The following is a 42,635-nucleotide window of genomic DNA, read 5'->3' as shown; positions in this document are numbered from 1 at the left end:
GCGTCCCCACGCCCGACGCCGCATCGCGCAACACCTACGGGGTGGGGGTGACGGGGCAGCTGGGCTCATGATCCCCCCCCTGTCGGGGGTGCGGCCGCCACGCTAGGGCGGGGCACGTGACTGCTGACCTAGCGGCTGCTGAGAACGCCCCCCTCCGGCCCTCCGGGCCACCTCCCCCAAAGGGGGAGGATCTCAGGCCGCGAACCGACGCAGCCGCGCGCCCAGTGTCGCGGCGGCGTAGCCCAGGGCCAGCATGGTCAGCGCCCCGGCCCATTGCAGAGCCGTGCCGGGATCGACCCGGCCGAGATGATGGAAGCCGTCGATGCTGGCGAGCCCGACCAGCAGGGGGCCGACGCCCAGGGCCAAGGCGGTGACCAGCCGGCGGTCGGGACGCTGGAACCCCAGCAGGCCGCCAAGGCCCAGATGGGCGACGACGGCGACCGGCGCCTGCAAGGCGAACATGGCGTCCAGCGAGATCAGTCCGAACACCATCGCCTCGATCAGCAGGAAGGAGGCGATCGTGCTGACGAAGAACACGCTCCCCGCCAGCGCCGCCGCATAGACCGCCTCTCCCGGCGCCCGCCAGCGCAGGCTCGTCGTCAGGCAGCCCAGCGCCCAGGACAGGCGCCCACGCTCCAGCGCCGTGAACTCGGCCTGCATGGCGCCGGCCCAGTCACGCCGCTCGGAGGGCGCAGCACGCGTCGCCAGAGCCATGAGCGCGCCGGCGATGTCCCTGCGTCGGCCGCTCATCGCGCGATCCTCACCGTCCGCAGCCGACGCAGGCCGGCGGCGGTCAGCAGGCCGACAAAACTCATCGGCGTCATCATGGTCCCGATGACCAGATAGGCGACGAGGGCGTCGGCGATGCTCGATCCGATGGCCGAGCCCCGCACGGCGAACACGACCAGATTGATCACCTGCGGCCCCATGCCCAGCACCAGGGCCGACAGCAGCTTACGGTCGGCGCGCCAGGTCCCGACGACGAGGCCGGCCAGCAGCGGCGCGCCGACGATGACCATGGGCAGAAGCTTGAACACCACCTTCGGTTCGCCCGGCCTGAAGGCGCTAGACGCGGCGATGACCAGCGGCAGGGCGGCCATCACGACCACCAGTCCGGCCGCCAAGGCGGCGGCATAGCCAGCCTCGCCGGCGGCCCGCCAGCGCAGGCTCGTCGCCAGGCAGCCGAGCGCCCAAGGCAGGCGCCCCGTCGCGAGCGCGGCGAACTCGGCCTGCATGGCGTACGCCCACTCCTGGCGCGCGGCGGGCGGATTTCGGGTGGCCAGCGCCATGATCGCGGCGGCCAGATCGTTTCGGCGTTCGGTCATCAGATGCCTCCAAGGGCCAGGGATGCGGACGGACGGCGGGCTTCGGCCAGGGCCGAGCGGCCGGCGCCGGTGATGCGATAGGCGTGGCGGGCCGGACGGCCGGGGCGCTCGGGCTCGAGCCAGCGGCTCTCCAGCAGGCCGCGGTCGGCCAGGCGGATCAGGATCGGATAGAGGCTGCCGGACTTGAGGCCCGTAGCGGCCGAAACCTCCAGGCCATAGAGCCACTCGCGTCCGTGCAGCGCGTCGAGCACGGCCAGGGACTGGGGTGAAAGCTTGCGGGGGGCGGCGGGCATGGACGTGCTCCTCTCTAGGCGTGTTGCGGCGGGCGAGCGCCCAGCCAGGCGCCGGCGACGGCGCCGAAGGCGGCCAGGCCGGTCAGCAGCGCCAAGGCGACGGCGGCGGGCGCACCGGCCGCCTCCAGCGTACCCAACGGCCCCGCGCCCAGGGCCAGGCCGATCAGGGACGGCGCCAGGCCGAGCACAAGCGCCGTCGCCGCCGCGCGGCCGGGCCGCGCCAGACCGGCGAGCAGGGCCAGGACGAAGGTCCCGATCAGCAGGGTCGGCAAAGGCAGGACCAGTCCGGCCTCGACCGATAGCAGGCCGCGCTCGAACAGCGCCCAGCCCAACCGCGACATCCCCCAACCGATGACATAGACGCCGCCGGCTAGCAGCGCCGCGTACGACGCCTCGCCGGGCGCGCGCCAGACGAGGCTGGCCGCCAGGCAACCCGTGGCCCAGGACAGGCGACCATGGTCCAGCGTCGCGAACTCGCCGCGCATGGCCGCCGCCCATTCGATGCGGTCGGCGGGCGGATTTCGAGCGGCCAGCGCCATCAGGCGCGCGGCCAGGTCAGATCGAGGGTCGGTCATCGGATGCGTCCTCGCGATAGGCTCGATCAAAACTCTACATATGTTGTGAATATCGTCAAGCGGCGCTCTTGCCCGCGCTCCGCGTTGTCGCCATGTCCGTACCGAGACACCCGGAGCCCGCATGAGCGTCGTCGCCGCCTACGCCTATGTCGATGGAAAGCGCGCACGCGAGCTGCGGCTCGACGAGCCCAGCGACCTGACGCCGCGCAAGGGCGAGTTCGTCTGGATCGGCCTTGTCGAACCGACGGAAGAAGAGCTGCGAATACTGCAGGAACGGTTCGACCTGCACCCGCTGGCCGTCGAGGACGCCCTGCACGCCCGGCAGATGCCCAAGGTCGACCTCTATGGGAACCAGCTGTTCGTGGTCGCCAAGACCGCCCAGCTGGAGAACGGACGGGTCGTGTTCGGCGAGACCGAGATCTTCGTCGGCGACCACCACCTGATCAGCGTGCGCCACGGCTCGGCCCGCGCGCACCTGGAGCTGCGCGCCCACCTGGAGGCCACGCCCGCCCTGCTGGCCAAGGGCGGCGACTACGTGCTGCACGCCATCCTCGACTTCATCGTCGACGGCTACCTGCCGGTGGTGGATGCGGTGGAAGACGAGCTGGCGCAGATGGAGCACCGGGCCCTGGACGCCTTCCTAAGCCGCGCCGAGATCACCCGCCTCTTCACCCTGCGGCGCGAGCTGACCAAGTTCCTGCGGCTGCTGGGTCCGATGACCCAGGTCGCCGGCTATCTGGAACATCACGACACGCCGTGCATCGACGCCGACGTGAAGCCCTATTTCCGCGACGTGCGCGACCACATCGCCCGGATCGACCTGCTGATCGGCAGCCTGGGCGACGTGCTCAACTCGGTGTTCGAGGTCAGCTCGCTGCTGGAGCAGCAGCGGCAGGGCGTGATCACCCGCCAGCTGGCCGCCTGGGCCGCCATCCTGGCCGTGCCGACGGCGGTGGCCGGGATCTACGGCATGAACTTCGAGCACATGCCCGAGCTGAAGTGGATGTTCGGCTATCCGGCGACGATCGGCCTGATCGTGGTCGTCTGTACGCTGCTCTACCGGCGCTTCAAGACGGCGGGGTGGCTGTAGCGGCAAGACGCTCCCCCTGAAGGGAGAGCTGTCGCGGAGCGACTGAGGGGGAAGTCATTGCTGAAGCGGCCAAGGCCTCGAAAGCTGAAAACTTCCCCCCTCCGGCCCTTCGGGCCACCTCCCCCCAGAGGAGGAGGATCTCAGGTCGATTAACCGCCGACCGCGCCCGAGCCGAAGTCGAACTGCTCGGGACGGGGCTTGCCGCCGCCGAAGGCCCAGGTGAAGCCGAAGAACACCGCCCGGACGTTGGCCGTGCGCACGGTGACGTCCTTGAGGGCGGCGGTATCGGTGACGGCCTTGTCCTCGAAGCTATCCAGCGCGTCCTGCACGGTCACGACCAGCGACAGCTTGTCGTTGACCTTCCGGCGGTAGCCCAGATTGACCATCTGGAACGGCTCGCGATGGCCCTGCGGTGTCAAGCGCTTGCCCGAGGTGAAGGCGTTGATCTGGAAGAAATCCTTGGGCGTGGCCTGCCAGTTGACGTTGGCGCGGCCCGACAGGGTGGTGGCCGAGCGCGTGCCGGTGAAGCCGAGGTTGCTCGCGTCGATCTCGTTCCAGAAGGCGTTGGCGCTGACGTTGTAGGTGATCTTCGGCGTCAGCCGGCCGTTGGCCACCAGCTCCAGCCCGCCGTTGCGGCTCTGGCTGAGGTTCTCGCGGGTCGTCAGCAGCACGCCGTTGCCCAGGTCGCGGACCACGTCGGTGACCACGCCGTCGCTGCTGCGGTAATAGGCCGTCGCCAGATAGTAGGCCGGCCCCTTGCGGTATTGCCAGCCCAGCTCGAACGAGTCGGTCACCTGCGGCTTCAGATAGGGATTGCCGGCCCGGTAGTTCTGCGGGTCCTGATAGACCGGATAGGGGTTCAGGTCCTGCACCTGCGGGCGCTGCACCCGGCGGCTGTAGCTGGCCTTGAAGGTGCTGTTCTCATTGACCGTGTAGCCCAGGTGCAGGCTGGGATAGACCTTGAAGTAGTCGTTGGCGATCTTCTGGCCGGTGGTCACCTGGTTGGCGTCGAGGTTCACCTGCTCGGCCCGCAGGCCGCCCTGGGCCGTGAAGTCGCCGAACGCCTTCTCGTAGGTCACGTAGCCGGCATAGACGTCCTGGTCGTACAGGAAGCGGTTGGTGCGGGCGGCGTCGACCGCCAGGGCGTTCGGGGCCGCGCCCTTTTCGCCGTGGTTGTCGTAGTCGTTCTTGGTCCACTCGAAATCGAGGCCGGTCTTCAGCGTGCCGCCGCCGACATCGGGCTGGGCGTAGTCGGTCTTGAAGTTGGTCCGCGCCTGCTCGGCGCCGAAGCCGAACGCCTCATAGACGTCGGCCGAAGGCGTGTTGTCGGTGAAGGCGGTGGAATTGCGCGAGAAGTCGGTCTCCTCGTATTCCAGGTGCGCGGTCAGCTGGTGCTCTGCGCCCTTGAACTGGTGGCGCCAGTCGGCGCTGACGCCGGCGTTGTCGCGCTTCATCGCCGCGTCGGTGTCGCGCACATAGGCGGCCGAGGACGACTGGTAGGTCTCCTCGCCGGTGGTGTCGAACTTCATGCTGCGCCAGCGGACTTCGCCGCTCAGCCGGTCCTTGGGCGTGACGTCGTAGTCGACGCCGCCGCGCAGATTGACCATGTCGCCCTTGTTCTCGAAGGCGCCGTCCTGGGTGCTCGATCCGGCGGCCGTCTGGCGCGCGATGGTCTGCCAGGCCTCCTGCTGCTCGTGGCGCAGGCCGACGTCGCCCGACAGGGTCAGCTTGCCATTGACGTAGTTGCCGCTGACGCCGCCGTTGTAGCGGCCGTCGGGGCTGGCGTTCAGGCGCAGCGTGCCCGTGCCGCCCGGCTTGCGGGTCTTCTTGGTGACCAGGTTGATGATCCCGGCCGTGCCGTCGGGACGGAAGGCCGCCGAAGGATTGGTCATCACCTCGACGCGGTCGATCTGGTCGGCCGGCATGGCCTGCAGGGCGTCGCCGCGACCGTCGCCGTTGAACATGCCCGAGGGCTTGCCGTCGATCAGGATGGTGACGTTGGCGTCGCCGCGCAGGCTGACATTGCCCTGCACGTCGACCTCGACCGAGGGGATGTTGCGCAGCGCGTCGGCGATCGAGCCGGTGCGGGCGGTCAGGTCGTTGGCGACGCTGTAGCTGCGGCGGTCGATCGAGCTGCGCATGGCGGTCGAGTCGCCGGTGACGGTGACGCCTTCGACGGCCGGCGGGCCCGGGGTCTTGGCCGCAGGCGCCGGGGCGGCCGTCTGGGCCAGCGCCAGGCAAGGCGTCGCGAGGATCGCGGTGGCGGACAGCAGGATGGTCTTCAGGCGCAAGGCGCGTCCCCCGGAAATAGTCGGTCGAGGCGCCGCGAGCGGACGGTCCGCGCTGGTCTCGACCTCCAGCCGTAAAGCGCGGCTTGGCCCGCGGAGCAAATTTCTTTTCGGCAATGTTCTTGCGCGGGCGCGACGATACTTGCGAACATCTCGCAAAATCTTGCCGCGAGGCCTCTAGGGCGGACACGTAAATGACAACGTTGCCATGGCCTCTTGCGGCCGGCGCGGGACCTGACACTATCGCTTGGCGCGAAGACGGCGGCGGAGGGGGAATCCCGCAAAAACGGCCGCTTGCGCGCTGATACCGGTAACACTAAGGTCGCCGGCAACAAGGGTTCCCGCGGGGGCCTGTTAGGGATCAAACATGGCTCCGCAGAGGGGCCAGTTCGGGGAGGACACCAGTGGCTTCAGTCTCCAGCGCCGGGCCCAGCGCCGGCATGAGCGCCGATGGCGGGAAGGTCAACATGGCCTTCGTCGCCGCCATCGTGGCCGTCGCCACCATCGGCGGCTTCATGTTCGGCTACGACAGCGGCGTCATCAACGGCACCCAGGAAGGCCTCAACAGCGCCTTCAAGCTCACCGCCTTCGGCACCGGCCTGAACGTCGCCGCCATCCTGATCGGCTGCGCCGTCGGCGCCTTCGCCGCCGGCCGCCTGGCCGACGTCTGGGGCCGCCGTACGGTGATGATCATCTCGGCTCTGCTGTTCGTGATCAGCGCCCTGGGCACCGGCGCGGCCCACACCTCGACCATCTTCGTGATCTTCCGCCTTATCGGCGGCCTGGGCGTCGGCGCCGCCAGCGTGCTGTGCCCGGTCTACATCTCGGAAGTCACGCCCGCCAACATCCGCGGCCGCCTGTCGTCGGTGCAGCAGATCATGATCATCACCGGCCTGACCGGCGCGTTCCTGGCCAACTATGTGCTGGCCCACACCGCCGGCAGCTCGACCGCCGAGTTCTGGCTGGGCCTGCCCGCCTGGCGCTGGATGTTCTGGATGCAGGTCATCCCGGCCGGCGTGTTCTTCCTGGCCCTGCTGACCATTCCGGAAAGCCCGCGCTTCCTGGTCGCCAAGGGCAAGGACGCCCAGGCCGAAGCCATCCTGTCGCGCCTGTTCGGCGAAGGCACGGGCGCGGCCAAGGTCGCCGAGATCCGCGCCTCGCTGAGCGCCGACCACAAGCCGAAGTTCTCGGACCTGCTCGACCCGGTGAGCCGCAAGATCCGTCCGATCCTGTGGGCCGGCCTGGTCCTGGCGGTCTTCCAGCAGTTCGTCGGCATCAACATCGTCTTCTACTACGGCTCGGTGCTGTGGCAGTCGGTGGGCTTCACCGAGGACGACAGCCTGAAGATCAACATCCTGTCGGGCGCGCTGTCGATCGTGGCCTGCCTGGCCGCCATCGCCCTGATCGACAAGATCGGCCGCAAGCCGCTGCTGCTGATCGGCTCGGTCGGCATGGCCGTGACCCTGGGCGTGCTGACCTGGTGCTTCTCGACCGCCACCACGGTCAACGGCGCCCTGCACCTGGACGGCAGCGTCGGCCCGATCGCCCTGGTCGCCGCCAACCTCTACGTGATCTTCTTCAACCTCTCCTGGGGCCCGGTCATGTGGGTCATGCTGGGCGAGATGTTCCCCAACCAGATGCGCGGCTCGGCCCTGGCCGTCGCCGGCTTCGCCCAGTGGATCGCCAACTTCGCGATCTCGTTCAGCTTCCCGGCCATGGCCAAGCTGAGCCTGGCGGCCACCTACGGCTTCTACGCGGCCAGCGCCGTGGTCTCGTTCTTCCTGGTTCAGAAGCTGATCCACGAGACCCGAGGCAAGGAACTCGAGGCGATGCAGGGGTAGTTTTCGAGAACCTCCCCCTGTGGGGGAGGTTCCTTCGACACCGGCAAACGCCCGGGAGCCCCGCTCCCGGGCGTTTTCTTTTGCCCGCGCCCCTGACAGCGTTATCCTCGGAAAATGGGCGATGACACCGGTAGACAAAGCCGCGTCACGCCGCTTAAGTGACCGGTAACAAGCCGACGCGACGCAGGACGCGCGGCCCTCGCCTCGGGAAGGAAACACATGGCCGATCTCAGCCGACGCGGCGCTTTAGGCTCGCTTCTGACCGGAGCCGCGGCCGCCGCCGCCCTTCCCGCCGCGGCCGAAGGTGTAGGCTCCCTGCCCGCCAAGGCGACCTCCGGACCGACCTGGACCAAGGGCATCGAAGGCCAGCGCAAGGGCGACCTGGGCGACGGGACCTTCCTCAATCCGATCCTGGCCGGCGACCGGCCCGACCCGTCGATCCTCAAGGACGGCGACGACTACTACATGACCCACTCGTCGTTCGACGCCTATCCGGGCCTGCTGATCTGGCACAGCAAGGACCTGGTGAACTGGTCGCCGGTGGGTCCGGCCCTGAAGACCAACATCGGCTCGGTCTGGGCGCCGGAACTGTGCAAGCACAAGGGTCGCTACTACCTCTACATCCCGGCCAAGTTCCCCAAGAACAACACCAGCTACGTGATCTGGGCCGACAAGATCGAAGGCCCGTGGTCAGAGCCGATCGACCTGAAGCTGCCCGGCTATATCGACCCCGGTCACGTGGTCGACGAGCACGGCGAGCGCTGGCTGTTCCTGTCGGGCGGCGACCGCATCAGGCTAGCGCCCGACGGCCTGTCGACGGTGGGCAAGCCCGAGCACGTCTACGATCCCTGGCGCTATCCGGACGACTGGGACGTCGAGGGCTTCTCGCCCGAAGGCCCCAAGGTGATGAAGCGCGGCGACTGGTTCTACATGATCACCGCCGTCGGCGGCACGGCCGGCCCGCCGACCGGCCACATGGTCATCGCCGCCCGCGCCCAATCGCTGGCCGGCCCGTGGGAGAACCATCCGCGCAACCCGCTGGTCCGCACCGTCGACAACGCCGAGAAATGGTGGTCGCGCGGCCACGCCACCCTGGTCGAGGGGCCGACGCCCGGAGACTGGTGGAGCGTCTATCACGGCTACGAGAACGGCTTCTGGACCCTGGGGCGCCAGACCTTGCTGGCGCCCGTCACCTGGACCAAGGACGGCTGGTTCGACATCGGCGGCGGCGACCTTGCCAAGCCGATCAAGAAACCAAAGGGCGGCAAGAGCGGGTCGCACGGCATGGCGCTGTCGGACGACTTCGGGGCCGACAAGTACGGCGTGCAGTGGAACTTCTTCGATCCCAAGCCGGGCGAGCAGGACCGCATCAGCCGCGCCGGCGGTGTGCTGACCCTCAAGGGCGCGGGCGAGGCGCCGTCGACAGGCTCGCCGCTGATCTTCGTCAACGGCGACCAGGCCTACGAGATCGAGTGCGAGGTCGAGATCGACCCCGACACCCGCGCCGGCCTGATCCTCTTCTACGACCGCCAGCTCTATTGCGGCCTGGGCTTCGACGCCAAGAACTTCGTCACCCACCAGTACGGCATCGAGCGCGGACGTCCCGCGAACCCGCATGGCTCGAAGATGCTGATCCGCCTGCGCAACACCCGCCACATCGTCGCCTTCCACACCAGCGGCGACGGCGGAGCGACCTGGAAGCGGTTCGACCGCGGCATGGAGGTCAGCGGCTACCACCACAATGTGCGCGGCGGCTTCCTGATGCTGAAGCCGGGGATCTACGCCGCCGGCAAGGGCTCGGCGCGGTTCCGGAACTTCAAGTACCGGGCGCTGGCGTAGTTTCAGATCCTCCCCCATCCCCTTCATCGTCATCCCGGAAAGCGCGTAGCGCTTATCCGGGACCCAGGGGCCAAGCGCAGTGCGGCGGCCCCTGGGTCCCGGCTCTCCGCTCCGCTGCGGCCGGGATGACGAGCAATTTGGAGCTGACACCCGATGAAGTCCCTCCTCCTCGCCGCCGCTCTCGTGGCCGCCCCCATGACCGCTCACGCCCAGACGCCAGCCGCCGAACCCGAACCCCCGATGTTCCGCGCCGTGAAGATCGTGCTGGTCGGCGACTCCACCACCGCCGTGATCGGCGGCTGGGGGCCCAGCTTCTGCGGGCAGCACGTCACCTCGTTCGCGGCCTGCATCAACCTGGCGCGCGGCGGCCGCTCAAGCGGCAACTATCGCACCGAGGGCTCGTGGCGGCTGGCGATGAAGGAGATCGGCTCGGGCGGCTTTTCCGACACCTATGTGCTGATCCAGTTCGGCCACAACGACCAGCCGGGCAAGCCGGGGCGCTCGACGGATCTGGTCACCGAATACCCCGTCAACCTCAAGCGCTATGTGGAAGAGGTGCGGGCGGCCGGCGGCAAGCCGGTGTTGGTCACGCCCCTGACCCGCCGGCAGTTCAAGGACGGCAAGCTGATCGACGACCTGGGCCCTTGGGCGCAAGCGACCCGCAAGGTCGCCACCGAGACCCAGACGCCGCTCGTGGATCTTCACGCCAAGAGCTTCGCCGCCGTCCAGGCCATGGGCGCGGCGGAAGCCACCCGCTTCGCCCAGATGCCGCCCCCGCCCGAGGTGCTGGCCGCCGCCAGGACCGGCACCACGATCAGCGCCCAACCCGCGGCGACGGGCGTGACCCCCGCGCCCGCCGCCCAGAACAACGCCGCCGTCGAGCCCATGGGCCAGGCCAAGCTGTCGTTCGACTACACCCACCTTGGCCGCGACGGGGCGGACTACTTCTCGAAGATCGTGACCGACGAACTGGCTGTCGCCGTGCCGGCCTTGCGGCGGGTGCTGGTGCCCTGATCCAAAGAACTGGCGCATATCGGTTACGCGTGTAATCTCAATACATGCTGTCCCCGCCCCGCCTCGCCCTGTTCCTCAGCCTGGCCCTCTGTATCGGCCTGCCATCCACGGCGCCCGCCAAGCCGATGCCGGCTCGGCGCGTAGCGGCCTGCGCGGCGGCCAAGGTCCTGGTCGAGGGCGTCCTGTCCCCGAGCGGCTCGCGGCCAGGCGCCGTGCGGACGGCTCCGGGCGAAGACATCCTGTCGAGGTTCCGAGGGCCCGACGGCGCCCTTCTCCTGGATGATGATCCAAACGATTCACGCTGGTTCCAGGTCAAGGCCGACGGCCTTCCCGAGCCAGTACGCCCGCCCGCTCGCGCTACCGTCCGGACCTTCGGCGCCGCCCGACAGGCAAGCGTCACGGACTGCGCGGACGTCCGTCGGTCGATCACCGCCAGGGGCATGCGCATAGTCGCGTCGGAAGGGTCGCCGCGCATGCGGCGTGACGGTCTCTACGACGTCACCACCCACACCCTGACCGTGCCGGTAGTGTCCCCTGACGGATCCGAGGCCCTGGCCTACGCCGACTCGGTCTCCGGACCGCTCGCGGGCGGCGGGTATCTCGTGCTGTTGCGTCGCAAGCCCGACGGCGCCTGGAAGATCGCCGGCCGCATGGGCCTTTGGATCTCCTAGCGCCCTACCCCAGCAGGCAGGTCAGCACGGCCTTCATCGTCTGGGCGATGGCCTGGCGGTCCTGGTCGGGGTGGTTGACGCTGCGCATGACCAGGCCGTCGAACATCGCGCCGATCATCTCGGTGCGGGCGGCGAACTCCTCGTCGCTCCATTCGGGCTTGCGGCTGCGCTCCAGCATGCTGCGGGCCAGCAGGCGCTCCTGCTCGTCGGCGGCGCGGACGATGGCGGCGACCTTGGGATTGCGCGAGGCCTCGGCCATCACCTCCAGCACCAGCGGCGCGCGACGCGGGTCGTAGCACTTGCAGACGGCGTCATCGATGTGCTCGAGCATGGCGTCGAGCAGCGTGCCCGGCCGGCTTTCCAGCTCGGCGAACTTCTCGCGCATCTCGGCCAGGTCCTGGGCGACGATGGCCGCGACCATGGCCTCCTTGTTCTCGAAATAGCGGTAGATCTGCCCCACGCTCAGGCCCGCGGCCTTGGCGATCTCGGCCATGCTGGCCCCGTGGAAGCCCGAGCGGCGCACGATGTCGCAGGCCGCATCCAAAATCTGCTGCCGCCGCGCCTCGGGCGTCGGCTTGGCGCTTGTACTCACGTCGACCATCGAGGGTCTCGCTCTCCATTACATTTCCGTCAGGTCAACCGCGCCGTCCTGTCGGGGTGTTGACTTCGCCTTACCCCGGGCCTATGTCCAGCGCAATTGAGAATGAACGTTCATTCTCAAATTGTTCATCATAGGCGCGTCGTCAAGGGATCCTCCCTCCTTGCGGCGCTCTGACGCTCCGGGGATATCCATGGCTATCAAACGTCCGCTCGCCGCTTCGGCGGTTCTTCTGGCGGCTGTCTCGCTCACCCTCGCCGCCTGCGGGCAAGGCAAGGGCGGCGCCGCGGGCGGCATGGGCGCGGGCGGGCCGACGCCCGTGGGCGTGGTGGTCGTGAAGACCGAGCCGGTGACCCTGATCAGCGAACTGCAAGGCCGCACCTCGGCCTATCTGGTCTCGGAAGTGCGCCCGCAGGTCGGCGGCATCGTCAAGTCGCGCCTGTTCCAGGAAGGCGGCTACGTCCGCGCCGGCCAGCCGCTCTACCAGATCGATCCGGCCACCTTCCAGGCCTCGGTCAACAGCGCCCAGGCGGGCCTGGCCCAGGCCCAGGCGACCTACACCGCCGCCAAGCTGAAGGCCGACCGCTACAAGGAACTGGTCGCCGTCAACGCCGTCTCCAAGCAGGACAACGACGACGCCCAGGCCGCCGCCCAGCAGGCCGCCGCCAACGTCGCCGCCCAGAAGGCCGCCGTCGACAGCGCCCGCATCAACCTGGGCTGGACCCGCGTGGTGGCCCCGATCTCGGGCCGCATCGGCAAGAGCTCGGTGACCCCCGGCGCCCTGGTCACGGCCAGCCAGACCACCGCCCTGGCCACCATCCAGAACCTCGACAAGATCTATGTCGACCTGACCCAGTCGTCGGCCGAACTGCTGCAGCTGCAGCGCGACCTGGCCGGCGGCCAGATCGGTCGTTCGGGCTCGGCCCAGGTGACCCTGAAGCTGGAAGACGGCTCGACCTACCCGGTCTCGGGCCGCCTGGAGTTCGCCGACGTCACCGTCGACCAGACCACCGGCTCGTTCGGCCTGCGCGCCACCTTCGACAATCCGAACGGCGTCCTGCTGCCGGGCATGTACGTGCGCGCCACCCTGGGCAAGGGCGTGGCCTCCAACGCCGTGCTGGTCCCGCAGGCCGGCGTCAGCCGCGACCCGAAGGGCAACGCCACGGTCACCGTGGTCAACGCCAAGGGCCTGGCGGAAACCCGTCCGATCACCGTCGGCCAGACCGTCGGCGACAAGTGGCTGGTCACCTCCGGCCTGAAGGTCGGCGACCAGGTCATCGTCGAAGGCCTGCAGAAGGTCCGTCCCGGCGCGCCCGTGAAGGCCGCCGTCATCACCGCTCAACGCTAAGGCCGGACCGTCATGTTGTCCCGTTTCTTCATCGACAGGCCCATCTTCGCGTGGGTCGTCGCGATCGTGATCATGCTGGCGGGGGCCCTGGCCATCCGCACGCTGCCGATCGCCCAATATCCCGAGATCGCCCTGCCGCAGGTCTCGGTCTCCGCCAACTATCCCGGCGCCTCGGCCAAGACGGTCGAAGACAGCGTCACCCAGGTCATCGAACAGAAGATGAAGGGCCTGGACGGGCTGGACTACATGTCGTCGACCAGCGACAGCTCCGGCTCGGCCACCACGACCCTGACCTTCAAGGCCGGCACCGACATCGACATCGCCCAGGTGCAGGTGCAGAACAAGCTGTCGAGCGCCGAGGCCCTGCTTCCCCAAGAGGTGCAGCAGCAAGGCCTGACGGTCGCAAAGTCGGCCCGTAACTTCATGATGGTGGTCGGCCTCTATTCCGAGGACGCCAGCACCACCAACACCGACCTGGCCGACTACATCGCCTCCAACATCCAGGACCCGCTGAGCCGCGTCGACGGCGTGGGCGACGTCCAGCTGTTCGGCGCCCAGTACGCCATGCGCATCTGGCTCGACCCGAACAAGCTGGCCTCCTACAGCCTGACCCCGGCCGACGTCTCCAGCGCCATCACGGCGCAGAACGCCCAGGTCTCGGCCGGCCAGCTGGGCGGCTCGCCCAACCTGCCGGGCACCGCGCTGAACGCCACGATCACGGCCCAGTCGCGCCTGCAGACGCCGGAAGAGTTCGAAAACATCATCGTCAAGAACAGCACCGGCGGCGCCATCGTCCACCTGCGCGACGTCGCCCGTGTCGAACTGGGCGCCGAAAGCTACGTCTCGGCCTCGAAGTTCAACGGCAAGCCGGCCGCCGGCCTGGCCATCAAGCTGGCCCCCGGCGCCAACGCGCTCGACACCGCCAAGGCGGTCAAGACGCGCATGGCCCAGCTCGAGAAGAGCTTCCCGAGCAGCTACCGCTACGTCGTACCCTACGACTCCACGCCCTTCGTGGAGCTGTCGATCCACGAGGTCATCAAGACCCTGGTCGAGGCCATCATCCTCGTCTTCATCGTCATGTTCCTGTTCCTGCAGAACTGGCGCGCGACCCTGATCCCGACCATCGCCGTGCCGGTCGTCCTGCTGGGCACCTTCGGCATCCTCGCGGCCTTCGGCTACTCCATCAACACCCTGACCATGTTTGGCCTGGTGCTGGCCATCGGCCTGCTCGTCGACGACGCCATCGTCGTGGTCGAGAACGTCGAGCGGGTGATGAGCGAGGAAGGGCTGTCTCCGCTGGAGGCCACCCGCAAGTCGATGACCGAGATCACCGGCGCCCTGATCGGCATCGCCCTGGTGCTGTCGGCGGTGTTCGTGCCGATGGCCTTCTTCAGCGGCTCGCAAGGCGTCATCTACCGCCAGTTCTCGATCACCATCGTCTCGGCGATGGGCCTGTCGGTCATCGTCGCCCTGATCCTGACCCCGGCCCTCTGCGCAACCATGCTGAAGCCGTCGAGCCGCGGCCATGGCGAGCCGCTGCGGACCGACCACCAGGGTCCGCTGGGCGCGATCGTCAACTTCGCCAACACCTTCTTCAACTGGTTCAACCGCAGCTTCAACGACGTCTCGGGCCGCTACCAGAACGGCGTCCGCGGCATCCTGGGCAAGAGCGTCCGCTGGATGGCGATCTACGGCGTGATCATCCTGGTCATGGGCCTGCTGTTCGTCCGCCTGCCCAGCGCCTTCCTGCCGGAAGAGGACCAGGGGATCATGATTACCCTCGTCCAGCTGCCGCCGGGCGCCACCGAGGAACGCACCCAGGGCGTGCTGGACCAGGTCCGCAGCCACTTCCTGGAAGGCGAGAAGGACGCCGTGCAGTCGGTGTTCACCGTCTCGGGCTTCAGCTTCAGCGGCGCCGGCCAGAACGCCGGTCTGGCCTTCGTCCGCCTGAAGGACTTCGACGAGCGCAAGGCCGCCAACCTCAAGGCCCAGGCCGTCGCCGGCCGCGCCATGGGCGCCTTCGGCCAGATCCGCGACGCGATGGTGTTCGCCATCGTGCCGCCGGCGGTGCCGGAACTGGGCACCTCGTCGGGCTTCGACTTCCAGCTGCAGGACATCGGCGGCGTGGGCCATGACGCCCTCACCGCCGCCCGCAACCAGGTTCTGGGCATGGCCGCCCAGGATCCCAACCTGGTCGGCGTGCGTCCCAACGGCCAGGAAGACACCCCGCAGCTGAAGATCGACATCGACCAGGCCAAGGCCGGGGCGATGGGCCTGACCACCGCGGACATCAACGCCGCGCTCAGCGCCGCGTGGGGCGGGTCGTACATCAACGACTTCGTCGATCGCGGCCGGGTCAAGAAGGTCTATCTGCAGGCCGACGCCCAGTACCGGATGAAGCCGGAAGACCTCAACAACTGGTACGTCCGCAACACCAGCGGCCAGATGGTGCCCTTCTCGGCCTTCGCCACCACGCACTGGGTCTACGGCTCGCCGCGACTGGAGCGCTACAACGGCCTGTCGTCGATGAACATCCAGGGCTCGCCGGCCCCGGGCAAGAGCTCGGGCGACGCGATGGCCGCGATGGAAAAGATCGCCGCCCAGCTGCCGGCCGGCATCAGCTTCGAATGGACCGGTCTGTCGGCCCAGGAGCGTGAGGCGGGCAACCAGGCTCCGGCCCTGTACGCCATCTCGATCCTGGTGGTGTTCCTGCTGCTGGCCGCCCTCTACGAGAGCTGGGCGATCCCGCTGTCGGTGATCATGGTCATTCCGCTCGGCATCGTCGGCGCCCTGCTGGCGACCACCCTGCGCGGCCTGTCCAACGACATCTACTTCCAGGTGGGCCTGCTGACGACCATGGGCCTGGCGGCCAAGAACGCCATCCTGATCGTCGAGTTCGCCAAGGAGATCTACGAGCGCACCGGAAACCTGGTGGAAGCCACGCTCGAAGCCGTCCGCATCCGCCTGCGTCCGATCATCATGACCTCGCTGGCCTTCGTCTTCGGCGTTCTGCCTCTGGCGATTTCCAACGGGGCCGGATCGGGCAGCCAGCACGCGATCGGCACCGGCGTCATCGGCGGCATGCTGTCGGCGACCATCCTGGCGATCTTCTTCGTCCCGCTGTTCTTCGTGATCGTCGAACGGATCTTCAAGCCCAAGCCCCGTCACCACGACGAGGCCCCCGCCGCTCCGGTGGAAAGCCACTGAGATGATGCTTCGTAACCTGACCCTCACCCTGCTGGCCGCTTCCGCCCTGTCGGCCTGCACCCTGGCTCCCCCGCACGAGCGTCCGGCCCTGCCGGTCGCCACGACCTGGCCAACGGCTTCGGCCAACGGTTCGAGCGTGAGCGCCGGCGACCTGGCCTGGAAACAGGTCTTCGAAGATCCCCGCCTGGCGGGGACGATCGAGCTGGCCCTGGCCAACAACCGCGACCTTCGGGTCGCGGTGCTCAACATCGACAAGGCCCGGGCGACCTATCGCGTCCAGCGCGCCGACCTGCTGCCGGGCGTCAACGCCTCGCTCAGCGAGACCCGCAGCCACACCCCGGCGGCGACCTCGCAGACCGGGTCGGCGCTCGAGGTCGAGGCCTATTCGGCCGGCATCGGCGTGACCTCCTACGAGGTCGACCTGTTCGGCCGTGTCCGCAGCCTGTCGAACGTCGCCCTGCAGAGCTATCTGTCGACCACCGAGACCGCCCGCGCGACCCAGATCAGCTTGATCGCCGAGACGGCCAACGCCTGGCTGACCCTGGCCGCCGACCAGGACCTGCTCTCCCTGGCCAAGGACACGCTGAAGAGCCGCGAGAACAGCCTGGCCCTCACCCAGCGCCAGTTCGACGCCGGCGCGGTCTCGCAGCTGGACCTGCGCGCTTCGCAGACCCTGGCCGAGACCGCCCGTTCGGACGTGGCGACCTACTCGGCCCAGGTCGAGCAGGACAAGAACGCCCTGCGCCTGCTCGCCGGGACCGACGTGCCGACCGACCTGCTGCCGGCCGGCGGCCTGATCACCGCGCAGATCCTCTCGGACCTGCCGGCGGGCGTGCCGTCCGACGTGCTGACCCGCCGTCCGGACGTCATCGCGGCCGAGCACGACCTGATGGGGGCGGAAGCCAACATCGGCGCGGCCCGCGCGGCCTTCTTCCCGCAGATCAGCCTGACCGGCTCGTACGGCAGCGCCAGCGCCGACCTGGGCGACCTGTTCAAGAGCGGCACCAAGAGCTGGAGCTTCGCCCCCAGCATCAGCCTGCCGATCTTCGCCGGCGGGGCCAACAAGGCCAATCTGGACGGCGCCAAGGCCAGCCAGAAGATCGCCGTGGCGACCTACGAGAAGACCGTGCAGACGGCCTTCCGCGAGGTCTCCGACGCCCTGGCGACCCAGGCGACCATCGGCGACCGCCTGGCCGCCCAGGAACGCCTGGCCGCCGCCGCCGCCGACACCGCGCGCCTGACCAAGCTGCGCTACGACCGCGGTGTCGACAGCTCCCTGACCCTGCTGGACGCCCAGCGCACGCAGTATTCGGCCCAGCAGGGCCTGATCACCGCGCGCCTGGCCCGGGCCAGCAACCTGGTCACGCTCTACAAGGTCCTCGGCGGCGGCGCCCCGAAGGCTTGACTGTTTGGGGAGGGTCCCGGCCCTCCCCTCTTCGACCCCCGCGCGACGGTGCGGGGCTGATCGCGGCGGCATCCCCCCGGACACGCCGCGACCGGAAGGGGCGCATCACCCCCCAATCCCAGATGCGCCCCTTCCACCCCTTCTTCTTTCAGATCAGCGACCGCCAGCCCCGTGCGTGGCCTCGTCCTTCGACAAGCTCAGGATGAGGACCAAGGGGGACGCCGCTCAGCGGCAAGGCGGCTCAGGAGGAAACCTCACCCTGAGCCTGTCGAAGGGCGAGGTTTCCGCACCCCGATCCCAACTCCAGCCGGCCATGCAGGCCGTCCAGCCAGCGGGCGCTGGCCGCGCGGATCGCTGGATCGACCGCAGCGCGCTTGGCCGCGCCGTCGGGCCGGAACGCTTGGCCGGGCGCCTTGGCGTCGAGCCGCGCCGCCGCCGTCATCGCCTCAAGCTCCATAGCCGTCGGCAGCCAGCCGAAGTGCGGCGCCACCCGCTCGATCACCGCCCACGGCAGGGCGTCGTAATTGACCAGCAGCCCCGCGCCGTCGCGCCCGAGGGCGTCCAGCATCGCCCCGCCGATCGCCGCCAGCACTCGGGCGCGGTAATCGACGTCGGGCACCGCCGGCTCGGCCAGGCCGAACACCGACGGCGCCACGACCTGCGGGACCATCTGCTCGCCGACGCCCCGCGCATGCGAGACCAGCACCTCGTCCGGCGTCCGGTAGAGGTGGACCCACGGCGCATCCGGAAACGCCTGGCGGAAGAGGTCGAAGGCCATGGCGTGCCAGCAGTCGAGCTTGAGGAACAGGCGGCCCTCGCCGGCGCCGCGCGCCCGTCCCAGCGCCGCGACCACGCCGCGCAGCAGCACGATCTTGCGCTCATCGGGCAGGTCGCCGCGCACCACCGCGTCGATCGGCGCGGCCTCGGACAGCACGGTCGCTCCGACGCCCAGCATGCGCCCGACCAGGGTCGAGCCGCAGCGCGACATGTGGAAGATCAGGCCGTCGGGCGAGGGACCGTCCAGCCCCTCCAGCGCCGAAAGCGATGTGCGCAGGGCCAACAGCCGGTTCAGCGGCGCGTTCCGCACGGCCGCGACGCTCTCGCCAAAGAACGGCTCGTCCAGCCGCCGCCCGCCGAAGAAGGCCCAGTCGACGGCGTCCTCCTCCGGCCGCACGGCAATCGGCAGCCAGCCGGCCGGCGGGGCCACGGCGCGCGGGACGAAAGTTCGGCCGTTCAGGCGTTCACGCACGGCCTCGGCCGGACCGTCCAAGGCGGCGACGAAGTCCTCGTCGCGGAACAGCGCCAACAGCCGCGAGCAGTGCTCAGGATCGGCAACCAGGCGCTCGACCACCGCCTCCACGTCCGCCGAAAGTTGCATGCGCCTCCACGGCCCTTGTCGGTTGAGAGGCCGCACCATAGGCTCCGCCGATGGGATTGCCAGACCGCCTGAAGCTGCCGCTGACCTTCGATCCCGACCGGCTGCGCGCGGACCTCGACGCCCTGACCGCCGGCGCCGACTGGATCGCCCATTTCGTCACCCAGAACTACGAGGGCGACTGGAGCGTCATTCCCCTGCGCAGCGCGGCGGGCGCGACCCATCCGGTGATGATGATCTATTCCGATCCCGGCGCGACGGCCTTCGAGGACACCCCGTTCCTAGCCCCCTGCCCCTATTTCCGCGAGGTGATCGCCGCCTTCCCGTTCGAGGCCACCAGCGCCCGGCTGATGAAGCTGGCCCCCGGCTCGGTGATCAAGACCCACAGCGACGAGGACCTCGACGCGACCTCGGCCCTCGTGCGCTTCCACGTGCCGGTCGTCACCAACCCCGACGTGGACTTCCGCCTCAACGGCGCCCGCGTGGTCATGGAGGCCGGCAGCGCCTGGTACCTCAAGCTCACCGACCCCCACAGCGTCGCCAACCACGGGACGGAAGACAGGGTGCACCTGGTGATCGACGGCCGGGTCAACGACTGGGTGCGGGGGTTGTTTGCTCAAACGATCCCCTCTCCCCTTGCGGGAGAGGGTGGCCCGCGAAGCGGGTCGGGTGAGGGGTCGAAAGCCTTGTCGGTCGCTGTTGCGGATCGACCGGGCGCAGCCGTCGAGGTCTGAGAGACCCCTCATCCGTCGGCCTTCGGCCGCCACCTTCTCCCGCAAGGGGAGAAGGGTTTAGGACACCAGCGTGAACTGCGCGTTCAGCCCGTCCACCGCGCTGTTGGCGACCCAGACTTCGAACAGCCCCGGCTCGGCGATCCAGCGGTCGCCTTCGCCGAAGAAGGTCAGGCTGCCGCGCTCCAGCACGAAGGTCACGTCGCGGCTTTCGCCGGGCTTCAGCGTCACCCGCAGGAAGCGCTTGAGCTCGCGCACCGGCCGCGTGCGGCTGGCCACCCGGTCGCGGACATAGAGCTGCACTACGTGCGTCCCCTCGACCTTGCCGGTGTTGGCGACCCGGGCGCTGACCTGCAGCTTGCCGTCCCAGGCCAGGGTCGGCGAGGACAGCTTCAGGTTCGACAGGGCGAAGGTGGTGTACGAAAGCCCGTAGCCGAACGGATAGAGCGCCTCGTTCTTCACCGTCCGCCAGCGGGCCTTGTACTCCTGGATCTCGCTGTCGGCCGGGGCCGGCCGACCCGTGCTGCGGTGATTGTAGGCGTAGGGCTGCTGGCCGCTCTCGTAGGGAAAGCTGACCGGCAGGCGGCCCGAGGGGTTTACCGATCCGAACACCACATCGGCCACGGCGTGGCCGGTCTCGGTGCCCAGGAACCAGGTGGCCAGGATAGCGGGCGCGTTCTTGACCGCCCCGTCCAGCACCAGGGCCCGGCCATGGCGCAGCAGCACGACGGTGGGCTTGCCGACGGCCGCCACCGCCTCGGCCAGCATCATCTGCGGCTTGGGAATGCCGATCTCGGTGCGCGACTGGGCCTCGCCCGACATGTTCTGGCCCTCGCCGATCGCCAGCACGACGATGTCGGCGGCGGCCGCAGCGGCCACGGCCGCCTGGATGCCGCCGGGGATCGAGGCTTCGACGTCGCTGCCCTTGACCGTCTGCAGAAGGTTCGGATCGGCCATGGCCTGGCGAAAGCCGGTGGCCAGATCGACACCCAGGCTCTTGTCGCCGAAGAAGGCCCAGGGCCCCAGGATGTTGTCGCGGTCGTCGGCGAAGGGGCCGATCAGGGCGATGCGCTTGCCCGCGCGCGGCAGGGGCAGGATGCCGCCCTCGTTCTTCAGCAGCACGATCGAGCGGCCGCCCGCCTCGCGGCTCAAGGCGCGCATCTGCGGCGTCGCGGTGCGAGCGGCCTGGGCCTTGGCGTCGATCGAGCGGAACGGCTGGTCGAACAGGCCGATGGCTTCCTTCAGCATCAGCACCCGGCGCACGGCCTGGTCGACCACCGCCATCGGCGCCGCGCCGCTGGCCACCAGCTCGGGCAGATAGCGGCTGTAGAGCCCGCTCTGCATGCTGATGTCGACGCCGGCCAGGATCGCCAGCCGCGCCGCGTCACGGTCGTCGGCCGCATAGCCGTGGGCCACCAGCTCCTGGTCGGCGGTGTAGTCAGAGATCACCACGCCGCGGAACTTCCACTCGCCGCGCAGCAGGTCGGTCAGCAGCCTCTTGTTGGCCGTGGCCGGCACGCCGTTGATGTCGTTGAAGGCCGACATGGCCGTCAGGCACCCGGCCTCGAAGGCGGCCTGGAACGGCGGCAGGTGGACCTCGCGCAGGGTCGCGTCGGAGATCTCGACGGTGTTGTAGTCCATGCCCGCCGCCACGGCGCCGTAGGCGGCGAAGTGCTTGGCGCAGGCCAGCATCGAGTCCGGCGCGGTCAGGTTCGGCCCCTGGAAGCCGCGCACCCGGGCCTGGGCCAGCGCCTCGCCCAGGAACACGTCCTCGCCCGAGCCTTCGGCCACCCGGCCCCAGCGCTCGTCGCGGGCGACGTCGACCATCGGCGCGAAGGTCCAGTGCAGGCCGTGGGCCGTAGCCTCCTGGGCGGCGGCCCGCGCCGTGCGCTCGGCCAGGGGCGGATCGAAGGCGGCGGCCTCGGCCAGGGGGATCGGATAAACGGTCTTGAAGCCGTGGATGACGTCCGCCGCCAGCAGCAGCGGGATGCCCAGCCGCGAATGCTCCACCGCCGCCGTCTGGGCCAGCAGGGCGCCCTCGACGCCCACCCCGTTCATCAGCGTGCCGATCTTGCCCGCCCGGGTCTCGGCCAGCAGCTGCTGGGTGTTGCGCAGGTTGATCGCCGGGTTCATGTCGCCCACCGGCGGGCGGATCATGTCGGCGTAGCAGGACAGCTGCCCGGCCTTTTCGTCGATCGTCATCTGGGCGATCAGCGTCTCGACGCGATCCGAAGCCCGCCCTTGCGCCGCAGCCTTGCCGGCCAGGGCCAGCCCCGCCAGACCCGCGCCGCCGGCCATCAGTGCGCGACGGCTGATCCCTTCAAGCCGAGCTTCGCGTCGCTGCATAGAATCCCTTCCGACTGTCGCTGCGGCGGGCAACCTCGCCGACGACGGCCGATCGTGCAACGCCTCGCCGCCCCCCACGCGAACTTGGGAGGCGAACCACGGCGGAAGCCTTGCGTTATCAGTCTGGCTGAAGGGAGACCCGACCATGACCGCCCAATGGCGCATCGAGATCCGACTGGGCGACGGCCATGCCCCCCTGCGCAGCGTACTGGTCGAGGCCGACACCGAAGTCGAGGCCCTGCGCCAGGTGCTGGAAGAGGCCGAACGTGACCACGTCGCCGCCGAGGAACTGCTGCTCGACGGCCAGGAAGAGGTGTTTTCCCGCACCGAGGTCGTCGACGGCCACGTGGAGCATCAGGGCGAAGCCTGAAGGTTCCCTCCCAGGGAACCCGGAAAAGCCGCGAGCGTTCTGAGCAGTTCGCGCGTACGGCCAAGCTCCACAGGGGCGCCTGACCGGCGTTCTGGAGCCTGCCCGCCTTGACGACCGATACGCCCCGCGTCGACCTGACCAACTGCGACCGGGAACCCATCCATATCCTCGGGGCCATCCAGCCCATCGGCTTCCTGGTGGCCCTGACCGCCGACTGGCTGGTCGCCCGCGTCTCGGCCAATATTGGCGACTTCATCGGTCGCGAGCCGGACGAGCTGTTCGGCAAGCCGCTGTTCGAGCTGTTCCTGCCCAAGGCGATTCACGACCTGCGCAACCGCTCCGCGTTGCTGCGGGGCGCGGACTCGGTCGAGCGCATCTTCGACCTGGAACTGGTCGCCGGCCGTCAGAAGTTCGACATCGCCCTGCACTTTTCGGCCGGACAGATCGTCATCGAGGCCGAGCCGGCGTCCGGCGAGCACGGCGACGCCACTGGCATGGTGCGCTCGATGATCGCCCGCCTGGACGGCGCCCCTGACTTCGCCGCCTTCTATCGCGAGGGCGCGCGCCAGGTGCGGGCCTTGATCGAGTTCGACCGGGTGATGGTCTACCGCTTCGCCGCCGACGGTTCGGGCGAGGTGGTGGCCGAGGCGGCGCGCTCGGGCATCGGCGCCTTCATGGGCCTGCGCTACCCGGCCTCCGACATCCCCGCCCAGGCCCGCGAGCTCTATCGCCGCAACCTTCTGCGCGTGATCACCGACGTCAACGCCACGCCGGTGCCGATCCTTCCCCAGCGCGACGAGAGCGGCCAGCCGCTGGACCTGTCGCTGTCGGTGCTGCGCTCGGTCTCGCCGATCCATATCGAATATCTGAAGAACATGGGCGTGCAGGCTTCGCTGTCGATCTCGATCGTCGTCGAGGGCAAGCTGTGGGGCCTGTTCGCCTGCCACCACTATTCGCCGCGCTGCCCCACCTTCGAGCGCCGCTCGGTCAGCGAGCTGTTCGCCCAGATGTTCTCGATGCGGCTGGAAAGCCGCGAGCGGCAGGAGACGGTCGAGTACGAGCGCCGCGCCCGCGACATCTCCGACCAGCTGCTCGGCGCCGTCGCCTCGGACGAGACCCTGCTGAAGGACCCCGACTGGCTGGGCGACATCCTGACCAACGCCATCCCGGCCGACGGGGTGGGCGTGTGGCTGGGCGGCAACCACGCCTTTTCGGGCACGGTGCCGCCGCTGGACGACTTCCGCCGCATCGTCCGGGGCCTGAACGGCACGGCCGCCGGCAAGGTCTTCGCCACCGACCACATCGGTTCGCTGGTGCCGGACGCCCAGGCCTTCGCCTCGGACGCGGCCGGCATGCTGGCCATCCCGATCTCGCGCTCGCCCCGCGACTATGTCGTGCTGTTCCGCAAGGAGCTGATCCATTCGGTGCGCTGGGCGGGCGACCCGCACAAGCCGGTGGAGTACGGCCCCAACGGGCCGCGCCTGACGCCGCGCGCCAGCTTCGCCGAGTGGAAGGAACTGGTCGAGGGCCGGGCCCAGCCGTTCACCGGCTCGGAGATCCGTGTCGCCGAGACCCTGCGCGCCACCCTGATCGAGGTGGTGCTGCGCCTGGCCGACGAAGCCTCGGCCGAGCGCCAGCAGGCCAGCGCCCGCCAGGAGCTGCTGATCGCCGAGTTGAACCACCGGGTGCGCAACATCCTGGGCCTGATCCGCGGCCTGATCCGCCAGTCCCTGCCGTCCGGCGGCGACATCGGCGAGTTCGTCAAGGTCGTCGACGGGCGCATCCACGCCCTGGCCCGCGCCCACAACCAGATCACCGACGACCACTGGGGTCCCGCGCCGTTGCAGGCCCTGATCGACGCCGAGGCCGCCGCCTTCGTCGACGAGCGCGACCGCATCGCCGTGCAGGGCGAGCCGGTGTCGCTGAACCCGCAGGCCTATTCGACCCTGGCCCTGGTGTTCCACGAGCTGGTCACCAACTCCAACAAGTACGGCGCGCTGTCGGCAGCCGGCGGCCAGGTGACGATCGGCTGGCACCGCAACGCCGGCGGCGACCTGGCGGTGGAATGGCGCGAGGCCGGCGGTCCGCCGGTCGTTCCCCCGACGCGCAAGGGTTTCGGCACCACGATCATCGAACGCTCGGTGCCCTACGACCTCGGCGGCACGGTGAAGACTGACTACGACCCCAAGGGCTTTCGCGCGGTGTTCAACATTCCCGCCCGCCACCTGTCCGAACCGCGCACCGGCAGCGGCCAGCAGGCGATCAAGTATCCGCGCTCCTCGCCCGGCCACCAGCATCCGCCGCCGTCGAAGATCCTGCAGGGCCAGTCCCTGCTGCTGGTCGAGGACAGCCTCATCATCGCCCTGGACGCCGAGGACATCGCCAACCGCCTGGGCGCCGACAGCGTCGTCACGGCCGCGACGGTGCAGGGCGCGCTCGACAGCATCGAGGCCAATCCCCCGAGCGTGGCGGTGCTCGACATCAATCTGGGCGACCGCAACAGCTATCCGATCGCCGACCGCCTGGCCGAGCTACGCGTGCCGTTCCTGTTCGCCACCGGCTATGGCGAACAGGCCAACCTGCCGCTGGACCATCGCGGCCGGCTGGTCGTCCAGAAGCCCTACACCCTGGAGAACGTCGCCCGCGCCATGGACAGCCTGGGGGTCGGCCCCGCGGAGTAGGGCCGTTCCGTCCCAAACCGCGCGGACCGAATGTCCAAGTCGCGCCGGCGGGCGCGGGCCAGGATCGGGCGATCTCAACGCCCGGCCGAAAAGGCGCCCGCCCATGGTTTCCTCGCTCGATGCTCGCCTGTCCGGATCGCGCCGCAACGTCCTGCTCGGCGCCCTGACGATCGGTCTCGGCGCAGGGGCGTTGAGCGCGGGATCGGCCCAGGCCGCCGGCCCGGGCGCCGTGGCCGCGCCGACGAACTATGTCGAGGTCGGCGGGCGGCGGCTGGCCTACCGCACCGTCGGCAAGGGCGTTCCGATGGTCCTGTGCACGCGGTTCCGCGGCAATCTCGACGCCTGGGATCCGCTGTTTCTCGACTCCCTGGCCGCGCAAGGCTTCCAGGTCATCACCTTCGACTATACGGGCCTGGGCCTGTCGACCGGCGAGAAGTCGCTGAACCCGGCCTCCTGGGCCAAGGACGCCGGCGACCTGATCGAGGCCTTGGGCCTGAAGTCGGTCGTGCTGGTCGGCTGGTCGCTCGGCGGCATCGCCGCCCAGATCGCGCTGAGCATCTTCCCCAGCAAGATCGACCACCTAGTTCTGATCGGCACGACACCGCCCGGGCCGGTCGCCAAGCTGGCCGAGCCGCTGTTCTACCAGGCCGCGGCGCGCGAGAACGACTTCGAGGACGAGGTGATCCTGTTCTTCGAGCCCAGGTCCCCGGCCAGCCGCGAGGCCGCCCGCCGCTCGCACGACCGCATCGCCGCCCGCAAGACCGACCTCAGCCCACCCGTGCCCTACGCCTGGGCGGCGGCCAGCCTCGGCGACAAGCCCAGCGCCAATCCGTTCCCCGCTCCGGCCATTCTCGACATCCTGAAGACCACCACGATCCCGATCCTGCATATCGGCGGCGACCACGACCTGATCTGCCCGATCGAGAACTGGTACGCCCTGAACGGCCAGCTGCCGACGCTGGAGCTGCTGACCTTCCCGCGCTCGGGCCACGGCCCGCAGCACCAGCATCCCGAGGCCAGCGCCGACGCCATCGCCAGCTTCGTCAGGACCACCCGCCGTTGAGGTCACGCAACCTCTCGCATTGACAGCGTTGTCAAAGCATAGTGCTCTGCCCCCTAACGACCGCGTTCGACGATCGAAGGGAGACGAGACCATGAGCGAGGGACCGCATCGCCGGGCGCTGCTGACCGGCGCCGCCGCCCTGGGCCTGGGTTCGGGCCTGGCGTCCGCCCTGCCCGCGCTCGCGGCCACGCAGGAGGCTCGGGTCCGCGCCCTCCTCAAGCAGATGACCCTGGACGAGAAGATCGGCCAGACCCATCAGCCGGCCGGCGGCCGGCAGAAATCGCTGAACTCCAAGATCGACGCGACGGCGCTGGAGCTGGTGCGCAAGGGCGGGGTCGGCTCGTACCTGCACGTGGCGGGGGCGGCGTTCCTGCGCGAGCTGCAACGCACGGCCGTCGAGGAGTCGCGGCTGAAGATCCCGCTGCTGTTCGCCATCGACGTGGTGCACGGCTTTCGCACCCTCTACCCCGTGCCCCTGGCCATGGCCGCGACCTTCGATCCCGGGATCGTGCGGGCCACGGCGCGGATGGCGGCGGTCGAGACCGCGGTCAGCGGCCTGCACTGGACCTTCGCCCCGATGGTCGACATCGCCCGCGACCCGCGCTGGGGCCGCATCGTCGAGGGCGCCGGTGAGGATCCCTATCTCGGCAGCGTCATGGCCGACGCCCAGGTGCGCGGCTTCCAGGGCGAAGGACTCGAGGGAAAGGACTCGATCCTGGCCTGCGCCAAGCACTTCGGGGCCTATGGCGCGGCGGCCGGCGGCCGCGACTACGACGCCGCCGAGCTGTCGGACCGGACGCTGAACGAGGTCTATCTGCCGCCGTTTCACGCCGCCGCGAAAGCGGGCGCCGGCACGATGATGACCGCCTTCAACGACCTGAACGGCGCGCCGACCACCGCCAACGCCGCCCTGGTGCGCGGCGTGCTGAAGACCCAGTGGACCTGGCCGGGCCTGGTGGTCAGCGACTGGAACGCCATCCTCGAACTGATCAACCACGGGATCGCCGAGACACCCGTCCAGGCCGCCGCCCTGGCCCTGAAGGCCGGGGTCGACATGGACATGGCCAGCGGCGTCTATGCGGCCCACCTGAAGACGGCGATCGCCGCCGATCCGTCGCTGGCGCCCCTGCTCGACCAGGCCGTGACCCGGATCCTGACCGCCAAGATGCGGCTGGGCCTGTTCGACGATCCCTACCGCTTCGGCGACGTCGAGCGGGAGAAGACGGTGTTCCTCAGCCCGCCGCACCGCGCCATCGCCCGAGAGGCGGCGCGCAAGGCCGTGGTGCTGCTGAAGAACGACGGCGGCCTGCTGCCGATCGCGCCGAGCGCCAGGAAGATCGCCGTCATCGGCGCCCTGGCGACCGACAATCTCTCCCAACTCGGCTCGTGGAAGGCGCGCGGCCAGGCCGCCGACGTCGCCCCGCTGCTGCCGGCCCTGCAAGCCGCCGCGCCGGCCGGAACCGAGATCGTCCACGTCGCCGGCGCCTCGCCGCGCAGCCTCGATGAGACCGGCATCCCCGCCGCTGTCGAGGCCGCCAGGGCCGCCGACCTCGTGCTGCTGATGGTCGGCGAGGACTTCGACCACAGCGGCGAGTCCCGCAGCCGCTCGGACCTGTCGCTGCCCGGCGCGCAGAGCGCCCTGGCCCGCGCCGTGCTGGCGACCGGCAAGCCCGTGGTCGTGCTGCTGCCGTCGGGCCGTCCGCTGGTCGCGCCGGAGGTGCTGGAGAAGGCCCCGGCGGTGCTGGCCACCTGGTTCCTCGGCGTCGAGGCCGGTCCGGCCCTGGCCGACATCCTGTTCGGCAAGGCCGCGCCCGGCGGCCGCCTGCCGGTCGGCTTCCCGCGCGCCACGGGCCAGTCGCCTACCTTCTACGCCCACACGCCCAGCGGCCGCCCGGCCGATCCGGATCTGGCCAAGGACACCGCCCGCTATCACGACGTCGACATCGGCCCGCTGTTCCCGTTCGGCCATGGCCTGAGCTACGCGCCCTTCGCCTATTCCGACCTGACGCTCGACCGCGATACTGTCACGCCCGGCGGGGCGGTGAAGATCGCCCTGACCGTGGCCAACACCGGATCGGTCGCCGCCGACGAGGTGGTGCAGCTCTATGTCCGCGACCCTGTCGCCACCATCGCCCGGCCGGTCAAGGCGCTGCGCGGCTTCGTCCGCGTGACCCTGGCGCTCGGCGAGAAGAAGCGGGTGAGCTTCACCCTGACGCCCGCCCAGCTGGCGATCTGGAGCCCGGCGGGCTGGGTGATCGAGGCCGGCAAGGTCGAGGTCATGATCGGCTCGTCCTCGGCCGACATCCGCTTGCGCGGGGCCTTCACCATTACCGCGCCTGGCAAGGGCCGCGATCCGGCCACGGCGATCCTCACGCCCGTGAGCTTCGCGTGAACGGCCCGCTCTGGACCCTGCTGGTCGTCGCCGCCGGGGTCGCCCTGGTGGTCTTTGCCACCCTCAAACTCAGACTGCCGGCGTTCTTCGCCCTGCTGCTGACCGCCATCGCCGCCGGGATCGCCTTCGGGGCCGAGCCGGTCAGCGTGCTGGCCTCGGTCAAGAAGGGCGCGGGCGAAGCCCTGGGCTTCGTGGCGGTGATTCTGGGCCTGGGCTCGATCTTCGGCGCCCTGCTGGAGGCCGGCGGCGGGGTCGGCGTCATGGCCCGCGCCCTGCTCGACCGCTTCGGCGTGCGCCGCGCGCCCTGGGCCCTGGCGACGATCGGCATCCTGGTCGGCATCCCCCTGTTCTTCGACGTCGCCCTGATCATCCTGGCCCCGCTGATGCTGGGCGTGGCCCAGCGCTCGGGTAAGGCCGTGGCCTTCGTCGCCCTGCCGGTGCTGGCGGGCCTGGCGGTGATGCACGGCCTGCTGCCGCCGCATCCCGGACCGGTGGCGGCGGCTGAACTGCTGCACGCCGACTATGGGCGTATCGCCCTGTGGGGCCTGGCCTGCGGCATTCCCGCCGTGCTGGTCGCCGGACCGCTCTACGCCCTGGCCGCCTTTCGCAAGGGATCCTACGTCGCGCCGGAGACCTCTCCGGTCGCTGACGACGGCGGCGCCGACGCCCTGATCGGCCTGTGGCCAGCCCTGGTCGGCATGCTGGCCCCACTCGTCTTGATCGTCGCCGGCGCCGTGGCCCATGCCGCCTTGCCGGAGGGACCGGTCCGGACGGGGCTGGAGTTCTTCGGCCACCCGTTCGTCGCCCTGGCCGTGGCCTGCGGCTACGCCTGGGTGCTGCTGCGCCGACGCGGCGTCGACCGGCATCGGCTGCTGGGCATCGCGGGGCGAGCGCTGGAGCCGGCCGGGGCCATCGCCCTGGTGATCGGCGCGGGCGCGGCCTTCAAGCAGGTGCTGATCGACAGCGGTGCCGGCGCCCACCTGACCACCGCCGTCGAGGGCGCGCACCTGTCGCCGCTGGTGTTCGGCTTCCTGATCGCCGCCATCATGCGCATCGCCCAGGGCTCGGCCACCGTCGCCATGGTCGCCGCCGCGGGCCTGGCAGCGCCGCTGGCCGCCGCCGCCGGGCTGGACGCCAATCAGGTCGCCCTGGTGGTGATCGGCATCGGCGCCGGCGCCACCGTGGTCAGCCACGTCAACGACGCGGGGTTCTGGCTGGTCGGGCAGTATCTGGGCCTGTCGGAGACCGAGACGTTTCGGAGCTGGACCGTGGCCTCGACCATAGCTGGCCTGGTCGCCTTCGCGGCGGCGCTGGTGGCGTCGGCTTTGGTTTAAGGTTCGAAAAATCAACGCTATCCCAAGCTCGACTCGTAGTAGCTAGAGCGCAAAGGGAGGGTGCATTTTGAGAGGCATTTTTTCTGCTGAAGGCGTTCAAGCAATCGCTTCAGCTTTGACCTTTTTAGCAGCCTGCGTCGCTGTATGGGCCAGTTTCAGAGCTCCACGATTAGCCGCGCAGTTTGCAGAACAACTGCGCCGAGATTCAGCGCAAAGCGACGAGCAGCGCCGCCTAAAAATGATGATATTCACCACCCTATTACAAAATAGAGCCCACATATCTCACCCGGACTGCGTAACAGCGCTCAATCTCATAGACTTGGCCTTTATAGATGATCGCGAAGTTCGGGACGCTCTTGCCCACTTTCGCGCGGCAACGGACGACACCATTCGCCGAGAAGGCGACAGAGCCGCTGAACGTTTCCTTGTAATTATCGAGAAAATTTCACGAAGCTTGGGAATGAGCGATCGAATTACTATCTCCGATATACGAACGCCATATTACCCGACTGGACTGGCAGAGCTGCATGAAATGCAGCGCCTAGAAATGCAGGACAAATTGACCGCATTAAGAAAAAAGAGGCGTTAGCCGCAGCGATATGTGCCTTGGACACATATCGAGCCAGCCCTATCGCAACACGCCCCGCCGGGCCTGCCAGCCGGCGTAGAGCATGAACAGCACCAGCAGGAAGGCGATCACCGCGCTGGTGACGGCCATCTGAGAGCCCATGATCTTGCCGCCGTCGGTCAGGACGTAGGTATAGGCCAGGCTCAGCAGGAAGGCCGCCAGCGACACGGCGAACACCGGGGCCGACAGCCTGTTGCGCAACAGGATAAGCACCGAAGCCCCGAAGGCCCCGAACACGCCGACGGCCCAGACCACGGTCATCCAGGCCGGCATCTGTTGGTAGTGGTCAATCTGGGCCGGGGTCATGCCGGCCTTGGCCATGTAGGCCGGCCCCTGGGCCATGCTCATCACGAAGTCGAAGACGCCGATGGCGTTGAACAGCACGGCGAACCCGCCCACCAGCCACAGGTGCCAGGGTGTCCTGGCCTGCATCTCGCTCATCATGCCCTCCCCAGGTCATGCTTGCTGGGGCGAGACTGCCTCAGGCCGCCCCTCGACGATAGGGGGGGCGATAGAGGTAGTCGTCGGGCAGGCCCATGCGCCGGCTGGACTCGACGGCCGGCGAGCCCTTGATCGGCACCTTGTCGGCGCTGGCGCCCGCCAGGCGCACCAGCCGCCGCTCGACGCCGTTCAACTGCCAGGCCTCGCCCAGGCCCAGCCGCGCGCGCACTTCGACCGGCGTGATCTCCACAGCCGCCCGCACCAGCGGCTTCTGGATCAGCCGCAGCGGCCCCGGCAGCAGGGGCGTCCTGGTCATGATGTCGAGGAACTCGAAGACGATGTCCGATGGCTCCAGGCTCGGCAGCATCAGGGCGAGCTGCCGCTTCCACTCGGCCTCGCTGGTCGGGGCGCCGGTCGCGCCGTAGAGCCGCGCGCCGGGGGCGGCCTCGGCGAAGGCGGCGTCGCGCTCGGCCGGGCTCAGGGCGCTGGCATAGGCGTCATAGGCGGCGATGAAGCCGAAGCTGGCCGTGGCCTGCACCCAGTCGAGCAACACCGGATCGTTGGCCTGGTAGGCGACGCCGCCCGGCGTCTGGCCCGTCACGTGACCGTGCATGCGCACCACGCCGGCGATCATCTTCTCGGCCACGGCGCGGGGGCCGTAGACGGTGACCATGGCCGCCAGTCCCGTGCGCTTCAAGCGCTTCAGCGGCTGCGCCTTGAAGCTGGAATGGTCCCAGACCCCCGAGCGCACGCGCGGCTCGGCCAGCTCCAGGATCACCGCCGTGATCCCGCCGACGAACAACGACACCGGGTTCTTGAACACCCGCCACGACACCGAGTCCGGACCGATCAGGGCCGCCGCGCCAGCCGGGGCGGAGAAGTCGATGGCCGGTCCGCCGTCGGGCGTCAGCAGGCGGGCGGCGGCGCGCGAAAGGGGATCGGCCATCAGTTCACCCGTCGTTCGCGCCCGACCCAATAGGGCTCGCGCAACTGTCGGCGCAGGATCTTGCCCGAGGCGTTGCGCGGCAAGGCCTCGACGAAGTCGACGCTCTTGGGGGCCTTGAAGTGGGCGATCCGCGTGCGGGCGAAGGCGATGATGTCGTCGGCGTCGGGCGTGATCCCGGGCTTGGGCGCGACCACCGCCTTGACCGCCTCGCCCCACTTGTCGTCGGGCACGCCGATCACCGCCACCTCGCCGACATGCGGGTGGCCGTAGACGGCGCTCTCCACCTCGGCCGGATAGATGTTCTCGCCGCCGGAGACGATCATGTCCTTCACCCGGTCGTGGATGAAGAGGTAGCCGTCCTCGTCCAGGTAGCCGGCGTCGCCGGTGCGCAGCCAGCCCTCGGCGTCGATGGTCGCGGCGGTGGCCGCGTCCAGCTTCCAGTAGCCGGCCATGTTCGAGGCGCTGCGCACGGCGATCTCTCCGACGGTGTTCGCAGGCAGAACGCCGCCGGCCTCGTCGAGGATGCGCAGCTCGACCCCCGGCATGGGCAGGCCGGCCGAGCGCATGCGGGTGTTGCCGGCCGGATCGTGGTCTTCCGGCGGCAGATAGACCACCGTGCCGGTGGTCTCGGTCATGCCGTACTGCTGGACGAAGCCGCAGCCGAACACCTCTATGCTCTCGCGCAGCAGGTCCAGCGGGATCGGGGCCGCGCCATAGAGGATGTAGCTCAGCCGCGAATAGTCGATCTGGCGAGCGCGCGGCAGGCGCACGACGATCTGCAAGGCGGCCGGCACCAGGAACATCTTCGACACCCGGTCGTGCTCGATGAAGTCCAGCACCTTGAACGGATCGAACTCCCGCGCCACCACGCCCTTGGCCCCGTTGAACAGCCCCACCAGCCCCCAGCCGGTGCCGCCGATATGGCCGACGGGCATGGCCACCAGGCTGACGTCGTCCGGCCCCCAGACGTTCCAGGGCATGGCCGTCTGCTCGGCGGCGGCCTTGCGCATCGCCAGCAGATTGTCGTGGGTCAGCATCGCGCCCTTGGGCCGACCGGTGGTGCCCGAGGTGTAGAGCTGCAGCACCACCTCGGACGAGGCGATCGGCACGGCCGGATCGCCGTCGTCCTGGGCGTCGCGCCAGGCGGGATAGGCGGGCGGGTCGCTCTCGTCCCTGGCCTCCATCGCCACGACCGGCGGGCGCGGTCCTTCCAACAGCTTGGCCACCTCGCCGACATGCTCGACCAGTTCGGGACCGACGAAGACCATCTTCGCCTCGGTGTCGGCGACGATGTAGGCGATCTCGGCCGGGGCCAGGCGCCAGCCGATCGGGGCCATGACCACCCCGGCCTTGGCCGCGCCGAGCAGCAGCTCGAAATAGTGGTCGCTGTTCTTGCCGACATAGGCGATGCGGTCGCCGGGCTTCAGGCCCTCGGCGATCAGGGCCCGGGCGACCTGGTTTGTGCTGCGGTCGAGCGCGGCGAAACTGGTCTCGCGACCCTCGAAGGCGAAGGCGATGGCGTCGGGGCGCACCTGGGCGTGATAGCGAGGAACGTCGCCCAGCGTCGGCATACGGGCGAAATCGACGGCGTCGTGGCTCATCACTGCTCTCCCGGTGAAGCCGTCTGACGCGGCCGTTCGAAGAACAAGGTTTCGGCGTGACCCGGGGTAAGTCAACGTCGGGTGGAGAGACCCCGGAAAAGCGTCACGGGAATGCCGCGTTGAGTCGCGCCCTCGACCGGCCGTAAAGTGCGACTCGAAAGCCGCGAGGAAACGCACGATCATGACCAGCTTCCTCCTGCGCCGCGAGCAGCGCGGCCTGCTGATCTCGGTCATCCTCGGCCTGGTGATCGCCCCGTTGCTGCTGCTGCTGACCACCTGGGAGATCCAGCGCGAGTTCACCCGCGGCCGCGTGCTGCGCGAGGCGGTCGACCACTCCTACGAACAGCGCATGCAGCTGCAGACGGTGTTTTCGCTGATGCAGGATTCCGAGACCGGCCAGCGCGGCTTCGTGATCACCGGCCAGGACCGGTTCCTTGAGCCCTACGACGCCGCCCAGCGCCGCCTGCCCAGCCAGCTGGCCTCGCTGCGCAGCTTGCGCCAGGAGGACGTCGGCGACCTGATCGCTGGCGACGACCCAGTCTTCGACAGGCTGGAAGCCCTGATCGAGCAGAAGCAGCGGACCATGGCCGACGGCATCCGCCTGCGCCGCGAACAAGGTCACGACGCGGCCCGGACCCTGGTCTCCAGCGGCAAGGGCAAGGTGATCATGGACCAGATCCGCGAGGTCATCAAAGAGCTGCAGGCCGCCGACAAGGCCGCCCTCGACCGCCGGATCGCCGCCAACGACGCCCTGACCCTGCGCACCGAACGCCTGACCCAGGCCCTGTTCGTGGTGCTGGTGGTGTTCCTGCTGGCCGCCTTCCTGCTGCTGTCGCGCCAGATCCGCGCCCGCCAGCAGCTGTTCACCGTGGCCCAGGCCACGGCCGGGCGCCTGGACGCCATCCTCGACAACGCCCAGGACGCCATCGTCACCCTCAATCCCAGCGGCACGATCGAGACGGTCAACAAGGCCGCCGAGGTCATGTTCGGCCTGCCGCGCGAGACCCTGGTCCGCCGGGCCCTGGCCCAGTTCGTCGACCTGCCCGACCGCGGCCAGCTGTTCGTCCAGCACCTGGCCGGCGGCGAGGACCTGTCCAAGGGCGTGCTGCGCGAGTTCATCGCCTATCGGCCGGACGGGACCACCTTCCCCGTCGAGGCCTCGATCGGCCTGGTGCGCCTGCCCGAGGGCGAGCGCATCGCCGCCTCGATCCGCGACATCTCCGAGCGCCGCCGGGTCGAGCGGCTGAAGGCCGAGTTCGTCTCCACCGTCAGCCACGAGCTGCGCACGCCCCTGACCTCGATCGCCGGCTCGCTCGGCCTGCTGGTCGGCGGGGCGGCCGGGGCCTTGCCCGAGCGCGCCGCGCGCCTGCTGGGCATCGCCCACAACAACTGCCAGCGCCTGGTGCGGCTGATCAACGACATCCTCGACATCGAGAAGATCGAGTCCGGCCAGATGGAGTTTTCCCTCCAGCCGCTGGACCTGGGCGAACTGGCCCAGCGCGCCGTCGATGGCATGGCCGGCCTCGGCGGCCAGCTGGGCGTGAGCTTCGCCCTGGAGGTCGCGCCGAACCTGGGACCGGTGCGCGGCGACGCCGACCGCCTGGCCCAGGTGGCCGCCAACCTGCTGTCCAACGCCGCCAAGTATTCGCCGGCCGGCGGGGTGGTCGAGGTCAAGGTCGAGAGCCCGGCGGCGGGGCTGCTACGGTTCTCGGTGCGTGACCACGGCCCCGGCGTGCCCGAGGCCTTCCGCGACCGCATCTTCTCCAAGTTCGCCCAGGCCGACGCTTCCGACACCCGCCAGAAGGGCGGCACGGGCCTGGGCCTGGCCATCTCGCGCGAGATCGTCCAGCGCCACGGCGGCCGGCTGTGGTTCGACTCCGAGCCCGGCCAGGGCGCGACCTTCCAGTTCGAGCTGGCGACAATCGAGACCCGCCCCCGGGTGATCGACACCAGCGAGGGCTCGGCGCGGGTGCTGCTGTGCGAGGACGACCCCGACATCGCCGCCATCCTGTCCGAGGCCCTGCGCCAGGCCGGGGTGCGAGTGCACACGGTCGGCGATGTCGCCTCGGCCAGCGCGGTGCTGGAGATCGGCGGCTTCGACGCCTTCGTCACCGACGTGCGCCTGCCCGACGGCAGCGGCCTGGACCTGCTGCGCCGCCTGCGCGCCGACGCCAATACCCGCGACATCCCCGCCCTGGTGATCTCGGCCGAGGCCGCCGAAGGTCGGGGCGAGGCGCTGGACGTCGTCGACTGGCTGCAAAAGCCGATCGACCTGGATCGCCTGCGCACCGCCGTGCACCGCGCCGTCAACGGCCACGCCGACGCCCGCCGCATCGAGGTGCTGCACGTCGAGGACGACCCGGACGTCCACGCCGTGGTCCGCGACGCCCTGCAGGAGCGCTGCACGATCCATCATGCCGACAGCGTGCGCGCCGCCCGGGCGGCCCTGACGCTCAATCGTCCCGACGTGCTCATCCTCGACCTTGGCCTCGGAGACGGCAACGGCGTGGAACTTCTGGGTGAGTTGAACAACGGCGAGCGCTCCGTGCCGGTGATCGTGTTTTCGGCCCAGACGCTCGAAGACAAGGCCTTGGCGGCCTCGGTCGACGCGGTTCTGACCAAGTCCAAGACCACTCTGGACCAGCTGGCCCGAACTGTGCGCAAGCTCGCCGCGGACGCCGATTCCAAGAGACGCCGATGACCGACCTCAAACTGCTCTACGTCGACGACGAGGCCGACATCCGCGAAGTGGCCACCTTCTCGCTGGAGCTGGATCCGGGCATCGAGGTGCGGGCGGCCGACGGCGGGGCGCAGGCCTTTTCGATGCTCGACGGCGATCCCTGGCGCCCGGACGTGGTGCTGCTCGACGTGATGATGCCCGACATGGACGGCCCGGCCGTGCTGGCCAAGCTGCGCGAGCGCGGCGATCTCGACGGCGCGCCGGTGATCTTCATCACCGCCCGCGCCCAGGCCGAGGAACGGGCGCGCCTGCTGGGCTTCGGCGCCGCCGACGTGATCACCAAGCCGTTCGATCCGATGACCCTGGCCCAGGACGTGCGGGCCATCCTGGCGCGATGACCGATCCCCTCGCCCCGCTGCGCGCCAAGTTCCTGGCCCGCGTGACCGAGGACCTGGCGCGGCTGCGCGCGCCCGAGACCTCGACCAAGGACCGCCACTTCGTGGTCCACCGCCTGGCCGGCTCGGCCGGGATCTTCGGCTATGCCCAGGTCACCGACCTGGCGCGGGACCTCGACGACCTGCTGCTCGACCAGGGCCACGCCCCGCCCGAAGCCTTCGCCCCGCTGATCGCGGCGCTGGAAGGGCTGGGCCGGTAGCGGCCGGGCCGCCGTCTTTCGCCCCGCCTCGCCGCCGTTCGCCCCTGCGTTCTCGCCGACGACAGACCCCACCGCCAGGGTGGCGGCCATGGACAGCCTCTTCTCCCCCGCCCTCGCCCTGCACGTCGCCTGTGGCCTGGCCGCCGTCGCGGCCGGCCTCGTTCCGATCCTGGCCCGCAAGGGCTCGCGACTGCACCGGCTAGCGGGGCGGATCTTCGTCGGACTGATGGGAACGCTGCTGGCGGCGGCCTGGGTGATGACGGCGCTGCACTTCAACGCCTATTTCGCCGCCCTGTCGGCGACGGCGAGCCTCACCCTGTTCTCGGGGGTCCGGGTCCTGCGCCGCAAGCGGCCCAACCTTGATCGCCGCCAGCGCGCCACCGCCCTGGACTGGGCCGCGACCCTGGCCGTGATGGCGATCGGCGTCTGGGTGCTGGTCCTGCTGCTGACCGGCGCCTCGAACAGCCCGCCCGCCCCGACCATCGGCCTGGTCTACGCCGCCCTCCTCTATGGCGGCTGGGACCTCTGGCGGTACGCGCGGCCAGGCGACTGGCCGTTCTCGCCCGACCTCTGGACCTACGAGCATCTTGCGAAGATGCTGAGCGCCTATGGCGCGGTGCTCAGCGCCTTCTCGGGCAATTTCCTGACTGTCCTGCCGACGCCATGGAGCCAGCTCTGGCCGACCTTGCTGTTCCAACCCCTGGCGATCGGCTGGATCGCGGTCCTGGTGGTCCGAAAGCGGCGATGCTGGTCGCTCGCCTGAAAGCCGCGCCAACCGCCGCCTGGGTCTGGGCCTTCACCGTCTACAGCTGGGGCATGACCACGGTCAGCGCCGCCTGGTTCGCCCGGCGGTTCGCGGCCGGACGCGGCGAGACCCTGGGCGTCGCCGCCTCCCTGGCCTGGCAGGGCGCGATCTATGCGGCCTGGCTGCCGGCGGCGGCGGTCGTCTGGCTGGTCCTGCGCCGGTTCGGAGCGGGCCTGAAGGGCGTGGCCGCCAGCTTCGCGGCCGGCCTGGCCGTCGTGCCGCTGGAAGCGATCGCCTCCAGCCTGATCGACCGCGCCATGCTGCGGGGCGGCGACCTGTGGGGCGCCGTGCTGGGCCGCGCGCCGGTCTGCATCCTGCTCTATTCGGCCATCGTCGCCGTCGGCCTGGCCGCCGTACACCACCGCCGCGCCGCCGAGGCCCGCGGCCGCAACGCCCTGCTGGAAGCCGCCCTGGCCCAAGCCCGCACCGTCGCCGCGCCGCCGCGGCCCGAGCGGCTGATGGTCATGTCGGGCTCTCGGCGCATCCCCGTCGACATCGCGGCGGTCGAGTGGTTCGGCGCCGCCGACAACTATGTCGTCGTCCACTGGGCCGGCCGCGAAGGCCTGCTGCGCGCGACGCTTCAGAGCCTGGAGGCCCGGCTCGACCCCCGCCAGTTCGCCCGCGCCCATCGCTCCAGCCTGGTCAACCTCGCCCATGTCCGCGAAGCCCAGCCGCTGTCGGACGGCTCCTGGCGGCTGACCCTGGCCAGCGGCGCCGAGGTGGTGACCAGCCGCACCTATAGGGAGGCGCTGCTGGAACGGCTGGAGGGACGTCCCTAGCCTTGGTTGGCAAACCGAGATCGCCAAACCGCGACGGCCAAACCGCGACGGGATGTCGCGGGGAGCTTGACCGACCGGGCCACGCACCCTCTCCTCTTGCGACCTCAAGTTGGAGCCGCTCGAGCTTGGCCAGAGACATGACCCAGGTCGACGTCGTCCCCGCAGCCGCAGGACCGCCCACCGTCAGGCGGCGGCTGCTGATCATGGCCCTGTGCCTGGTCGCGCCGGCCATCGTGTTCATGGCCCTGCTGGCCCGGGCCGAATACGGCCAGAGCCGCGCTCGCTACGAGCAGCAGCTGATCGCCACCACCCGAGCCCTGGGCCTGGCCGTCGATCGCCAGCTGGCCCAGGGGCAGAGCACCTTGCAGGCCCTGGCCGTTTCGCCCGCCCTGGCTTCGGGCGACCTGGAGAGCTTCGAGCGCCAGGCCCGCGCAGCCATCGGGGCCCATGAGGCCTGGATCGTGCTGATCTCGCCGCGCGGCCAGGTGGTCAACACCCGGCTGCCTCCCGGCCAAGCGCCGCCGCGTAGCGCCGGCCTGCCGCCGGACCGCTGGGCCGCGGTGCGTACGGGCCGCACCACCGTCTCGAACCTGACCTTCGGCACAGTGGCCAAGCAGCCGATCGTGGCCATCGACATGCCGGTGATCGTCGCCGGCGAGCTCTACGACCTGGCCTATATCCAGACGCCGGCGGCCTTCGCCCCGCTGTTTTCCGCCCAGGGCGTGCCGCACAGCTGGACGGCCAGCATCGTCGACCGCAACGCCCATCTGGTGGCCCGGTCGAAGGACCAGGCGAAGATGCTCGGCCGCTCGGCCAGCAAACCGATGCTCGCCGCCATGGCCCGTGACAATGACGGGGTGCTGGAGACCTACACCCTCGACGGCACGCCCACCCTTTCGGCCTTCAGCCGCTCGCCGACCTATGGCTGGACCTTCATCGTCGGCGTGCCCCGGGGCGAGCTCGAACGCGCCAACCTGTCGTCCCTGACCCTGCTGGTGACGGCGGGCCTGGTGCTGCTGGCGATCGGCACGACCGCGGCCCTGCTGTTTTCGCGCGGCATCTCGCGCGAGGTGCGGGCCCTGGTCGCCGACGCCCGGATCATGGCTTCGGGCGGCGAGATGCCGGCCCAGACCAGCGGCGGCCTGCGCGAGATCGGCGAGGTGCGTACCGCCCTGCACGCCGCCTCCCACCAGCTGCGCGCCCGCGAGGCCGAGGAAAAGCGCGCCAACGCCCGCCAGCAGCTGATGATCAACGAGCTGAACCACCGGGTGAAGAACACCCTGGCGACGGTGCAGTCCCTGGCCTTGCAGAGCCTGGGCAAGGGGGAGGCGGCGCCGGGCTTCGACGCCTTCAACGAGCGGCTCTACGCCCTGGCCCGCGCCCACGACCTGCTGACCCGCACCGTGTGGGAGAGCGCCGACCTCGCCGACGTGTTGCGCCAAACCCTCGAACCCTACGGCGACCGCGCCCGCCTCGACGGCCCGCCGGCCGCCTTGCCGCCCAGCGCCGCCCTGGCCCTGTCGATGGTCTTCCACGAGTTGGCCACCAACGCCAGCAAGTACGGCGGCCTGTCGACGCCCAACGGCCGAGTCGAGGTGACCTGGCGCCACGACCCGCTCGACCCGCAGCGCCTGGCCCTGCGCTGGGTGGAAAGCGGCGGCCCCAGGCTGTCGGCCGCGCCCGAGCGCAAGGGTTTCGGCTCGCGCCTGATCGCCGCCAGCCTGCGCAGCGAACTGAAGGGCGAGGCGGCGTTCGAATACCTGCCCACGGGCCTGGTCTGCACCCTCAGCGTTCGCCTGCCCGACCCGTCCGGCGCCCAAGCTTTGGGCGAAGACGCCCCCGACGCCGACGCCTGAACGAGCAGCCGCGGGCGCGCACGCGACACGCCGGCCAGGCGCTTGACCGCTGTTCGTCGGCTCATGGTGATGGTCGATCCGCTCTGCACCCATCCTGGGGCGCCGTCGGATCGATCGTATTGCGTCGCCGCGTAGATTGATCTTCCATGACGCCCAGGATGCGGCCGCCAGAGCCGTACCTGAGGGAAGAGCGCGTCCATGATCGCCACCGATGACTCCGTGATGCTGCCGGCCCGGCCCGAGCCGATCCCGCTGGCGCCCGAGCGGACGGCGGTGATCGTCATCGACATGCAGAACGCCTACGCCTCGCCGGGCGGCTATCTGGATCTGGCCGGCTTCGACATCAGCGGCGCGGCCGCCTGCATCCAGCAGATCAAGGGCGTGCTCGAGACGGCCCGCTCGGCCGGCATGCAGGTGATCTATTTCCAGAACGGCTGGGACGACCAGTATGTCGAGGCCGGCGGCCCCGGCTCGCCCAACTGGTGGAAGTCCAACGCCCTGAAGACCATGCGCGCCAAGCCGCAGCTGCAGGGCAAGCTGCTGGCGCGGGGCCAGTGGGACTACGAGCTGGTCGACGAACTGGCGCCCCAGCCCGGCGACATCCAGCTGCACAAGACCCGCTATTCCGGCTTCTTCAACAGCCAGCTCGACAGCGTGCTGCGGTCGCGGAACATCAAGAACCTGGTCTTCGTCGGCATAGCCACCAACGTCTGCGTGGAGTCGACCCTGCGCGACGGCTTCTTCCTCGAATATTTCGGCACGGTGCTGGAGGACGCCACCCACCAAGCCGGCCCCGACTTCGTCCAGAAGGCCACGCTCTACAACATCGAGACCTTCTTCGGCTGGGTCTCGACCGTGGCCGACTTCAAGGGCGCGTTCGGCCAGATCGCGCCGAAATAGGCGCTTCAAACGCTTGCCCGGCGCGGCTTTCCGTCCGCAGACGGAATGAAGAACTTAATTATCAGAAGGACAGGACCAGATGCCCAAGACCGTCATCACCCCGCCCGGCACGGGCACGCCGATCGCGCCGTTCTCGCCGGGCACGCTGGCCGACGGGATCGTCTACGTCTCGGGCACCCTGGCCTTCGACAAGGACAACAACGTCGCCCATGTCGGCGACGCCGAGGGCCAGACGCGGCAGGTGCTGGAGACCATCAAGTCGGTGATCGAGACCGCCGGCGGAACGATGGAGGACGTGACCATGAACCACATCTTCCTGACCGACTGGGCCAACTACCAGACCATCAACAAGGTCTATGCCGAGTACTTCCCGGGCGACAAGCCGGCCCGCTACTGCATCCAGTGCGGCCTCGTCCGCCCCGATTTCCTGGTCGAGATCGCCACCGTCGCGCACATCGGCAAACGCTGATCCGCATGGTCCCGACCCCGTCCCTTTTTCTCCGAGCGTCCCCGCGCAGGCGGGGATCCAAGCCGAGTCAGCCGATCTCGGTTCGGCCGTGCCAGCACCTGAGAGTCAGCCTGGGTCCCCGCCTTCGCGGGGATGAGCGGTGTGGGGTGCGGACATGACTTCAGGGACCGTCGACGGCATCCACTACGAACTCCACGGCGGCCCGGTGGCGGGCCGCGAGGTCGTGCTGCTGTCGTCGGGCCTGGGCGGTTCGGGCAGCTTCTGGGGGCCGCAGATGGCGGCCCTGACGGCGCGCTGGCCGGTGGTGCTGTACGACCACCGCGGCACGGGCCGCAGCGTCCGCGAGCTGCCCTCCGGCAAGCCCTACGCCGTCGCCGACATGGCCGACGACATCGTCCAGGTGCTGGACGCCCTGGGGATCGCCAAGGCCCACGTGGTCGGCCACGCGGCCGGCGGCAACGCCGGCCTGGCCCTGGCGCTGAACCACCCTGATCGCCTGCACAAGCTGGCGGTCGTCAACGGCTGGTCGCGGCCCGATCCGCACATCAAGCGCTGCTTCGACACCCGCCTGCATCTGCTGAACGACACCGGTCCGGCAGCCTATGTCCACGCCCAGGCCCTGTTCCTCTATCCGGCGACCTGGATCTCGCAGAACAGCGACCGCCTGGCCGCCGAGGAGCCGCACCATGTGGCCGGCTTCCCGCCGCGCGAGGTGATGCTGGCGCGCATCGGCGCCCTGCTGGCCTTCGACGTCGACGCCGACCTGCCGCGCATCCCCCACCCGGTGCTGGTCAGCGCCACAGCCGACGACATGCTGGTGCCCGTCACCTGCGCCCATCGCCTGGCCGAGCGCCTGCCCAACGCCGTGCTCGACGTCCTGCCCTGGGGCGGCCACGCCTCGACGGTGACCGACGCGGAGGGCTTCAACGCCTCGCTGGTGCGGTTCCTGGAGGGGGACGGGTGAGCGGGGATCACGAACCAGATCCTCCCCCTCTGGGGGAGGTGGCCCAGAGGGCCGGAGGGGGCCGGCGCGGCGCTGGGCCCCCCACACCGCGGTGGAGCCACCACCCCCCCCGGGGGGGCACCAGC

35 protein-coding genes and 1 pseudogene are annotated in these 42,635 nt (G+C 69.7%); 24 read left to right on the top strand and 12 right to left on the bottom strand.

Annotated features, from left to right (window positions below):
* Window positions 1–192: 192 nt before the first annotated feature.
* From I4Q42_RS24680 to I4Q42_RS24665, 4 genes are read right to left on the bottom strand one after another with little or no spacing between them, the layout of a single operon-like run.
* Window positions 193–750: a hypothetical protein gene (locus I4Q42_RS24680; RefSeq protein WP_198578756.1), complete on the bottom strand. Its 558-nt coding sequence runs from the start codon at window positions 748–750 to the stop codon at window positions 193–195.
* On the bottom strand, window positions 747–1,325 hold the full coding sequence (locus I4Q42_RS24675; RefSeq protein ID WP_198578755.1) for a hypothetical protein: 579 nt from the start codon (window positions 1,323–1,325) through the stop codon (window positions 747–749). Before I4Q42_RS24675 ends, I4Q42_RS24680 begins: the two co-directional genes overlap by 4 nt.
* A complete protein-coding gene (locus tag I4Q42_RS24670; RefSeq protein ID WP_198578754.1) occupies window positions 1,325–1,618 on the bottom strand; it encodes a PadR family transcriptional regulator in 294 nt (97 codons plus the stop codon). Before I4Q42_RS24670 ends, I4Q42_RS24675 begins: the two co-directional genes overlap by 1 nt.
* Before the next feature lie 14 nt (window positions 1,619–1,632).
* Window positions 1,633–2,193, bottom strand: a complete 561-nt coding sequence (locus tag I4Q42_RS24665) for a hypothetical protein (protein WP_198578753.1) — start codon at window positions 2,191–2,193, stop codon at window positions 1,633–1,635.
* A gap of 121 nt (window positions 2,194–2,314) precedes the next feature.
* Here I4Q42_RS24665 and I4Q42_RS24660 point away from each other — a divergent pair, with 121 nt between their 5' ends.
* On the top strand, window positions 2,315–3,283 hold the full coding sequence (locus I4Q42_RS24660; protein ID WP_198578752.1) for a magnesium and cobalt transport protein CorA: 969 nt from the start codon (window positions 2,315–2,317) through the stop codon (window positions 3,281–3,283).
* Window positions 3,284–3,432: 149 nt separating this feature from the next.
* Here I4Q42_RS24660 and I4Q42_RS24655 read toward each other — a convergent pair whose 3' ends face one another.
* Window positions 3,433–5,574: a TonB-dependent receptor domain-containing protein gene (locus I4Q42_RS24655; protein WP_198578751.1), complete on the bottom strand. Its 2,142-nt coding sequence runs from the start codon at window positions 5,572–5,574 to the stop codon at window positions 3,433–3,435.
* Window positions 5,575–5,975: 401 nt separating this feature from the next.
* Here I4Q42_RS24655 and I4Q42_RS24650 point away from each other — a divergent pair, with 401 nt between their 5' ends.
* Window positions 5,976–7,412: a sugar porter family MFS transporter gene (locus I4Q42_RS24650; protein WP_198578750.1), complete on the top strand. Its 1,437-nt coding sequence runs from the start codon at window positions 5,976–5,978 to the stop codon at window positions 7,410–7,412.
* 219 nt (window positions 7,413–7,631) lie between these two features.
* Window positions 7,632–9,251 carry a family 43 glycosylhydrolase gene (locus I4Q42_RS24645; RefSeq protein WP_198578749.1) on the top strand — a complete coding sequence of 540 codons (1,620 nt, stop codon included), beginning with the start codon at window positions 7,632–7,634 and terminating at the stop codon, window positions 9,249–9,251.
* A gap of 55 nt (window positions 9,252–9,306) precedes the next feature.
* Here I4Q42_RS24645 and I4Q42_RS26255 read toward each other — a convergent pair.
* Window positions 9,307–9,406 (bottom strand): annotated as a pseudogene (locus tag I4Q42_RS26255) (hypothetical protein); the annotation flags it as partial.
* Between I4Q42_RS26255 and I4Q42_RS24640 the strand changes: the two are divergent.
* Entirely contained in the window at window positions 9,405–10,265 is an 861-nt protein-coding gene (locus tag I4Q42_RS24640; RefSeq protein WP_198578748.1) for a rhamnogalacturonan acetylesterase, read from the top strand. The pseudogene I4Q42_RS26255 and the gene I4Q42_RS24640 overlap by 2 nt on opposite strands.
* Before the next feature lie 44 nt (window positions 10,266–10,309).
* Window positions 10,310–10,936 carry a hypothetical protein gene (locus I4Q42_RS24635; RefSeq protein ID WP_198578747.1) on the top strand — a complete coding sequence of 209 codons (627 nt, stop codon included), beginning with the start codon at window positions 10,310–10,312 and terminating at the stop codon, window positions 10,934–10,936.
* A gap of 4 nt (window positions 10,937–10,940) precedes the next feature.
* Here I4Q42_RS24635 and I4Q42_RS24630 read toward each other — a convergent pair whose 3' ends face one another.
* A complete protein-coding gene (locus tag I4Q42_RS24630) occupies window positions 10,941–11,537 on the bottom strand; it encodes a TetR/AcrR family transcriptional regulator (RefSeq protein ID WP_198578746.1) in 597 nt (198 codons plus the stop codon).
* Window positions 11,538–11,727: 190 nt separating this feature from the next.
* Here I4Q42_RS24630 and I4Q42_RS24625 point away from each other — a divergent pair, with 190 nt between their 5' ends.
* From I4Q42_RS24625 to I4Q42_RS24615, 3 genes are read left to right on the top strand one after another with little or no spacing between them, the layout of a single operon-like run.
* Window positions 11,728–12,882 (top strand): efflux RND transporter periplasmic adaptor subunit, encoded by a 1,155-nt coding sequence (locus tag I4Q42_RS24625; protein WP_198578745.1) that lies wholly within the window; start codon window positions 11,728–11,730, stop codon window positions 12,880–12,882.
* Between the two features lie 12 nt (window positions 12,883–12,894).
* Window positions 12,895–16,089 carry an efflux RND transporter permease subunit gene (locus I4Q42_RS24620; RefSeq protein WP_198578744.1) on the top strand — a complete coding sequence of 1,065 codons (3,195 nt, stop codon included), beginning with the start codon at window positions 12,895–12,897 and terminating at the stop codon, window positions 16,087–16,089.
* 4 nt (window positions 16,090–16,093) lie between these two features.
* The gene (locus I4Q42_RS24615) at window positions 16,094–17,494 is read left to right on the top strand and encodes an efflux transporter outer membrane subunit (protein WP_198578760.1); all 1,401 of its coding nucleotides are present in this window, start codon (window positions 16,094–16,096) and stop codon (window positions 17,492–17,494) included.
* 241 nt (window positions 17,495–17,735) lie between these two features.
* On the opposite strand, the gene I4Q42_RS24610 is transcribed toward I4Q42_RS24615, so the two are convergent.
* Entirely contained in the window at window positions 17,736–18,872 is a 1,137-nt protein-coding gene (locus I4Q42_RS24610; protein ID WP_198578743.1) for an aspartyl beta-hydroxylase, read from the bottom strand.
* A 50-nt stretch (window positions 18,873–18,922) separates the two neighbouring features.
* Between I4Q42_RS24610 and I4Q42_RS24605 the strand changes: the two genes are divergently transcribed.
* Window positions 18,923–19,603 carry an aspartyl/asparaginyl beta-hydroxylase domain-containing protein gene (locus tag I4Q42_RS24605; protein WP_198578742.1) on the top strand — a complete coding sequence of 227 codons (681 nt, stop codon included), beginning with the start codon at window positions 18,923–18,925 and terminating at the stop codon, window positions 19,601–19,603.
* A gap of 57 nt (window positions 19,604–19,660) precedes the next feature.
* On the opposite strand, the gene I4Q42_RS24600 is transcribed toward I4Q42_RS24605, so the two are convergent.
* A complete protein-coding gene (locus tag I4Q42_RS24600) occupies window positions 19,661–21,946 on the bottom strand; it encodes a glycoside hydrolase family 3 N-terminal domain-containing protein (protein WP_198578741.1) in 2,286 nt (761 codons plus the stop codon).
* Between the two features lie 145 nt (window positions 21,947–22,091).
* Between I4Q42_RS24600 and I4Q42_RS24595 the strand changes: the two genes are divergently transcribed.
* The 6 genes from I4Q42_RS24595 (at window position 22,092) to I4Q42_RS24570 (ending at window position 30,375) form a co-directional block, all read left to right on the top strand.
* The gene (locus I4Q42_RS24595; protein ID WP_198578740.1) at window positions 22,092–22,316 is read left to right on the top strand and encodes a hypothetical protein; all 225 of its coding nucleotides are present in this window, start codon (window positions 22,092–22,094) and stop codon (window positions 22,314–22,316) included.
* Window positions 22,317–22,423: 107 nt separating this feature from the next.
* Window positions 22,424–24,997 carry an HWE histidine kinase domain-containing protein gene (locus I4Q42_RS24590; RefSeq protein ID WP_232793426.1) on the top strand — a complete coding sequence of 858 codons (2,574 nt, stop codon included), beginning with the start codon at window positions 22,424–22,426 and terminating at the stop codon, window positions 24,995–24,997.
* Window positions 24,998–25,100: 103 nt separating this feature from the next.
* Complete coding sequence (locus I4Q42_RS24585; protein WP_198578739.1) at window positions 25,101–26,060, top strand: alpha/beta fold hydrolase; 960 nt, start codon at window positions 25,101–25,103, stop codon at window positions 26,058–26,060.
* A 91-nt stretch (window positions 26,061–26,151) separates the two neighbouring features.
* Complete coding sequence (locus I4Q42_RS24580) at window positions 26,152–28,452, top strand: glycoside hydrolase family 3 N-terminal domain-containing protein (protein ID WP_198578738.1); 2,301 nt, start codon at window positions 26,152–26,154, stop codon at window positions 28,450–28,452.
* Window positions 28,449–29,786: a GntP family permease gene (locus tag I4Q42_RS24575; protein ID WP_198578737.1), complete on the top strand. Its 1,338-nt coding sequence runs from the start codon at window positions 28,449–28,451 to the stop codon at window positions 29,784–29,786. Before I4Q42_RS24580 ends, I4Q42_RS24575 begins: the two co-directional genes overlap by 4 nt.
* A 67-nt stretch (window positions 29,787–29,853) precedes the next feature.
* Window positions 29,854–30,375 (top strand): DUF6680 family protein, encoded by a 522-nt coding sequence (locus I4Q42_RS24570; protein WP_198578736.1) that lies wholly within the window; start codon window positions 29,854–29,856, stop codon window positions 30,373–30,375.
* Between the two features lie 39 nt (window positions 30,376–30,414).
* Here I4Q42_RS24570 and I4Q42_RS24565 read toward each other — a convergent pair whose 3' ends face one another.
* Genes I4Q42_RS24565 through I4Q42_RS24555 form a run of 3 tightly spaced genes read right to left on the bottom strand, consistent with a single transcriptional unit; the run spans window position 30,415 to window position 33,402 of the window.
* On the bottom strand, window positions 30,415–30,855 hold the full coding sequence (locus I4Q42_RS24565) for a hypothetical protein (protein ID WP_198578735.1): 441 nt from the start codon (window positions 30,853–30,855) through the stop codon (window positions 30,415–30,417).
* Between the two features lie 40 nt (window positions 30,856–30,895).
* Entirely contained in the window at window positions 30,896–31,801 is a 906-nt protein-coding gene (locus I4Q42_RS24560; RefSeq protein WP_198578734.1) for an oxygenase MpaB family protein, read from the bottom strand.
* Window positions 31,801–33,402: a fatty acid--CoA ligase gene (locus I4Q42_RS24555; protein WP_198578733.1), complete on the bottom strand. Its 1,602-nt coding sequence runs from the start codon at window positions 33,400–33,402 to the stop codon at window positions 31,801–31,803. The genes I4Q42_RS24560 and I4Q42_RS24555 overlap by 1 nt, the downstream gene beginning before the upstream one ends.
* 181 nt (window positions 33,403–33,583) lie before the next feature.
* Between I4Q42_RS24555 and I4Q42_RS24550 the strand changes: the two genes are divergently transcribed.
* From I4Q42_RS24550 to rutD, 9 genes are all read left to right on the top strand, one after another.
* Entirely contained in the window at window positions 33,584–36,103 is a 2,520-nt protein-coding gene (locus I4Q42_RS24550) for a CHASE3 domain-containing protein (protein WP_198578732.1), read from the top strand.
* Window positions 36,100–36,480: a response regulator gene (locus tag I4Q42_RS24545; protein ID WP_198578731.1), complete on the top strand. Its 381-nt coding sequence runs from the start codon at window positions 36,100–36,102 to the stop codon at window positions 36,478–36,480. Before I4Q42_RS24550 ends, I4Q42_RS24545 begins: the two co-directional genes overlap by 4 nt.
* A complete protein-coding gene (locus I4Q42_RS24540; RefSeq protein WP_198578730.1) occupies window positions 36,477–36,737 on the top strand; it encodes an Hpt domain-containing protein in 261 nt (86 codons plus the stop codon). Before I4Q42_RS24545 ends, I4Q42_RS24540 begins: the two co-directional genes overlap by 4 nt.
* 88 nt (window positions 36,738–36,825) lie before the next feature.
* Window positions 36,826–37,500, top strand: coding sequence for a DUF2306 domain-containing protein (locus I4Q42_RS24535; RefSeq protein WP_198578729.1), 675 nt, complete (start codon window positions 36,826–36,828; stop codon window positions 37,498–37,500).
* Window positions 37,482–38,321 (top strand): LytTR family DNA-binding domain-containing protein, encoded by an 840-nt coding sequence (locus I4Q42_RS24530; RefSeq protein WP_232793425.1) that lies wholly within the window; start codon window positions 37,482–37,484, stop codon window positions 38,319–38,321. The genes I4Q42_RS24535 and I4Q42_RS24530 overlap by 19 nt, the downstream gene beginning before the upstream one ends.
* A gap of 125 nt (window positions 38,322–38,446) precedes the next feature.
* Window positions 38,447–40,177, top strand: coding sequence for a sensor histidine kinase (locus tag I4Q42_RS24525; RefSeq protein ID WP_332873149.1), 1,731 nt, complete (start codon window positions 38,447–38,449; stop codon window positions 40,175–40,177).
* Window positions 40,178–40,375: 198 nt separating this feature from the next.
* Complete coding sequence (rutB, locus tag I4Q42_RS24520; RefSeq protein WP_198578728.1) at window positions 40,376–41,077, top strand: pyrimidine utilization protein B; 702 nt, start codon at window positions 40,376–40,378, stop codon at window positions 41,075–41,077.
* Between the two features lie 79 nt (window positions 41,078–41,156).
* Entirely contained in the window at window positions 41,157–41,546 is a 390-nt protein-coding gene (gene rutC / locus I4Q42_RS24515; protein ID WP_198578727.1) for a pyrimidine utilization protein C, read from the top strand.
* A 154-nt stretch (window positions 41,547–41,700) separates the two neighbouring features.
* Window positions 41,701–42,510, top strand: coding sequence for a pyrimidine utilization protein D (rutD, locus tag I4Q42_RS24510; RefSeq protein ID WP_198578726.1), 810 nt, complete (start codon window positions 41,701–41,703; stop codon window positions 42,508–42,510).
* Window positions 42,511–42,635 lie beyond the last annotated feature (125 nt).

This window comes from Caulobacter hibisci (assembly GCF_016135805.1).
Classification (GTDB): domain Bacteria; phylum Pseudomonadota; class Alphaproteobacteria; order Caulobacterales; family Caulobacteraceae; genus Caulobacter; species Caulobacter hibisci.
The sequence above is the reverse complement of the archived record's forward strand: the minus strand, read 5'-3'. Positions and strand labels throughout refer to the sequence as shown.

Bases quoted from the DNA above. Each gene is read 5' to 3' on its own strand.
- I4Q42_RS24680 (WP_198578756.1), bottom strand. From the start codon at position 750: ATGAGCGGCCGACGCAGGGACATCGCCGGCGCGCTCATGGCTCTGGCG.
- I4Q42_RS24675 (WP_198578755.1), bottom strand. From the start codon at position 1,325: ATGACCGAACGCCGAAACGATCTGGCCGCCGCGATCATGGCGCTGGCC.
- I4Q42_RS24670 (WP_198578754.1), bottom strand. From the start codon at position 1,618: ATGCCCGCCGCCCCCCGCAAGCTTTCACCCCAGTCCCTGGCCGTGCTC.
- I4Q42_RS24665 (WP_198578753.1), bottom strand. From the start codon at position 2,193: ATGACCGACCCTCGATCTGACCTGGCCGCGCGCCTGATGGCGCTGGCC.
- I4Q42_RS24660 (WP_198578752.1), top strand. From the start codon at position 2,315: ATGAGCGTCGTCGCCGCCTACGCCTATGTCGATGGAAAGCGCGCACGC.
- I4Q42_RS24645 (WP_198578749.1), top strand. From the start codon at position 7,632: ATGGCCGATCTCAGCCGACGCGGCGCTTTAGGCTCGCTTCTGACCGGA.
- I4Q42_RS24640 (WP_198578748.1), top strand. From the start codon at position 9,405: ATGAAGTCCCTCCTCCTCGCCGCCGCTCTCGTGGCCGCCCCCATGACC.
- I4Q42_RS24635 (WP_198578747.1), top strand. From the start codon at position 10,310: ATGCTGTCCCCGCCCCGCCTCGCCCTGTTCCTCAGCCTGGCCCTCTGT.
- I4Q42_RS24630 (WP_198578746.1), bottom strand. From the start codon at position 11,537: ATGGTCGACGTGAGTACAAGCGCCAAGCCGACGCCCGAGGCGCGGCGG.
- I4Q42_RS24625 (WP_198578745.1), top strand. From the start codon at position 11,728: ATGGCTATCAAACGTCCGCTCGCCGCTTCGGCGGTTCTTCTGGCGGCT.
- I4Q42_RS24620 (WP_198578744.1), top strand. From the start codon at position 12,895: ATGTTGTCCCGTTTCTTCATCGACAGGCCCATCTTCGCGTGGGTCGTC.
- I4Q42_RS24615 (WP_198578760.1), top strand. From the start codon at position 16,094: ATGCTTCGTAACCTGACCCTCACCCTGCTGGCCGCTTCCGCCCTGTCG.
- I4Q42_RS24610 (WP_198578743.1), bottom strand. From the start codon at position 18,872: ATGCAACTTTCGGCGGACGTGGAGGCGGTGGTCGAGCGCCTGGTTGCC.
- I4Q42_RS24605 (WP_198578742.1), top strand. From the start codon at position 18,923: ATGGGATTGCCAGACCGCCTGAAGCTGCCGCTGACCTTCGATCCCGAC.
- I4Q42_RS24600 (WP_198578741.1), bottom strand. From the start codon at position 21,946: ATGCAGCGACGCGAAGCTCGGCTTGAAGGGATCAGCCGTCGCGCACTG.
- I4Q42_RS24595 (WP_198578740.1), top strand. From the start codon at position 22,092: ATGACCGCCCAATGGCGCATCGAGATCCGACTGGGCGACGGCCATGCC.
- I4Q42_RS24585 (WP_198578739.1), top strand. From the start codon at position 25,101: ATGGTTTCCTCGCTCGATGCTCGCCTGTCCGGATCGCGCCGCAACGTC.
- I4Q42_RS24580 (WP_198578738.1), top strand. From the start codon at position 26,152: ATGAGCGAGGGACCGCATCGCCGGGCGCTGCTGACCGGCGCCGCCGCC.
- I4Q42_RS24565 (WP_198578735.1), bottom strand. From the start codon at position 30,855: ATGAGCGAGATGCAGGCCAGGACACCCTGGCACCTGTGGCTGGTGGGC.
- I4Q42_RS24560 (WP_198578734.1), bottom strand. From the start codon at position 31,801: ATGGCCGATCCCCTTTCGCGCGCCGCCGCCCGCCTGCTGACGCCCGAC.
- I4Q42_RS24555 (WP_198578733.1), bottom strand. From the start codon at position 33,402: ATGAGCCACGACGCCGTCGATTTCGCCCGTATGCCGACGCTGGGCGAC.
- I4Q42_RS24550 (WP_198578732.1), top strand. From the start codon at position 33,584: ATGACCAGCTTCCTCCTGCGCCGCGAGCAGCGCGGCCTGCTGATCTCG.
- I4Q42_RS24545 (WP_198578731.1), top strand. From the start codon at position 36,100: ATGACCGACCTCAAACTGCTCTACGTCGACGACGAGGCCGACATCCGC.
- I4Q42_RS24540 (WP_198578730.1), top strand. From the start codon at position 36,477: ATGACCGATCCCCTCGCCCCGCTGCGCGCCAAGTTCCTGGCCCGCGTG.
- I4Q42_RS24535 (WP_198578729.1), top strand. From the start codon at position 36,826: ATGGACAGCCTCTTCTCCCCCGCCCTCGCCCTGCACGTCGCCTGTGGC.
- I4Q42_RS24530 (WP_232793425.1), top strand. From the start codon at position 37,482: ATGCTGGTCGCTCGCCTGAAAGCCGCGCCAACCGCCGCCTGGGTCTGG.
- rutB (WP_198578728.1), top strand. From the start codon at position 40,376: ATGATCGCCACCGATGACTCCGTGATGCTGCCGGCCCGGCCCGAGCCG.
- rutC (WP_198578727.1), top strand. From the start codon at position 41,157: ATGCCCAAGACCGTCATCACCCCGCCCGGCACGGGCACGCCGATCGCG.
- rutD (WP_198578726.1), top strand. From the start codon at position 41,701: ATGACTTCAGGGACCGTCGACGGCATCCACTACGAACTCCACGGCGGC.